49 protein-coding genes, 1 tRNA gene, 1 pseudogene and 1 riboswitch (1 of these 52 running past the window's edge) are annotated in these 57,671 nt (G+C 62.0%); of the genes and pseudogenes, 26 read left to right on the forward strand and 25 right to left on the reverse strand.

All coding sequences use genetic code 11. The features are described 5' to 3' along the window. Positions 1-581, reverse strand: a 581-nt coding sequence (locus VFL62_RS07635; RefSeq protein ID WP_325171760.1) for an ANTAR domain-containing response regulator, incomplete at its 3' end; no start/stop codon positions are given. 118 nt (positions 582-699) lie between these two features. Between VFL62_RS07635 and rimO the strand changes: the two genes are divergently transcribed. Beyond that, a complete protein-coding gene (gene rimO, locus VFL62_RS07640) occupies positions 700-2,025 on the forward strand; it encodes a 30S ribosomal protein S12 methylthiotransferase RimO (RefSeq protein ID WP_325171761.1) in 1,326 nt (441 codons plus the stop codon). Positions 2,026-2,256: 231 nt separating this feature from the next. Next, positions 2,257-3,453, forward strand: coding sequence for an acetylornithine transaminase (locus tag VFL62_RS07645; protein ID WP_325171762.1), 1,197 nt, complete (start codon positions 2,257-2,259; stop codon positions 3,451-3,453). Between the two features lie 3 nt (positions 3,454-3,456). Here the strand turns inward: VFL62_RS07645 and VFL62_RS07650 are convergent, their stop codons facing one another. The 3 genes from VFL62_RS07650 to pcsA all read right to left on the reverse strand — a co-directional run bounded on the left by VFL62_RS07650 (position 3,457) and on the right by pcsA (position 5,963). Continuing rightward, positions 3,457-4,431, reverse strand: a complete 975-nt coding sequence (locus VFL62_RS07650) for a quinone oxidoreductase (protein ID WP_325171763.1) — start codon at positions 4,429-4,431, stop codon at positions 3,457-3,459. Between the two features lie 87 nt (positions 4,432-4,518). Beyond that, positions 4,519-5,235, reverse strand: a complete 717-nt coding sequence (locus VFL62_RS07655) for a TerC family protein (RefSeq protein WP_325171764.1) — start codon at positions 5,233-5,235, stop codon at positions 4,519-4,521. Next, the gene (gene pcsA / locus VFL62_RS07660) at positions 5,232-5,963 is read right to left on the reverse strand and encodes a phosphatidylcholine synthase (RefSeq protein WP_325171765.1); all 732 of its coding nucleotides are present in this window, start codon (positions 5,961-5,963) and stop codon (positions 5,232-5,234) included. Before pcsA ends, VFL62_RS07655 begins: the two co-directional genes overlap by 4 nt. A 128-nt stretch (positions 5,964-6,091) precedes the next feature. Between pcsA and VFL62_RS07665 the strand changes: the two genes are divergently transcribed. Continuing rightward, complete coding sequence (locus VFL62_RS07665) at positions 6,092-7,303, forward strand: UbiH/UbiF family hydroxylase (protein ID WP_325171812.1); 1,212 nt, start codon at positions 6,092-6,094, stop codon at positions 7,301-7,303. On the opposite strand, the gene VFL62_RS07670 is transcribed toward VFL62_RS07665, so the two are convergent. After that, positions 7,272-8,225 carry an AEC family transporter gene (locus VFL62_RS07670; protein ID WP_325171766.1) on the reverse strand — a complete coding sequence of 318 codons (954 nt, stop codon included), beginning with the start codon at positions 8,223-8,225 and terminating at the stop codon, positions 7,272-7,274. The two genes, VFL62_RS07665 and VFL62_RS07670, sit on opposite strands and share 32 nt — an antisense overlap. A gap of 135 nt (positions 8,226-8,360) precedes the next feature. Here VFL62_RS07670 and hspQ point away from each other — a divergent pair, with 135 nt between their 5' ends. After that, on the forward strand, positions 8,361-8,693 hold the full coding sequence (gene hspQ / locus VFL62_RS07675; RefSeq protein WP_325171767.1) for a heat shock protein HspQ: 333 nt from the start codon (positions 8,361-8,363) through the stop codon (positions 8,691-8,693). 77 nt (positions 8,694-8,770) lie between these two features. On the opposite strand, the gene VFL62_RS07680 is transcribed toward hspQ, so the two are convergent. Next, the gene (locus VFL62_RS07680; RefSeq protein ID WP_325171768.1) at positions 8,771-9,556 is read right to left on the reverse strand and encodes an invasion associated locus B family protein; all 786 of its coding nucleotides are present in this window, start codon (positions 9,554-9,556) and stop codon (positions 8,771-8,773) included. 290 nt (positions 9,557-9,846) lie between these two features. Here VFL62_RS07680 and VFL62_RS07685 point away from each other — a divergent pair, with 290 nt between their 5' ends. The 3 genes from VFL62_RS07685 (at position 9,847) to VFL62_RS07695 (ending at position 14,534) form a co-directional block, all read left to right on the forward strand. Next, positions 9,847-11,619 carry an extracellular solute-binding protein gene (locus VFL62_RS07685; RefSeq protein WP_325171813.1) on the forward strand — a complete coding sequence of 591 codons (1,773 nt, stop codon included), beginning with the start codon at positions 9,847-9,849 and terminating at the stop codon, positions 11,617-11,619. A gap of 90 nt (positions 11,620-11,709) precedes the next feature. Further along, positions 11,710-13,212, forward strand: coding sequence for an AMP-binding protein (locus VFL62_RS07690; protein WP_414644645.1), 1,503 nt, complete (start codon positions 11,710-11,712; stop codon positions 13,210-13,212). Positions 13,213-13,298: 86 nt separating this feature from the next. Then, a complete protein-coding gene (locus VFL62_RS07695; protein WP_325171770.1) occupies positions 13,299-14,534 on the forward strand; it encodes a GGDEF domain-containing protein in 1,236 nt (411 codons plus the stop codon). Positions 14,535-14,542: 8 nt separating this feature from the next. On the opposite strand, the gene mfd is transcribed toward VFL62_RS07695, so the two are convergent. Both mfd and VFL62_RS07705 read right to left on the reverse strand, forming a co-directional pair. Further along, a complete protein-coding gene (gene mfd, locus VFL62_RS07700) occupies positions 14,543-18,061 on the reverse strand; it encodes a transcription-repair coupling factor (RefSeq protein WP_325171771.1) in 3,519 nt (1,172 codons plus the stop codon). Further along, a complete protein-coding gene (locus VFL62_RS07705; protein ID WP_325171772.1) occupies positions 18,058-18,348 on the reverse strand; it encodes a succinate dehydrogenase assembly factor 2 in 291 nt (96 codons plus the stop codon). The genes mfd and VFL62_RS07705 overlap by 4 nt, the downstream gene beginning before the upstream one ends. A 131-nt stretch (positions 18,349-18,479) precedes the next feature. On the opposite strand from VFL62_RS07705, the gene recG reads away from it, so the two are divergent. Continuing rightward, a complete protein-coding gene (recG, locus tag VFL62_RS07710) occupies positions 18,480-20,585 on the forward strand; it encodes an ATP-dependent DNA helicase RecG (RefSeq protein WP_325171773.1) in 2,106 nt (701 codons plus the stop codon). A gap of 86 nt (positions 20,586-20,671) precedes the next feature. Here the strand turns inward: recG and VFL62_RS07715 are convergent, their stop codons facing one another. From VFL62_RS07715 to glmU, 3 genes are all read right to left on the reverse strand, one after another. Continuing rightward, positions 20,672-21,445: a DUF502 domain-containing protein gene (locus VFL62_RS07715; RefSeq protein ID WP_325171774.1), complete on the reverse strand. Its 774-nt coding sequence runs from the start codon at positions 21,443-21,445 to the stop codon at positions 20,672-20,674. A 117-nt stretch (positions 21,446-21,562) separates the two neighbouring features. Continuing rightward, entirely contained in the window at positions 21,563-23,389 is a 1,827-nt protein-coding gene (gene glmS / locus VFL62_RS07720) for a glutamine--fructose-6-phosphate transaminase (isomerizing) (protein ID WP_325171775.1), read from the reverse strand. Between the two features lie 119 nt (positions 23,390-23,508). Beyond that, positions 23,509-24,867 carry a bifunctional UDP-N-acetylglucosamine diphosphorylase/glucosamine-1-phosphate N-acetyltransferase GlmU gene (gene glmU / locus VFL62_RS07725; protein ID WP_325171776.1) on the reverse strand — a complete coding sequence of 453 codons (1,359 nt, stop codon included), beginning with the start codon at positions 24,865-24,867 and terminating at the stop codon, positions 23,509-23,511. Between the two features lie 171 nt (positions 24,868-25,038). On the opposite strand from glmU, the gene VFL62_RS07730 reads away from it, so the two are divergent. After that, positions 25,039-26,550 carry a hypothetical protein gene (locus VFL62_RS07730; RefSeq protein WP_325171777.1) on the forward strand — a complete coding sequence of 504 codons (1,512 nt, stop codon included), beginning with the start codon at positions 25,039-25,041 and terminating at the stop codon, positions 26,548-26,550. 156 nt (positions 26,551-26,706) lie between these two features. Beyond that, positions 26,707-27,087, forward strand: a complete 381-nt coding sequence (locus VFL62_RS07735) for a hypothetical protein (protein ID WP_325171778.1) — start codon at positions 26,707-26,709, stop codon at positions 27,085-27,087. On the opposite strand, the gene VFL62_RS07740 is transcribed toward VFL62_RS07735, so the two are convergent. Beyond that, positions 27,047-28,672: a beta-(1-6) glucans synthase gene (locus VFL62_RS07740; protein WP_325171779.1), complete on the reverse strand. Its 1,626-nt coding sequence runs from the start codon at positions 28,670-28,672 to the stop codon at positions 27,047-27,049. The two genes, VFL62_RS07735 and VFL62_RS07740, sit on opposite strands and share 41 nt — an antisense overlap. 288 nt (positions 28,673-28,960) lie before the next feature. Between VFL62_RS07740 and VFL62_RS07745 the strand changes: the two genes are divergently transcribed. The 4 genes from VFL62_RS07745 to VFL62_RS07760 all read left to right on the forward strand — a co-directional run bounded on the left by VFL62_RS07745 (position 28,961) and on the right by VFL62_RS07760 (position 34,562). Then, a complete protein-coding gene (locus VFL62_RS07745) occupies positions 28,961-29,515 on the forward strand; it encodes a beta-1-3, beta-1-6-glucan biosynthesis protein (protein WP_325171780.1) in 555 nt (184 codons plus the stop codon). Between the two features lie 325 nt (positions 29,516-29,840). After that, complete coding sequence (locus VFL62_RS07750) at positions 29,841-32,519, forward strand: glycosyltransferase (RefSeq protein ID WP_325171781.1); 2,679 nt, start codon at positions 29,841-29,843, stop codon at positions 32,517-32,519. Between the two features lie 266 nt (positions 32,520-32,785). After that, complete coding sequence (locus VFL62_RS07755; RefSeq protein WP_325171782.1) at positions 32,786-34,300, forward strand: outer membrane protein; 1,515 nt, start codon at positions 32,786-32,788, stop codon at positions 34,298-34,300. A gap of 186 nt (positions 34,301-34,486) precedes the next feature. Next, positions 34,487-34,562 (forward strand) — tRNA-Lys (locus tag VFL62_RS07760). Between the two features lie 466 nt (positions 34,563-35,028). On the opposite strand, the gene VFL62_RS07765 is transcribed toward VFL62_RS07760, so the two are convergent. From VFL62_RS07765 to VFL62_RS07780, 4 genes are all read right to left on the reverse strand, one after another. Continuing rightward, the gene (locus tag VFL62_RS07765) at positions 35,029-35,874 is read right to left on the reverse strand and encodes a CmcJ/NvfI family oxidoreductase (protein ID WP_325171783.1); all 846 of its coding nucleotides are present in this window, start codon (positions 35,872-35,874) and stop codon (positions 35,029-35,031) included. Positions 35,875-36,155: 281 nt separating this feature from the next. After that, positions 36,156-36,434 carry a hypothetical protein gene (locus VFL62_RS07770; RefSeq protein ID WP_325171784.1) on the reverse strand — a complete coding sequence of 93 codons (279 nt, stop codon included), beginning with the start codon at positions 36,432-36,434 and terminating at the stop codon, positions 36,156-36,158. A gap of 233 nt (positions 36,435-36,667) precedes the next feature. Further along, positions 36,668-37,549 carry an alpha/beta hydrolase gene (locus VFL62_RS07775; RefSeq protein ID WP_325171785.1) on the reverse strand — a complete coding sequence of 294 codons (882 nt, stop codon included), beginning with the start codon at positions 37,547-37,549 and terminating at the stop codon, positions 36,668-36,670. Between the two features lie 10 nt (positions 37,550-37,559). After that, a complete protein-coding gene (locus tag VFL62_RS07780) occupies positions 37,560-38,342 on the reverse strand; it encodes an SDR family oxidoreductase (protein WP_325171786.1) in 783 nt (260 codons plus the stop codon). 204 nt (positions 38,343-38,546) lie between these two features. Here VFL62_RS07780 and VFL62_RS07785 point away from each other — a divergent pair, with 204 nt between their 5' ends. Genes VFL62_RS07785 through VFL62_RS07800 form a run of 4 tightly spaced genes read left to right on the forward strand, consistent with a single transcriptional unit; the run spans position 38,547 to position 42,093 of the window. After that, entirely contained in the window at positions 38,547-39,635 is a 1,089-nt protein-coding gene (locus VFL62_RS07785) for an ABC transporter substrate-binding protein (RefSeq protein WP_325171787.1), read from the forward strand. A gap of 24 nt (positions 39,636-39,659) precedes the next feature. Further along, positions 39,660-40,511 carry an ABC transporter ATP-binding protein gene (locus VFL62_RS07790; protein ID WP_325171788.1) on the forward strand — a complete coding sequence of 284 codons (852 nt, stop codon included), beginning with the start codon at positions 39,660-39,662 and terminating at the stop codon, positions 40,509-40,511. Positions 40,512-40,519: 8 nt separating this feature from the next. After that, a complete protein-coding gene (locus tag VFL62_RS07795) occupies positions 40,520-41,362 on the forward strand; it encodes an ABC transporter permease (protein ID WP_325171789.1) in 843 nt (280 codons plus the stop codon). Then, the gene (locus tag VFL62_RS07800; protein WP_325171790.1) at positions 41,359-42,093 is read left to right on the forward strand and encodes a GntR family transcriptional regulator; all 735 of its coding nucleotides are present in this window, start codon (positions 41,359-41,361) and stop codon (positions 42,091-42,093) included. The genes VFL62_RS07795 and VFL62_RS07800 overlap by 4 nt, the downstream gene beginning before the upstream one ends. Before the next feature lie 20 nt (positions 42,094-42,113). Here the strand turns inward: VFL62_RS07800 and VFL62_RS07805 are convergent, their stop codons facing one another. Then, positions 42,114-43,178 carry an aromatic ring-hydroxylating dioxygenase subunit alpha gene (locus VFL62_RS07805; protein ID WP_325171791.1) on the reverse strand — a complete coding sequence of 355 codons (1,065 nt, stop codon included), beginning with the start codon at positions 43,176-43,178 and terminating at the stop codon, positions 42,114-42,116. Positions 43,179-43,182: 4 nt separating this feature from the next. Beyond that, positions 43,183-43,437: a hypothetical protein gene (locus VFL62_RS07810; protein WP_325171792.1), complete on the reverse strand. Its 255-nt coding sequence runs from the start codon at positions 43,435-43,437 to the stop codon at positions 43,183-43,185. Between the two features lie 104 nt (positions 43,438-43,541). Continuing rightward, a riboswitch (cobalamin riboswitch) is annotated at positions 43,542-43,775 on the forward strand. A gap of 123 nt (positions 43,776-43,898) precedes the next feature. Between VFL62_RS07810 and VFL62_RS07815 the strand changes: the two genes are divergently transcribed. The 4 genes from VFL62_RS07815 to VFL62_RS07830 all read left to right on the forward strand — a co-directional run bounded on the left by VFL62_RS07815 (position 43,899) and on the right by VFL62_RS07830 (position 49,903). After that, the gene (locus VFL62_RS07815) at positions 43,899-46,793 is read left to right on the forward strand and encodes a ribonucleoside-diphosphate reductase subunit alpha (protein ID WP_325171793.1); all 2,895 of its coding nucleotides are present in this window, start codon (positions 43,899-43,901) and stop codon (positions 46,791-46,793) included. Between the two features lie 10 nt (positions 46,794-46,803). Beyond that, positions 46,804-47,946 (forward strand): ribonucleotide-diphosphate reductase subunit beta, encoded by a 1,143-nt coding sequence (locus tag VFL62_RS07820; protein ID WP_325171794.1) that lies wholly within the window; start codon positions 46,804-46,806, stop codon positions 47,944-47,946. A gap of 235 nt (positions 47,947-48,181) precedes the next feature. Beyond that, positions 48,182-48,436, forward strand: coding sequence for a hypothetical protein (locus VFL62_RS07825; protein ID WP_325171795.1), 255 nt, complete (start codon positions 48,182-48,184; stop codon positions 48,434-48,436). 60 nt (positions 48,437-48,496) lie between these two features. Beyond that, positions 48,497-49,903, forward strand: coding sequence for a sodium:solute symporter family protein (locus tag VFL62_RS07830; RefSeq protein ID WP_325171796.1), 1,407 nt, complete (start codon positions 48,497-48,499; stop codon positions 49,901-49,903). A gap of 332 nt (positions 49,904-50,235) precedes the next feature. Here the strand turns inward: VFL62_RS07830 and VFL62_RS07835 are convergent, their stop codons facing one another. The 3 genes from VFL62_RS07835 to VFL62_RS07845 all read right to left on the reverse strand — a co-directional run bounded on the left by VFL62_RS07835 (position 50,236) and on the right by VFL62_RS07845 (position 53,142). After that, positions 50,236-51,732 carry a porin gene (locus tag VFL62_RS07835; protein WP_325171797.1) on the reverse strand — a complete coding sequence of 499 codons (1,497 nt, stop codon included), beginning with the start codon at positions 51,730-51,732 and terminating at the stop codon, positions 50,236-50,238. 186 nt (positions 51,733-51,918) lie between these two features. Next, positions 51,919-52,296 (reverse strand): winged helix-turn-helix domain-containing protein, encoded by a 378-nt coding sequence (locus tag VFL62_RS07840; protein WP_325171798.1) that lies wholly within the window; start codon positions 52,294-52,296, stop codon positions 51,919-51,921. Between the two features lie 63 nt (positions 52,297-52,359). Continuing rightward, positions 52,360-53,142, reverse strand: a complete 783-nt coding sequence (locus VFL62_RS07845) for a hypothetical protein (protein ID WP_325171799.1) — start codon at positions 53,140-53,142, stop codon at positions 52,360-52,362. Between the two features lie 317 nt (positions 53,143-53,459). On the opposite strand from VFL62_RS07845, the gene VFL62_RS07850 reads away from it, so the two are divergent. The 4 genes and pseudogenes from VFL62_RS07850 to VFL62_RS07865 form a co-directional block, all read left to right on the forward strand. Continuing rightward, on the forward strand, positions 53,460-53,810 hold the full coding sequence (locus VFL62_RS07850; protein ID WP_325171800.1) for a hypothetical protein: 351 nt from the start codon (positions 53,460-53,462) through the stop codon (positions 53,808-53,810). Positions 53,811-53,970: 160 nt separating this feature from the next. Further along, complete coding sequence (locus VFL62_RS07855; RefSeq protein ID WP_325171801.1) at positions 53,971-54,561, forward strand: formyltransferase family protein; 591 nt, start codon at positions 53,971-53,973, stop codon at positions 54,559-54,561. Positions 54,562-54,834: 273 nt separating this feature from the next. Continuing rightward, the gene (locus tag VFL62_RS07860; RefSeq protein WP_325171802.1) at positions 54,835-55,353 is read left to right on the forward strand and encodes a hypothetical protein; all 519 of its coding nucleotides are present in this window, start codon (positions 54,835-54,837) and stop codon (positions 55,351-55,353) included. Positions 55,354-55,451: 98 nt separating this feature from the next. Next, a pseudogene (locus tag VFL62_RS07865) lies at positions 55,452-55,565 on the forward strand (EamA/RhaT family transporter); the annotation flags it as partial. A gap of 137 nt (positions 55,566-55,702) precedes the next feature. Here VFL62_RS07865 and VFL62_RS07870 read toward each other — a convergent pair. From VFL62_RS07870 to cysK, 4 genes are all read right to left on the reverse strand, one after another. Further along, positions 55,703-56,152: a universal stress protein gene (locus tag VFL62_RS07870; protein WP_325171803.1), complete on the reverse strand. Its 450-nt coding sequence runs from the start codon at positions 56,150-56,152 to the stop codon at positions 55,703-55,705. A gap of 109 nt (positions 56,153-56,261) precedes the next feature. Continuing rightward, positions 56,262-56,477, reverse strand: coding sequence for a DUF2061 domain-containing protein (locus tag VFL62_RS07875; RefSeq protein WP_325171804.1), 216 nt, complete (start codon positions 56,475-56,477; stop codon positions 56,262-56,264). A gap of 260 nt (positions 56,478-56,737) precedes the next feature. After that, on the reverse strand, positions 56,738-56,983 hold the full coding sequence (locus VFL62_RS07880) for a BrnA antitoxin family protein (RefSeq protein WP_325171805.1): 246 nt from the start codon (positions 56,981-56,983) through the stop codon (positions 56,738-56,740). Between the two features lie 3 nt (positions 56,984-56,986). Then, on the reverse strand, positions 56,987-57,671 hold the 3' portion of the coding sequence (gene cysK / locus VFL62_RS07885; protein WP_325171806.1) for a cysteine synthase A. 293 nt of this gene lie beyond the right edge of the window; only the last 685 of its 978 coding nucleotides appear in the window; the start codon falls outside the window, past its right edge — the gene reads right to left on this strand; its stop codon occupies positions 56,987-56,989.

Consider the following 57,671-nt stretch of genomic DNA (forward strand, 5'->3'; position numbering starts at 1 on the left):
AGCTCCGAAGCGGTCAGGATCGACTGGGCGATTTCGCCGATCTTCTTTTTCTCACGCATGGCGGTGGATCGCAGCAACACATAGGCCTCGTCTTCGGTCAGACCTTTCAGTTTCATCAGGATGCCCTTGGCGCGCTCGATGATCTTGCGGTCTTCCAGCGCCGATTTGGCGCGGTCGAGTTCGTCCTGGAGCCTGGAAAAGGCGTTGAAGCGCGAGATGCAGAGATCGAGGATCGATTTGAGGCGTTCTTTTTTCAAGCCGTCGACGATATAGGCCGAGACCCCGGCGTCGACGGAGGCCTGGATCGAAGCGGCGTCGCTTTGATCGACGAACATGGCGATCGGCCGGCGCACCGCACGGCTGACCTGGAACATCTGTTCGAGAATGTCGCGACTGGGGTTTTCGAGATCGATGACAATAACATCGGGATCGAGCGCATAGATGCGGCTCAAGAGGCTCTGCATTTCTTCGATGCGCACCACATCGGTATAGCCGGCCTCCCGCAACCCTTCCTCGAGGATCGCGGCGCGGATTGGACTTTCGTCGACAATTGCAATCTTTGGAGACGCTTCGGTGCCCATCGTTCATCCGGATTACCGCGCCACTGATAGCACGTTGCGCGGCTTGAGCTCAAAGTCTTGTAATTGCGTGTAATTGGGATTAGCTCGTGCCCAACTATTTATCTGGACAGTTCAGAAGATGTCGCAGGCCGCCGCGCCTAAAGTCAGCTTTGTTTCGCTCGGATGCCCCAAGGCGCTCGTTGATTCCGAGCGCATTATCACCCGACTGCGCGCCGAAGGCTATGAGCTGGCCCGCAAGCATGACGGGGCCGACCTGGTCATCGTCAACACCTGCGGCTTTCTCGACAGCGCCAAGCGGGAATCACTCTCGGCGATCGGCGAGGCGATGGCCGAAAACGGCAAGGTCATCGTCACCGGCTGCATGGGCGCGGAACCCGAGCAGATCGAACAGGCCTATCCCGGCGTACTGTCGATCACCGGTCCGCAGCAATATGAAAGCGTGCTGGAGGCGGTGCATCGTGCGTTGCCACCGGCGCACAACCCGCATCTTGATCTGGTGCCGCCGCAAGGCGTCAAGCTGACGCCGCGGCACTATGCTTATTTGAAGATTTCCGAGGGCTGCAACAACCGCTGTTCGTTCTGCATCATCCCGAAGTTGCGTGGCGACCTGGTGTCGCGCCCAGCCGGTGACGTGCTGCGCGAAGCCGAACGGCTGGTCAAAGCCGGCGTCAGGGAACTGCTGGTGATCTCGCAAGACACTTCGGCCTATGGCGTCGATGTCAAATATGCGGCCAGCGGCTGGAAGGATCGCGAAGTCCGCGCCAGATTTTTCGATCTGGCGCAGGCGCTCGGCGAATTCGGCGTCTGGGTGCGGCTGCAATATGTCTACCCCTACCCGCATGTCGACGAGGTCATCGGCCTCATGAACGAGGGCAAGGTTCTGCCCTATCTCGATATCCCTTTCCAGCACGCAAGCACGGAAGTGCTCAAAGCCATGAAACGGCCGGCCGCGCAGGAAAAGACGCTGGCGCGGATCAAGAGCTGGCGCGCGCAGTGTCCGGATCTGGCGCTGCGCTCGACCTTCATTGTCGGCTTTCCCGGCGAGACCGATAGAGACTTTGCCGAGCTGCTCGACTGGCTCGAGGAAGCCGAGATCGACCGTCTGGGCTGCTTCAAATATGAACCGGTCGCTGGTGCGCCGGCCAATGCGCTCGGACCCGTCGTGCCAGACGAGGTCAAGCAGGAGCGCTGGAACGCGCTGATGGCGCGTCAGCAGAAGATTTCGGCGCGGCGCTTGAAACGCAAAATTGGCACCCGCCAGCCGGTGATGATCGACGAGGTCGGCCCGACCGTCGCCAAGGGTCGCTCAAAGGCCGACGCACCGGAGATCGACGGTTCGGTCTATGTCACGAGCCGCAGGCCGCTGAAAGTTGGCGAGATCGTCACCGCGAAGATCGAGCGCTCCGACGAATACGACCTGCACGGCTCCGTCGCCGGATTCTGACGTACTTGACAGCGCTTGCCGTTCGGCTGTATCAGCGCCGCCCATGATTTCGAACCGGACCATCGCCCGCGCCGCCTGCCGCCGTCACGCCCGTGACGACGATGGGGTGCGCCATGTCCGACGACCAAGCTGAATAACCAGATCAGCAACGTTTCGAGAAGGCCGCACCCGAAAAGGTAGCGGCCTTTTTGCTTTTTGGCTCCCTCTTACCGACCGCAAGGAGAAGACGACATGACCCACGCCACGTACTCGCTCGACGCGCTGATGGAAATTACCGCCCGCCCGCCGATCGCTTTCGTGCGCGGCAAGGGATCCTATCTCTGGGATGATAGCGGCAAGCGCTACCTCGATTTCATTCAGGGGTGGGCGGTCAATTGCCTCGGCCATTCTCCGCCCGCGCTGGTCGAGGCGATTACCGAGCAAGCCAAGCGCCTGATCACGCCGAGCCCGGCCTATCACAACGATGCCAGCGTGGCTCTTGCGAAAGCGCTAACCGATGTCAGCTGCTTCGACCGCGTCTTCTTCGCCAACTCCGGCGCCGAAGCCAATGAGGGCGCGATCAAGCTCGCGCGCAAATACGGCGCTCTGCACAAGAACGGTGCCTTTGAGATCATTACCTTCGAAGGCGGCTTTCACGGGCGCACGCTGGCGACGATGTCGGCCTCCGGCAAAAAGGCCTTCGAGCCTCTGTTCGAGCCGAAAGTGCCGGGATTCCGCAAAGCGCGGTGGCATGATCTCTCATCCGTCGAGCAGCTCATCAACGACAGCACGGTCGCCGTAATGTTGGAGCCGATCCAGGGCGAAGCCGGCGTCTGGCCCGCGAGAGACGAATTCCTGCGCGACTTGCGTGCGCTTACCGCAAAACCTGGCCTGCTTCTGATCCTTGACGAGATTCAGACCGGCGTGGGCCGTACCGGTAAGCTCTTCCATTACGAGCACACCGGCATCACGCCCGACATCATGACGCTCGGCAAGGGCATCGGCGGCGGCGTGCCGCTCGCTGCGCTGCTCGCGACCGAGGCGGTGTCCTGTTTCGAGCACGGCGATCAGGGTGGAACCTATAACGGCAATGCCCTGATGTGCGCGGCCGGCCTCGCCGTGCTGGACCAGGTTTCGGCACCCGCGTTCCTGAAGTCGGTGACAGAGAACGGGCTCTATCTCGAGAGCGCATTGCAGCGGCTGTCGGCGCGCCACGGCCTCGGCGAGGTTCGTGGCCGCGGCTTGCTGCTCGCGCTTGATCTATGCGTGCCGATGGCGCCTGCGATCGTCGCTGCGGCACTCGACGATGGCCTGCTTCTGAACGCCCCGCGTCCCGACACGCTGCGGTTCATGCCGGCCCTCAATGTGAGGACTCAAGAAATTGATCTGATGATCGAATCTCTCGATCTGCTGCTGACGAAAGCGGGCGCGGCGCGCCGCGTTGCCTAGCTGTTATGGCTTGAGGATCGAGGCCCCGGTGGTCGCCCGGCTCTCCAGGTCGGTGTGAGCCTTGGCCGCATCCTTCAGCGCGTAGGCGTGATTGATCGGCACGTGAAGTTTGCCGTTGATGACAGCGGCAAACAGCGTGTCAGCGCCTTCAAGCAATTCGGAGCGCTTGCCGATGTAATCGTTGAGCTTCGGCCGGGTCGCAAACAGCGAACCGTGATTGTTGAGTTCGGCAATCGCAAACGGTGGCACCGGACCCGAGGCGTTGCCGAAACTCACGAACAGGCCGCGCGGCTTTAGGCAGGACAGCGAGCCGGGAAAGGTCGATTTGCCGACGCCGTCATAGACCACGTCGCACAGTTCGTTGCGGCTGATCTGCTTGACCCGGGCGACGAAGTCTTCCTCGTTGTAAAGGATGACATGGTCGCAGCCGTTGGCGAGCGCGAGGTCCGCCTTGGCCTTGGAGCCGACGGTACCGATCACATGGGCTCCCAGCGCCCTCGCCCATTGGCAGGCAAGTAAGCCGATGCCGCCGGCGGCGGCATGAATCAAGACGCGGTGGTGCGGTTCGACCTTGAAGGTCTTGTGCAGGAGGTACCAGACCGTGAGCCCCTTCAACATCAACACCGCACCCTGTTCGTAGGTGATGTGATCGGGCAGCTTGACCAGCCTCTCCCAGGGGATGTTGCGCTCGGCGGCGTAGGCGCCAAGGTTGACGTAATAGGCGACGCGATCGCCGGGATGGAAATGGGTCACGCCGGGGCCCACCGCGACCACCTCGCCCGCGGCCTCATTACCGATGATGAACGGCAGCCCGGGGGCCTTGTAGAGGCCGGTCCGATAATAGGTGTCGATGAAGTTCAGGCCGACCGCATGCTGGCGAATGCGCACTTCGCCGGCACCCGGCGGCGCCAGTTCAGCGTCTTCATAGACCAGGGCCTCCGGACCTCCGACCTTGTGCACCCGCACGGCTTTGGTCATAGCCCCATCTCCTCAAGCGTTTCGTTGTCGCGAGCGAATGACATCAAGGCTCTATTGTCAACTCGGCGCGCGAGAATCTGGCGCATGTTAACCTTTGTTGCGATTGCGCCGGGCCAATACGTTGAATAGCTCCACCATTGCTGAAAACGCGATCGCAAAATAGATATAGCCGCGCGGAATGTGAAATTTGAAGCCGTCGGCGACCAGCGCCACGCCGATCAAAACCAGAAATGCCAGCGCCAGCATCTTGGTGGTCGGATGGGCTGCGACAAATCGGGCCACCGCCCCGGAAGCGGCATACATCACCACGCAGGCAATAACGACCGCGGAGATCATGATGGCAAGGTCCTGGGCCATGCCGATCGCCGTGATAATCGAATCGAGTGAGAATACGATATCGATGACCGTGATCTCGGCGATCACCATGAAAAAGGCCGACCGGCCGGCCTTGGACGGGGCGTCGGGATGGGCTTCGACCTCCCGATGAATTTCATGGGTGGCCTTCGCGATCAGAAACAGCCCGCCAGCGATCAGGATGATGTCGCGCCACGAAAACGCGACATTACGCACCGTAAAGACATCGCGAGTCAGCCCGATCAGCCAAACCAGAAGGCTCAGCAGCAGGATGCGAAACACCAGCGCCAAAGCGAGGCCGACCTGACGCGCACGCTTTGCCTGCGCGTCCGGAATCCCGGAGACAACGACTGAAATGAAGATGACGTTGTCGATGCCGAGAACGATCTCGAGCGCCGTCAGCGTCAGCAAGCCAGCCCAGGCTTCCGGGCTCGTCAGGAGTTCGATCATGCGTGGAGCGACCTAACCAGCCGGATCGCACTGTCGCTTCCGACTATGTAAAGGCCAATAGCGCAGAGTGCGGCCGTCACCGTCATCCCTGGCTTCAGATCGTAGATGAGCGTGACCACCGCCAACGCCATCCCGGCTCCGATCAAGCATAACGTTAGCCAGCGGAGACGACGGACGCGGACCGGGTGCACGACGTAGAACGGCATAAAGGTGAGGGCTATCAAGACTGCGACCGACAGGCTGGATGCCATCGGCGGCCACTGCAGCAGAAACAGATAGAACGCGGCGATGTTCCACAGGCCGGGAAAGCCCCGAAAATGATTGTCTTCCGATTTCATGCGACGATCGGCGAAATATAGGGCTCCTGAGACCGCAATGCCTGCCCCAAGCACGGGCGCGGCGATCGGCCACAGCAGCCCGCTGGCTGTGATGGCATAGGCGGGCACGAAGACATAGGTGGCAAAATCGACCACGAGGTCGAGCACTTCACCCGACCAGTTCGGTTGCAGACGCACGACATCAAGTCGCCGCGCCATCGGGCCGTCGACGCCGTCGATAACAAGGGCGACGCCCAGCCACCAGAACATCGCCGTCCAATGTTCGCGAACCGCTTCGAGCATTGCCAGCAGCGCCACGCCCGCCCCCAATGCCGTGAACACATGCACGAAAAAGGCGGCCGCACGTGACGCGGCCGAGGCATCGATATCTCGTTCGATCTCTTGATCCATCGGAGGGAAGTGCACTCGTTTCCCGACACTGCTATCAGGAATCGGCCGATTTGCACATCGAGTGCCCACTTTTCGAAGGTCGGCTGCGGGCTTGAAAATGCCGCAGGGAAACGTCAAATGTCATGAATATGAACGAGAACACATCGACCTACGACGTTGCTGTTGTCGGTGCGGGACCGGCGGGCTTGTCTGCCGCGATCGCGATCGCGCAATCCGGCGCGCGCACGGCCTTGATTGCCCGCCGCTCGCTCTACGCGGACAACCGCACCACCGCGCTGCTTGGCAGCTCGATCGATTTCCTGGAGGCGCTCGAGGTTTGGCCACTTTGTCAAAACCAAGCGGCCGCATTACTGACCATGCGGCTGGTCGACGATACCGGCCGGTTGATCCGGGCGCCGGAAGTCAGGTTTTCCAGCGGCGAAATCGGTCTCGATGTCTTTGGATACAATATCGAGAACCGAATTCTGGTGGCCGCACTGGAAGCGCGCACCGCGACGGTCTCAAACCTCACCCGCTTCGAGGATGAGGCCGCTGCCGTAAAGCCGTCGGAGGATCTTGCCACCATCGAGCTCATGGGCGGCAGATCGATCGCAGCGCGTCTTGTGGTCGGCGCCGACGGCAGACATTCGCTGTGCCGCGAAGCCGCCGGCATTACGGTGCGACGCCGCGAACTTCAACAGGCCGCGCTGACATTCAATGTCAGCCATTCCAGGCCTCATCACAATATCTCAACTGAATTCCATACGTCTCACGGACCTTGCGTCTTCGTGCCGCTTCCCGGCAACCGTTCGAGCGTTGTGTGGGTATCGGAGCCAAAAGAAGCTGATCGGCTAATGGCGCTTAGCGATCAGGAATTGTCGGACGCGGCCGAAGCGCGTTCGCATTCGATTCTCGGCAAGATGGAGGCCGAGCCCGGCCGCAACAGGTTTCCGCTCGCGATCGAACAGCCTGCCAAATTCGCCAACGCGCGGGTCGCGCTCGTCGGCGATGCCGCGCATGTGCTGCCGCCGATCGGTGCGCAGGGGCTGAACATGGGACTGCGCGATGCCGCTGACCTTGCCGAGATCGTGGGTAAGGCATTGACGGGGGGCGAAGACCCCGGTTCTGCGGCGGTGCTCGGTCGTTATGCCGCAGCACGACGCCCCGACATCATGAGCCGCACATTCGTGGTCGACATGGCAAACCGCTCGCTGCTCAGCGCGTTCCTGCCGATGCAATCGCTTCGCGCTGCGGGTTTGCATCTGATCGGTGCATTCGGACCGCTGCGTCGGCTCGCCATGCGCGAGGGATTGGCGCCGTCGTGGCGGGCTAAGGAAAAACGAGCCGCCCGGTCTGAATAATCCACATGGCCGTCGTCAGCGTCACGACTGAGGCAAAAGTGCCGATCATGACAGCGACGGAAGCCGGCTCGATCCAGGCTTCGTTCTGGCGGGCTATGACGAAGACATTCAGCGCGGGTGGCAGCGATGCCATCAAGACCGCGGTAGCGGCCCACGAAGGCGGAAACGGACCCACCAAGAGCATCAGCGCGAACACGATCAGCGGATGGATCAGCAGTTTCACCGCGACCACCGCCGGCACTTCCCATGGCACCCGGCCGAACGGACGAAGCGCGACCGTGACCCCAAGCACGAACAGCGCCATCGGGGCTGCGGCGTTCTGCAAGAATGAAAGGGTGTTGTCGATTGCGACCGGCGGGCGAAAGTGAAATGCGGCTGCGAACGCGCCGGCGCAGGCTGACATGATCAGCGGATTGAGCAGGATCTGCTTGAGCAAAAGGCCGAGCGCGTGAAGCCAATGGTGCTCACTGTGATCGGTCAGAGCAATCAGGAACGGCACGATCGAAAACAGGAAGATGCTGTCGCAGCAGAAAATCAGGGCGGTCGGGGCTGACGCTTTCGTGCCAAGTACCGCCAGCGCCAGCCCGGGGCCCATATAGCCGATATTGCCGTAGCCGCCGGCAAGCCCGGCCAGCGTCGCATCACGGAAGGAGATTTTTCCGACGAGCCGACCGGCTGCCATGGCGAAAAAGAAAGCGAGTGCAGTTCCCGAGGTGGTCGCGATCAGGAATGGTGGATTGTTGAGCTCTTCGAAAGGCGTTCTGGACGTGATTCCAAACAGCAGCGCGGGCAGAGAAACGTAAAGCAGGAAGAAGTTCATCCAGGCGAGGCCCTGTTCCGGCAACTGCCGGAGCCTGCCGCAGGCGAAGCCGATGAAGATCAGGCTGAAATAAGGGAGCGCAAGGTTGAGAACGTCGGCCATCGCAAGGGTCGGAGCTCGGGGCGGTTATTTCGTCCGTGTTGGCCCCGATTTGCCGGTATGCATACGATCAGTGGCTAACGTTAATTCGCAGATTAGCCTCTAGCATCAGGCCCCGTCATGGTCTATCGACGAGCTATGATCAAAACGCGCACCGCCAAGTTCCAGATCGGACAGATCGTCCGCCACCGGATCTTTTCGTTCCGGGGCGTGATTTTCGACATCGACCCGGAATTCAACAACACCGAGGAATGGTGGCTGTCGATCCCTGAAGAGGTTCGCCCTCACAAGGACCAACCGTTCTACCACCTGCTCGCGGAAAATTCGGAATCCGAGTACGTGGCGTATGTCTCGGAGCAGAATCTTCTGCCGGATGACTCAGGCCAGCCGATCCGCCACTCGCAGGTCTCGGAAATTTTCATAAAGGACAAGTCCGGCGGCTATCGTCCGCGGAATCCGTCGCTCAACTAGCCTCGCGGAAGAGACAAAGAAAGACAAAGAAAAAGGCGCTCGATCGGAGCGCCTTTTTGTTCAGGATGTGAAAAAAGCTATTTCGGCGCTGCGCCGGCCTGACCGCCGCTGGACTCGAGTTTCTTGCGGGCTTCCTCGGCGCGCTTCTGCAATTCCTCCTGCAGCTTCTTCTGGTTCTCCTCGAACACTTTCGGATCGGTCGGAGGTCCGTCATAGGCCTTGGCGAAATCCGAGAGCGGCAGCGCGAGCGTCACCGGCTGGCCCTTGGAGCTGATCGCCTGAACCACGAGGTTCTGGCCCTTCTTCATGCTGTTGAGCAGGTCCGGCGTCACTTCGTAATCGGACATACAGCCGTTCTGGAAGCAGATCACGTAGGGGCTCTGCGCCGGCGCGTTGCTGTCGACGATGATGCGGGTACCGTGGGCGAGCAGCATGCCGAGCGGCAGCGTCACGCGCAGGATCTTCTTCGGCTCGCCTTCCGGCTCGATCACGACGGCGGCGACGACCGGCTGGCCGGATTCGATCCGGCCGTCCTTGCCGGTGAAACAAACCTGCTTGGCGTTGGCATCCTGGCCCTTGAGGCAGAATTTGGTCCAGGGCGCGTAGATCAGCTGAACCGGGGGCTCGGCAGGCGCCGCCGGCGCAGGGGCCTGAGCTGCCGGCTGCTGGGTCGGAGCCGGCGCAGGCGCCTTCGGAGCCGCCTTGGGGGCGGCGGCTTTAGGGGCGGCCTTCGGGGCAGCGGGTGCCGGTGCCTGGGCCTGAACGTCGGTCGCAAGGAACGTGGCTCCAAGAGCGGTGGCCGCCATCAAGGCGAGAACGCGCCCACGCGGCCCGACTGGCGCGGCCAACATACGGAAATTCATTGCGGAAAACCCTTTCTGAACGGAAGCGCCGAAACCCGCTGCAGGCACCGAAACCCGGCCATTTTGGCGGCTGTCTCCTTGCCAATTAAGGCGGATGCGTGACAAGCCCCTGCCCGATTGGTCAATTGGACGCCTTCATACAGAGGCGGACGAAAAGATCAATGCCGAGCTCGTACTAGGCCGGTGTGGTACAGGAAAGCGTGAGCCCTCCCCAATCAAATCAATGCCTCAGTCGGTGGATTTCGGCGCGCAGGTTCATCGTCATCTGGTCTTGCGGCCTTGCGGGTCTCATCCTGGCCGCGCTGGCCTGCCAGGACGGAGCTGTCGCGGCCGAAAGCCATGCCATCGCCATGCACGGCGCCCCGGCGCTGCCGCCGAGCTTTGGCCACATGCCCTATGTCAATCCGGATGCGCCGAAGGGCGGACGGCTAGTACAAGGCCTTGTCGGCACCTTCGATAGCCTCAATCCGTTCGTCGTGCGGGGATTGGCCGTCCCGCAGATCAGGGGCTTTGTGGTCGAAAGCCTGATGGCGCGAGGCGATGACGAAGCCTTTACGCTCTACGGACTGCTGGCGCGGAGCGTCGAGACCGACGAGGCCAGAAGCTATGTCACCTTTCGTGTCGATCCGCGGGCGCGCTTTTCCGACGGAAATCCTGTCACCGCCGATGACGTCGTGTTCTCCTGGGCGCTGTTGCGCGACAAAGGACGTCCAAATTACCGCTCCTACTATTCGAAAGTCGCGAAGGCCGAGGCACCAGACCCGCTGACCGTTCGCTTTGATTTTGGGGGAACTCAGGACCGCGAACTGCCGCTGATTCTCGCCCTGATGCCGATTCTGCCGCGTCACGCAATCGATGCCGCAACCTTTGAGGAAACCTCGATGGCTGCGCCGCTCGGCTCGGGGCCATACCGGGTCACGGCGGTCAATCCCGGCGTGAGCATCACGCTGACGCGCAATCCCGACTACTGGGGGCGCGACCTGCCGGTCAATCGTGGCTTATGGAATTTCGATCAAATCCGACTTGATTTCTATCGCGAGGCCAACGGTCATTTCGAAGCCTTCAAGCGAGGCCTGTATGATTTTCGCGTCGAAAGGGAGCCGCTGCGGTGGCACGACGGATACGGCTTTCCGGCCGCCCAGAATGGCGAAGTGATCCGTGACACCATCAAGACCGGCACGCCGCAACCGTCTGAATTTCTGGTCTTCAACACACGTCGGCCCGTCTTTGCGGATGTTCGGGTCCGGCAGGCGCTCACGCTTCTGTTCGATTTCGACTGGGTCAATCGGAATTACTTCTTTGGACTTTATGCCCGCTCGGCCGGCTTCTTCGCCGGCTCAGAGCTTTCGGCCTATGGTCGCGCGGCCGACGACCGCGAACTTGCGCTACTCAAACCATTCGCCTCGCACGTCCGCGCCGACATTCTTGACGGCACTTACCGCCTGCCAACCACCGACGGCTCGGGCCGAGATCGCACTGCCTTGCGCGAGGCGCTCAACCTGCTGTCGCAGGCGGGTTATGAACTCGACGGCGCCGTGCTGCGCCAACGCGCCACCAGAACGCCTTTGACCTTCGAAATCCTGGTGTCGACGCGCGACCAGGAGCGGATCGCGCTTGCGTTTTCGCGTGACGTCAAACGCGCCGGGATCGAGGCCAGGGTCCGCGCCGTGGACGCGGTGCAGTTCGATCAGCGGCGGCTTCACTACGACTTCGACATGATCCAGAACCGCTGGGATCAATCGCTGTCTCCGGGCAACGAGCAATTCTTCTACTGGGGCAGCGAAGCGGCCGACAATCCGGGCACGCGCAACTACATGGGCGCCAGGGACCCGGGGATCGACGCGATGATCAATGCGATGCTGGCGGCGCAGGACCGCACGATCTTCGTCTCGGCGGTACGCGCGCTCGATCGTCTTCTGATCGCCGGATTCTACGCAATTCCGGTCTTCAACATCAAAGAGCAATGGATCGCGCGCTGGAATCGGATCCAGCGTCCGCAAACCACAGCTTTGACGGGCTATCTTCCGGAAACCTGGTGGTATCGGCGGCAGCAATCGCAGTAGGCTGGTGCAAACCGATTCGCATTCGACGTCCGTCATCAGAGGTTGTTGAGCATCATGCGAACTTCTCAGTCGGAGATCTAGACTTCCGTGATGCAGACCAACGTATCGCCAACGCTCGACGGATTGTTCCAGAGAATTCTGGCGCGTCAGCCGGACGCGCCGGCGTTGATAGACCCTCTCAACAGGCCCCGCATCACCGGCCAGGCGCCGCGGCGAATGACATTTGCCCAGGCCGACCGCGCCATTTCGGCACTCGCCGCTCATTTCATCGACGCCGGGTTGCCGGTCAATTCGGTCATCGGCGTGCAATTGCCGAACACGATCGAGTTCATGCTGACAGTGCTGGCTGCGCATCGCGCCGGATTGATCGTTGCGCTGCTGCCGCAGCTATGGCGCCAGGCGGAACTGACGGCCGCGCTCAACCGTACCAGCGCGCGCGCGATCGTGACATCGTCCAAGATCGATGGCGTCAGTCATGCCGATCTCGCAATGAACGCGGCGGCCGAGGCGTTCTCGATCCGCCATGTCTGCGGGTTTGGCGAGGACTTGCCTGAAGGCATGGCCTCGCTCGACCTTGCCCTGAGAAGCGGGTCTTCGACCGAGCGCACCGTGGTGCAAGACGGCCGCAAGGCGGCACTGATTTCCTTCGACGTCACATCCGACGGTCTGCGCGCGGTGCCACGGACGCATCTCAATCTCATTGCCGGCGGGCTGGCTGTTTTCCTGGAAAGCCGGATTCCCCAGGGCGCGCGGCTGATGTGTGCGTTTGCGCCAACCTCCTTCGCAGGAATCACCTCCTCGCTGCTGCTTTGGCTGCTCTCGGGCGGAACGCTCGCCTTGCATCACCCCTATGAGGGCGATGTGCTGGAACGGCAGATCAACGATTGCGGCTGCGACACGCTGGTGGCGCCAGCCGCGATGGCGCTACGGCTCACCGATGCCGACATGGCCTCGCGTCTGCCGACATTGCGCCATGTCATCGGTCTCTGGCGCATGCCCGAACAGGTCGCATCGAGCGCCCAGTGGACCTCTGAGCAGGCCCGGTTCACCGATGTCTATCTGTTCGGCGAAGTTGGATTGTTCGGCGCGCGGCGGACCGCCGACGGCGTGCCGGTTCCGATCATGCCCGGGCCTCATGGCGCTCCGCGAGATATTCCCGGCACCTCGATCGCTGGCGAGACAGTGCTGACGCCCAAAGGCACGCTCGCCTTGCGTGGCCCGATGGTGACGGTCGCAGCGTACGCCCCTCCCGCACCTGCAACGGATTCGCTGATCTCCCAGCCGGCGCCCCCCGATTATGCCGACACCGGCTATGCAGCGCGCATCGATCGTTCCTCGGGCGCGGTTTGCATCACTTCCCCGCCATCAGGCATCGTCTCCGTTGGCGGCTATCGCTTTCTCTCCCAGGACCTTCAGGAATGGGCGAAGCGGCTCGGACAGGGCGCGCTTCTGACGGCCTTGCCGGATCGCCTCTGCGGCTACCGCCTTGCAGGGCGAGCCCAGGACAACGCGCGCGGCCGCGAGGCGCTGACCCAGCTTGGGCTTAACCCGCTGATGGCCGAGGCTTTTCGCGATCGAACCATCGTCGGCTGATCTGGCCTCACCAGTGTCGTTGACCGGGCATTAAGACCGCCAAACTAGGATCGCGCCGAGCAAGCGTTGGGCGATCCGAATCCTAGATGTCTCATCAACAAGGTCCGATCCTCGTCGTCTCCGATGACAAGCAGCCGGCGTTCATGGTCGCGCTTGGCCAGAGCGCGGCGTTTCCGGTCATCGAGGCGGACTGGGCCGAGGCATCGCGCGCCGTCGCGCAACTACACCCCGCGATCGTTCTCGCCGCTGCAACTGAAAGAGCCGACGCCCGGCTTGCAGCGCTCGCCGATCAGGCCGCTGGCATCAAGCCTTATCTTCCTCTGCTGGCCATCGACCCCAAAGGACGCGTGCCGGCCAACGCCATTCCGTTCTCGAAAGGAAATGGCGGATGGGATCGCCTGCTGCCGCGTCTGCGGGCGGCGCTTCGCGTTCGAAGCCTGCACACGGCCGTGTTGCGCCGGCAAAGCGATGCATCAGCCAAAACGGCGATCGCGGACGTCGATCCGGTTCGCGATGCGACCGTGCTTCTGGTCGGACGTGCCGGCATCTATCCCGCTCTCTCGGTTGCGCTTGGCGAGCGTATCGGACTTGTCGGCGCGCTGAGCATCGAAGCCGCCGCCAAGCATCTCAACGCGCGTGATATCGACGGCATCGTCATTTGCGACGGTTTTACAGACCGCGTGGTCGACGCCTTCCTGACCGTGCTGAGCGAGGATCCTCGCTTTCGACACTTGCCCATCGTGATGACTCTCGCCGGCCTGATACCATCCTACGACTTGCCAAATCTTGAGATCGTGGCCGGTGATCCGGCGCGCGTCGCGGCGAATGCGCTGCCATTGATCCGCCAGCACGCCTTTGAAGTTCATTTAAGCCGCACGCTGCGCGCGATCGATGCCGACGGCCTGCTCGATCCGCTGACCGGACTATTGACCAGCGCGGCTTTCGATCGCGACCTTGCGACCGCGGTCAGCCAGACCCTTGCCAATGGCGGTGGTTTGTCGGTGGCGCGCTTCGTGTTCGATCCGGCGAATCCGCGCGCAAAGCTCGACGGCGCGCGCCTGCTCAGCCGGCTCATGCGGCAGATGGATTTCGGGACGCTCCGCGAAGATGGATCGGCGATCGTCGCGCTCGCGGAGACCGACTTGCGCACCGCCCATGTGATCGCCCGCCGGCTGTTCAGCGTCATGCGCCATACCACCTACGACAACAAGGGGGCGCGGCGAAACGAACCGACCGTGTCGGTTGCCACGCTGATGCCGCAGGACAGCGTGCAGTCGCTGCTCGCCCGCCTCGACGACGAAGGCCGTCGCGCGGCGTCCTGACCGGGCGATCAGGCCGCCTTGCGGTTCTCGGCAAGATTGGCGAGCTGACGCAGGATTTCTGTCGTGCCTGCGAGGCGCTCTTCGGCCGTCTCCCAATCCTGAAAAAACACCACCTTCATGTCCGGCCTTACGCGCGCCGCCTGACCGTGCTGGCGGATGAAGAACACCAGGCGGTCGGGTTGAGCGAACTTGTTGTCGCGGAAAGTGATCACCGCACCCTTCGGTCCCGCATCGACCTTTTCGACATTGGCCCTGCGGCAATAATTCTTGATCGCGGCCACCTTGAAGAGATAACGGACTTCGTCCGGCAACACGCCGAAGCGGTCGCGCAACTCGGCGGCAAAATTGTCGATCTCCTCGTCGGTTTCGAGATCGGCAAGCCTTCGGTACAGCGACAGCCGGACCGAGAGGTCCGCGACATAATCCTCCGGGATCAGAACCGGCATTCCGATGGTGATCTGGGGCGACCAGCGATCCGCCGCGGGTTCGACCACACCGGCCTTGAGGTTGACGATCGCCTCCTCCAGCATCGACTGGTAGAGCTCGAAGCCGACCTCCTTGATGTGACCGGATTGTTCTTCGCCCAATAGATTGCCGGCGCCGCGAATATCGAGATCGTGAGAGGCAAGCTGGAAGCCCGCGCCCAAGGTCTCCAGGGATTGCAGCACTTTCAACCGCCGCTCGGCTTGGGCGGTGATCTTCTGCTGCGCGGGCAGCGTGAACAGGGCATAGGCGCGCAACTTCGAACGCCCGACCCGGCCGCGGAGCTGATAGAGCTGCGCGAGGCCAAACATGTCGGCACGGTGCACGATCAGGGTGTTGGCGTTCGGGATGTCGAGACCGGATTCGACGATGGTCGTCGAGAGCAGGATGTCATACTTGCCATCGTAGAACGCCGACATGATATCCTCGATCACGGTCGGCGGCATCTGGCCGTGCGCGACCGCAACCTTCATCTCCGGCACGTTCTTGTCGAGAAACTCCTTCACGCTCGCGAGGTCTTCGATTCGCGGCACGACATAGAATGCCTGCCCGCCGCGGTAGCGCTCGCGTAGCAGCGCCTCGCGGATCATCAAGGGATCGTGCGGCGCCACAAAGGTGCGCACCGCCAGGCGATCGACGGGCGGTGACGCGATGATCGACAGCTCGCGCACGCCGGTGAGTGCGAGTTGCAGCGTGCGCGGGATCGGCGTCGCGCTCAGCGTGAGGACGTGCACTTCGGCGCGCAATTGCTTCAGCCGCTCCTTGTGGCTGACACCGAAATGCTGCTCCTCGTCGACGATCAGGAGGCCGAGGTCGCGAAACTTGATCGACTTGCCAAGCAGCGCGTGGGTGCCGACCACGATATCGATCGAGCCGTCGGTCAGCCCCTTCTTGACCTGCGTCAGCTCCTTGGCGGCGATCAGCCGCGAGGCCTGCGCCACCTTCACCGGAAAGCCGCGGAAACGCTCGGTGAAGGTCTTGGCATGCTGGCGCGCCAGCAGCGTCGTCGGCACGACGACGGCAACCTGCTTGCCGTCCAGCGCGGTCGCAAACGCCGCGCGCAAGGCGACTTCGGTCTTGCCGAACCCGACATCGCCGCAGATCAGCCGGTCCATCGGTCGACCGACCTCGAGGTCCTTCAAGGTTGCATTGATGGCCGTGAGCTGGTCTTCGGTCTCCTCATAGGGAAAGCGCGCGCAGAATTCGTCGTAGACCTGGGTCTGGACCGGGAGCTTGGGGGCTTCACGCAAGTGCCGCTCGGCCGCGATCTTGATCAATTCGCCGGCGATCTCGCGAATTCGGCTCTTCAGCTTGGCCTTGCGCGCCTGCCAGCCGGTACCGCCGAGCCGGTCGAGCTCGACATTGGCGCTGTCGGTACCATAACGCGACAGCAGCTCGATGTTTTCGACCGGGAGAAACAGCTTGGTATCGGCGGCGTAATGCAGTTCGAGGCAGTCGTGCGGCGCGCCGCCGACGTCCAGGGTCTGCAGGCCCACGAAGCGTCCGATGCCATGTTCGACGTGAACGACGATGTCGCCGGCCGAAAGGCTGGTCACTTCCGAGATAAAATTATCGAGCTTCCGGCTCGCCTTGCGCGGCCGCACCAACCGGTCGCCGAGAATGTCCTGCTCGGTGATGACCGCAACCTGGTCGGTCTCGAAGCCGGTTTCCATGCCGACGACCGCCAGCATGGTTTGATTGCGCGGCGTCGCCTGCACCATACGCCAGGTATTGACGCTCGTGAGATTGAGCAGCTTGTGGTCGCGCAGCATGCTTTCCATGCGGTCCCGCGAGCCTTCGCTCCATAGCGCAATGACGACCTTCTTGCGTTCGGTCTGCAGGGCGTGGACGTGACCAACCACGGCCTCGAAGACGTTGACCGAACTGTCATTGCGCTCGGGCGCAAAGCTGCGGCCCTGCCGTGCGCCGGCATCGACCGTGCCGCTGCTGCCTTCGGGCACGGCAAAAGACGTCAGCCGGGCCAACGCGCTCTCCTGCAGATGCTGGCTCCATTCCGTTTCGGTTAGATAAAGCCGGTCCGGCGGCAGCGGCTTGTAGATCGCGCCTCCGCCCGGGTGATCGAGCGCCTCCCGGCGGGCTTCGTAATAGTCGGCAATCTGCTTGAAGCGCTCGCGCGCCGCGTCCTCGCTTTGCGGTTCGATCGCGATCGGCGCATCGCCGAGATAATCGAACAGCGTGTCCATATGATCCTGGAACAATGGCAGCCAGTGTTCCATGCCTGGATGCCGCCGACCCTCGCTGACCGCTTCGTAAAGCTGATCGTCGCGCTCGGGCGCGCCAAAAGCGGCGACATAGCCCATGCGGAAGCGGCGGATGGTTTCCGTCGTCAGCTGGAATTCGGAAATCGGCACCAGATCGAGCGAACGCATGTCGAGCAGCGTGCGCTGGGTCTCCGCATCGAAACTGCGAATCGATTCCAGGCTGTCGCCGAAGAAGTCGAACCGCACCGGCTGGTCGAGCCCGGCCGGGAATAGATCGAGGATACCGCCACGCACCGCGTATTCGCCGGGTTCGCGAACGGTCGAGGAGCGGCTGTAGCCGTTATGTTCGAGCCAGGCGATGATGGAATCCATCGGCACCACATGGCCGGGCGCAACCGACAGAGCCTGCGCCGCGACGACGTCGCGCGCCGGCACGCGCTGCACGATCGCATTCACGGTCGTCAGAACGATCAGCGGCTTCTCGCTGCCGACAAGCCGCGACAGTTGCGCGAGCGTCGTCATTCGCTCCGAGAGAATGCCGCCATGGGGCGACACCCGGTCGTAGGGTTGGCAATCCCAGGCCGGGAAGTGCAGCACGGAGAGATCCGGCGCAAAGAATGACAGCGCGCGGGCCAGTTGTTGCAGCCGCGGACCGTCACGGCATACGACCGCAAGGCTAACGGCCGGCGGTTTCGGCCGCGCCGCGACTGCGCGGGCGAGGTCGGAAATAACCAGGCCCTCGCCGCCTTCGGCGACATTGGCAAACGTCAACGCGCGGCCGGGAACGAGAGATTGTGCCGGAGATTGAGCTGGTTGCTTCATTCTCCCTGCTCTCCCGGGCGGAATGCCTTGATGCGTTCGAACAACGGCCCGGCATATTGTGCGGCCCGCAGCGTATCGCCGGACAAAGCGGCGTAGAGGTCGGGATCGGGAACCTCGATCAGATGTTCCAACTCCAGGAGTTCGTCATCGGAGAGGCTGGCGATGGTGGTGTCGGCAAATCGGCCGAGGATGAGGTCCATCTCGCGAGTGCCGCGATGCCAGCAGCGAAACAAGAGCCGCTTGCGGCGTTCGTCGAGGCCTCCGCTCGACCGCGTCGTTCCTGTCATTTTCCGCAATCCCATCCAACGCCAAAAGCCCGGACGTGCCGGGCGGCGCTGATATAGCGATCCGAATGGCGGTTGTCAGCCCATCTTGTTCCCGATTATCAACAGTCATGCCGATTTGATCGCGAGCTTCGATGCGCCCTGCTCTGCTCAATCCCATGTTTGCGCCGGTGACGAGTCTTTCCGGCGTCGGTCCGAAGCAGGACAAGCTGTTCCGCTATCTGCTGGGGCGCGAGGAGGCGCCGCGGCTGGTCGATCTGCTGCTGCACCTGCCTTCGAGCGTGATCGATCGCCGCGCCCGGCCAAAGATTCGCGACGCCGTGCCGGGAACCGTGGTCACGCTGGAAGTGACCGTCGACCGCCATCGGCCGTCGCCGCCCCGCAACGCCCGCGCGCCCTACCTGGTCTATGCCAGCGACGATACCGGCGATGTCGTTCTGACCTATTTTCGCGCCAAAGCCGATTACATCGAGAAACTGCTTCCGGTCGGCACCAAGCGTTACGTCTCGGGGACCTTGCAGATATTCGATGGCGTGCCGCAGATCGTGCATCCCGACCGCGTCGTCGATGAAGCCGGCTTTGCAAAGTTATCCGGCATCGATCCCGTCTATCCGCTGACGGAAGGGCTGGCGTTAGGTTCACTGCGGCGGGCGATTGCCCAGGCGCTGCAGAAATTGCCCGAGCTGCCCGAATGGATCAGCCCCGAGGTGATCCGCCGCTGCCATTTTCCGGCGGTCAAGGAGGCGCTGACCCGGGTCCATGTTCCGGTCGAGCTGACCGACATCCTGCCGGATGGGCCGTTCTGGTCGCGGCTTGCCTTCGACGAACTCCTCGCCGGGCAACTTGCGCTGGCGCTGGTGCGTTCGCAGCTGCGGCGGCCGGCAGGCAATCGCCACGCCGGCGACGGCCACTTGCGGCGGAAGATCATCGATGCGCTGCCATACGCGCTGACCTCGTCGCAACGGGAGGCGGCGGCCGCCATTGCCGGCGATCTGCAACAGCCGCTGCGGATGTTGCGTTTGCTGCAAGGCGACGTCGGCTCGGGCAAGACCGTGGTCGCACTCCTTGCCGCGGCCGCTGTTGCCGAGGTCGGACGTCAGGCCGCGTTAATGGCGCCGACGGAAATTCTGGCCCGCCAGCACATCAAGACCATCGCCCCGCTCGCCGAACGCGCCGGCATGCGGGTTGCGATCCTCACCGGGCGCGAGAAAGGCAAGGAGCGGCGGGATATCCTGACGCGGCTCGAAGCCGGCGAAATCGATTTTCTGGTCGGCACGCACGCTTTGATTCAAGATGACGTAATGTTCAAGTCGCTGGCATTGGCGGTCGTCGACGAGCAGCACCGCTTCGGGGTGCGCGAGCGGCTTGCGCTGACCGCCAAGGGCGACGCCGTCGACGTGCTGGTTCTCAGCGCAACGCCGATCCCGCGCACGCTGGTCCTGACCTATTTCGGCGACATGGATATTTCCGAGTTGCGGGAGAAGCCGGCCGGACGTCAGCCGATCGACACGCGTGCGGTTGCGATGAACCGGCTCGCCGAAGTCATGGACGCGGTCGGACGCGCCGTCGACAAGGGCAAGCGGGTCTATTGGATCGTGCCGCTGGTCGAGGAATCCGAGGCGATGGAAGTGGTGCTCACCGACGCCGAGCAGCGCTTCGCCAGTCTCAAGGAGCGCTTTGGCGACAAGGTCGGGCTCGTGCACGGCAAGATGAAGGGGCCGGACAAGGACCGCACCATGGGGCAGTTCGCTTCTGGCGAGATCAGCCTTCTGGTGGCCACGACGGTGGTCGAGGTCGGCGTCGACGTGCCGGAGGCCACGATCATGGTCATCGAAAACGCCGAGCGCTTCGGGCTTGCCCAGCTGCATCAGTTGCGCGGTCGCATCGGCCGCGGCTCGGAGGCATCAACCTGTCTGCTGCTCTATCGCGAACCGCTCAGTGAGATGTCGAAAGCGCGGCTGACCGTGATCCGCGAAACCACCGACGGTTTCCGTATCGCGGAGGAAGATCTGCGACTGCGCGGTGAAGGCGACGTGCTCGGGATCAGGCAAAGCGGACTTCCCGGCTACCGTATCGCGCGGTCGGAGGTCCATGGCCAGCTGATCGCACAAGCCCGCGACGAAGCGCTGCGCATCATGAAGGAAAACCCGAAGCTGACGGGAGCACGCGGCGAGGCGCTGCGCTGCCTGCTTTATCTTTATGAGCGCGGCGAAGCGCTGCCGCTGATGGGCGCGGGATAAGCTGCTGTCGTTCCGGAATGCGCAAAGCGCAGACCCGGAATCTCGAGATCCCGGCTTCGATGCATCGCTCCGAAATGACGACGCCTTCAATCGACCTTGGCGGGTTCCGGCAGCAGGGTTGAGGAATTGGCGGCCCGCGCGGCATTCGCCATGCCGGCCAGCGCCGCCATTTTCTTTTGCGAGTCGGAGCCAGGCTGCACCACGCCGCAGGACATGATGAGAGTTGCGGCATCTTCGGCGCTCATCTCGACCTCGATGACCTTGTTCCTCGGCACGTAAAAGAAGAATCCCGTGGTCGGGTTCGGCGCACACGGCAGGAACACCGAGATGTGCTCTTCTTGGCCCGGAATGCTCGTCGCAATATCTTCATTCGGCGGCTGCGAAATCAGCACGATCGACCACATGCCAGGCGAGGGAAATTCGACAAGCCCGACACGGCGAAAGCTCGATCCCTTGCCCGAGAACAGCGTTTCGAACACCTGCTTCATGGCGCGGTAGATCGCGCGCACCGCCGGGATCCGGCCAAGGAAGCGCTCGCTCAGATCGACCAGCGAGCGCCCGATCAGATTGGCGGTGAGAAATCCGAGCAGCGTCAGCGCGAATACGGCAACCACCAGTCCGGAGCCCGGCAAACCGAACGGCAAGTAGGTTTCGGGCCGATAGGCAATGGGAACGAACGGCCGGACCAGACCATCAACCCAGGTGACGAACCACCAGGTCAGGTAGAAAGTGATCGCGATCGGACCGGCGACGATGAGGCCTGTCAGGAAATAGTTGCGAATGCGGGCCACAAAACCGCTGTGGACCTCCGGCGCCGGGTCGGCCGGGAGTTCGGGCGGGGGTAGATCGTCGCGGTTCATCGGGGTTCCAGATCGGTCAAAGCAGCAATGCTCATATGCCAGCTAAGCCATCCTAACAGACTTTTGAAGACCCCTGGACGAATCGAAGCGCCGTAGGCGGCCAGACCAGCGAAGCAGTTATTCCACGGTTACCGATTTGGCGAGATTTCGCGGCTGATCGACATCGGTACCCATCACCACGGCTGTGTGATAGGCCAAAAGTTGTACCGGGATTGCGTAGACCATCGAGGCGAAGATCGCCCCCATATCCGGCAGCACGATCGTCACCAGCGACTGGATGGTCGCCTCCGCCGCGCCCTTGGCATCGGTCATCAGGATGATTTGGCCGCCGCGCGCCGCCACTTCCTGCATATTGGAAACGGTCTTCTCAAACACCTGATCGTAAGGCGCGATCACCACGACTGGCATCTTCTCGTCGATCAGCGCGATTGGGCCATGCTTGAGTTCGCCGGCCGCATAGCCTTCGGCATGGATATAGGAGATTTCCTTCAGCTTCAGCGCGCCTTCGAGCGCCAGCGGATAGCTGGTGCCGCGGCCGAGATAGAGCACGTCGCTGCACTTCGAAAGGTCGCGGGCGAGCTTCTCGACCTGCGGCTCGGTCGCCAGTGCCGCCGACATCAGCCGTGGAATTTCGACAAGCCCGTGCACGAGTTTGGATTCGTCAGCGTCGGACAGCGCGCCGCGCGCCTTGCCGGCGGCCACGCTGAGCGCGGCCAGCACCATCAGCTGACAGGTGAATGCCTTGGTCGAGGCGACCCCGATCTCGGGCCCGGCGAGCGTCGGCAGCACGGTTTCGCTTTCGCGCGCAATTGTCGATGTCGGCACATTGACGACGGAAAGCGTGTGCAGACCATGCGATTTCGCGTAGCGCAACGCAGCCAGGGTGTCCGCGGTCTCGCCCGATTGCGAAATGAAGATCGCCAGGTCGTCCTTGTGCAGCGGCGGCTCGCGGTAGCGGAATTCAGAGGCGACATCAAGCTCGACCGGAATGCGCGCCAGCCGTTCAAACCAGTATTTGGCAATATAGCCGGCATAGCTCGCGGTGCCGCAGGCGGTGATCGAAATGCGCTGGATGTTCTTGAAATCGAAAGGCAGCTTCTGAGGCAACGCGACCCGCTCGGTTGCCATGTCGACGTAACGCGCCAGCGTGTGACCGACGACTTCCGGCTGCTCGTGGATTTCCTTGGCCATGAAGTGGCGATAGTTCGCCTTGTCGACCAGAAACGACGACGCGCCGGACTTGAGCACCTCGCGGTGGACGCGCTCGTTCTTGGCGTCGTAGACCACGGCGGAGTCCCGTGTCAGGACGACCCAGTCGCCGTCTTCGAGATAGCTGATCGTGTCGGTGAAGGGCGCGAGCGCAATCGCGTCCGATCCCAGATACATCTCACCCTTGCCGTAACCGATCGCAAGCGGCGAACCGCGGCGTGCACCGATCAGGAGGTCGCCATGGCCGCGGAAGACGAAAGCGAGCGCAAAGGCGCCGCGCAGTTGCGGCAGCGCGGCCTTGACGGCGTCCTGCGGCGAGGCACCCTTGACGAGATACGAGTTGACCAGATGCGCGATCACCTCGGTGTCGGTTTCGGACGCAAACTTGGCGCCCTGTTTTTCGAGCTGCTCGCGCAGTTCACGGAAATTCTCGATGATGCCGTTGTGAACGACGGCCACGTTCTCGGTGGCATGGGGATGGGCGTTGCCCTCGGTCGGCCTGCCGTGTGTGGCCCAGCGGGTATGTCCGATGCCGGCATGGCCGCTCAGCGGAGCTTCTCTCAGCCGTGATTCGAGATTTTTCAGCTTGCCTTCGGCGCGGCGGCGATCGAGATGATCGCCTTCCAGCGTCGCAACGCCTGCGGAATCATAGCCGCGATATTCGAGGCGCTTGAGCGAATCGACCAATTGTTCGGCGACCGGTGCACGCCCGAGAATGCCGATGATGCCGCACATGCGGTTGTTATCCCCTGATCCAAGGCCCAGCGATTTCTTAACGAAATTCGGCCGCGCCAAGATACTCAATAATTATTGCCGATTGAGACAGCGTTAAGTGGAAGGCTTAACAAGCTCCGTTAACCGCCCTTCGGCGCCTTGCCGCGGGTCTTCAGTTCGCGGTAGCGCGTGGCGCCGCCCTCGCGGTTGGTCTGCTGGCTCCGCTCCACCGCCATGGCATTGTCCGGCACATCGCGCGTGATCACCGAGCCCGAGCCGATATAGGCGCCGTTGCCGATTCTGACGGGCGCCACCAGCGACGAGTTGGTGCCGACAAACGCGCCGGACCCGATCTCGGTCTTGTGCTTGCTGAATCCGTCATAGTTACAGGTGATCGTACCGGCGCCGATATTGGCGTTGGCGCCGACATGGGCATCACCGACATAGCTCAGATGGTTGACCTTGGCGCCGGTTTCAATTGCCGCCGCTTTGGTTTCGACGAAGTTGCCGATCTTCACACCCTCCCCGAGCGAGGTGCCGGGACGCAGCCGCGCATAAGGCCCGACCGACGCCTTCTTTCCGATCGACGTCTGCACGATGTGGGAGAAGGAATGGATGACGGCGCCGTCCGCGATCGAAACGCCGGGTCCGATGACGACAAACGGCTCGATCGTGACGTCCTTTCCGAAGGCCGTGTCGGCAGCAAGAAAGATCGTTTCCGGTGCAATCAGGGTGACGCCGGCCTCGAGCGCCGCCTGGCGCAGCTTCGTCTGCATGACGCTTTCGGCTTCAGCCAACTGCGCCTTGGTGTTGATGCCGCGCACTTCGTCCTCGCTGGTCTTGATCACGACAGCCTCCAATCCGAGATCCCTGACGATGGCAACCGCGTCCGTGAGATAGTATTCGCTCTTGCTGTTGGCATTGCCGATTTTCTCGATCACCGAAAGTGCTCTTCGTCCGTCGAACGCCATGATGCCGGCATTGCAAAGCGTGACGGCGCGCTCAGTCGCGCTTGCATCCGCCTGCTCTCGGATCGCGGTCAGGCGTCCGTTGTCGACCAATAGCCGTCCATAGCCGGTCGGGTCGGCGGCTTCAAAGCCAAGCACGGCGAGCGCTGCGCCCTGGTGCAACGCTGCGCGCAGCCGTTCAAAAGTCGCTGACGAAATCAGCGGCGTGTCGCCAAAAGCGATAATCAGATCGTCCGCGCCGCGCGCCAGCGCATCGCGCGCCGCCAGCACCGCATGTGCGGTCCCCTTCCGCTCGCGCTGGACGAAGGTCTCGGCGTCGGGCCGGCATCGCCTGGCCTCGTCGATGACCGCTTGATGATCCGGCCCGACCACGACCGCCAGCGAGGCGCCCTCGCCTTTGGGTGATGCCGCCAGTACGTGCGCCAACAGTGACTGGCCGGCAACCGGATGCAGGACCTTCGGCAGCGACGACCGCATCCGCGTTCCTTCGCCGGCTGCGAGCACAACGGTCAGGCTGGACCTGCCACTCATTCGAATTTCCTTGATCGCTTCAAATAGCGTTGCCGCCCTCATAGAGCGTTTTGATGCTGGAGGGAAACCCGATTCGCTCTTTGGAGGGATCGAGGACCGAAGGCTGAGTGCCGATTTCCTGTTAATGTTTATCGATTGATTCGGTCAGGCCTGGGGGGCCGAAGACAACTCATGGTGAAGGATTCCGACAAGCTGCGCGGCGGCTTCGACATCGGCGAGACCGGTGGCGCGCTTTCCGGCCTTCTTGCCGACGACGAGGAACTTGATCGCCGCGCCCTCTGGCGGCTCGGCACCTGGGCGGCGGTCTCCGTCGGCGCGGTTGTGGTCGCCCTGCTCGCCAACCAGTCTTCGATCACCCTGCGGCACGAGCAATCGGCCTCCGCCGACCTGTTGAAGCAGGCCCAGCAACTTCAGCTCACGGCAAAGGAAAGCCAAAACGAAACCCGGCGGCTTTCTTCTGCGATCGACACGCTCAACAGCGACCGGGATCGCCTCTACTCCCGCGTCGCGGTGCTCGAACAGGGGCTGGATTCGGTGACCGGGGCCATCGCGCGACAAGGCGCTGGCTCATCGGCACCGCTGCCGAGTGCGGGTCAGGCGAACGCAAGCCAAGCCAACACAAGTCAAAGCGGCACAAGCCAGGCCAGCGCAACGCCGGGCGGCTTGGGCCAGGGCAATGCTATTCAAGGCACCGCGGTTCAAACCATCGCAAATCCAGGCGTGCCGACGGGCGCGCCCGTGGCTTCGACCGCTGCATTGCCGCAGGCCAGTAACCAGTCCCCCTCGCCGCCCGCGGCCGCCGTCAGTACGACAGCCTCGATCGACGCAGCGTCGACGGCGGTCAAGTCAACGATCCCCCCTGCAGCAGCGCCGGTGACGACGACGGCCCCGGCCGTCACCGAAAAAGCAGCCGCCACAACTAAATCGGACAAGCAGTCGGCGGCCGCAACGGCGGCTGAACCTGGCTCCGCAAAATCGACCACGGAACAACAAAACCAGAACGGTCAGCCGTTGGGGTCGCTGATGGCCTCGAAATCGATGATGGGTCCGCCCGATCCTGCGGCCGGAAAGCTGATCGAGCCGGCTACATCGGCGAAGGCCATCGTCGCCGCGCCGTTGCCCGAGATCGCCGCCGTCACGCCGGTGCCGAAGGCGGCGGATGAACCAGAAGCCGCCGCTGTTGCGGCGCCACCCGAGCTCGTCGCCCCGCACACTGAATTCGGCGTCGATGTCGGCACTGCAAATTCGATTCCCGGCCTGCGCGCCCTTTGGCGCGGGCTTCTGAAATCCCGCTCCAACGCCGCGCTGACCAAGCTGCGTCCCGTCATCGTGATCAAAGAAAACAATAACGGGCTCGGCATGCAGCTGCGGCTGGTCGCGGGGCCCATCAGCGATGCGGCGGCGGCCGCGAAAATCTGCGCCTCGTTGACGGTGAGCGATCGCGGGTGCTCCACCGCCGTGTTCGAGGGCCAACGGCTGGCTTTGGGCGCTGATGAGATCGACAAGACCGCAGCGAGCAAGCCCGAGGCGACCAAGCCTGAAGTCGAGGACAAACCGGCACAGAGCTCATCGCGGTCATCCTCGCACAGGCACTACTATTCTTCGAAGCGTCCCAAGGTCGTCGAAGAGCCTCCGAAGCCGGAGCCGTCGACCCTGTCACGGCTGTTCGGCAAACGCGAATAAACGACGGAAGTCACGGAACCTGCTGTCCAGAAACCGATGGCATTGCCATGGTTTAGTGCGCTATTTTGAACCACTTTCGGGACCGTCTCGAGAATGGCCTTGCGCGGTGAGGCCAAACACGGCAAACCGCCTTGCGTTCCAGAGGACCATATATCCGTGAAGAAGACCCCGTTCCGCGTCAGCCCGTATCAGGTCCAGTGGCTGTTGATCGTTGGTTTTCTGACCGTCGGCTACGCGATCTACGTCCGCTACATGGCGATTGAATTGTCTTCCACGTCGCTCGCTTGCGATGCCGGCCTGCAAACCTTGCTCTGCAAGTCGCGGGCCTTGGCGACCAGCCTCTTTCGCAATTCCGTGTTCGGAATCACGGCAATCGTCATCGCGGTGCTGCACGTCATTCGGCCGTCGATCGTGTTGCTCACGCTCGGCCTGATCGCAGCCGGCTTCGGCATCGTGCTTTACAACGTGGTCCTGTCCGGACTGGCGATCGGCCTGCTTATTCTGGGATTTGCGCGGCCCGCGCCCGCCACAGCGTAGCACCGAGCAGCACGTAAATGGCGCAGGTCCAGAGCGACTGCCAATTGTCCGGGCCCTCGTTGAAGCCGGTATAGATCGCGCTCATCACCAACAGCCCCGCAAAGCTCGCCTCTGCGATCGGACGAATGCCTTCTTTCGGGCGGTTGAGCAGGCTCAGCAGCGAAAACGGCACCACGGCCATGGTGAGCGAGGCGAACGGAAAATCCTTGTAACGGGGATCGAACGCGAGGCCGGCCGCAGTCGCCGCGCCGATCACCGCAGTGACCGACAGAACGACAGCCATGAGAGCCGAGTTCCGCGATCGTCCGCGATAGTCGGATGGGCCGACCAACTCTAGGAAGGTGGGTAGCGCCCTACCCGACATCAGAGCATGCGCGGCAAACAGCGGCGAGGCGATGCCGGCCGCCAGCAGAGAGCCCCACAGCAGCCAACCACCGACACCGTAGCTCTCGTAGTACATCTTATCGGCAGCAATACCGAGCAATGAACCCGCCGACGTCGCGGAGATTCCAACCGCAAGCCAGGACGTGAACCTTGGCATCCAGGGCTTGCGCCGCAACGCCAGCAAAGCCACCGCGAAAACCATCGCTGCCAGAACCATGCCGGCTCCCATGTACAGCTTCCAATTCGGATAGTTGCTGATGGCGACGCCTGGCGGATATTTCAGCGCCCGGTGAACGGAATCGAACAGCCCCCAGTAGCCGCCCATAGTACCTTCGAGCTGGCGCTTCCAGGGCTGGTCATACGCCTCGATCAGGTTGACGCGAAAGTTCTGGCGCTTGGCGAGATCGAGAATTTCCGACACCACGCGCGCCTGATTGGTGCGCGAGGGCAAGGCTGCATCGCGCATCCGCCCTGCACTCGGCCAGCCGGTTTCGCCGATCAGGATTTCCTTGCCGGGAAAGGCGACCTCCATCCGCCGCCGGATCGCCTCGACATGCGCCGCTGCATACTTGGCACGGATCGGAAAGTCCTCCCAGAAGGGAAGGATGTGAATGGTGACGAAATCGACTGCGTCATAGATCTCGCGATAGCGCAGCCAGAACTCCCAGACGTCGGCATAGGTAACGGGGACCGGGACCTGTGCCTTGACCAGACGGATCGTCGCCGCGAGGTCCGCTTGGGTCATTTCCCCGCGCAGCAAGACTTCGTTCCCGACGACGAGCGCAGTGATGGTTGAAGGAAATTCTTTCGCGAGCCTGATGCCGGTTGCTATCTGGAACGCATTTTTCTGACGGTTACTGCTCAGCCAGATTCCCTGAATGACCTTCAGCCCGACCTTGGCGGCAAGCTCGGGGACCTGATCGAGGCCATTGTCGACCGAATAGGTGCGGACGCAGTCGGAAACCTTGACGAGCTGGGCGAGATCTTCGGAAATCTGTTCCGCCGAAATATGGGTCGTGGGCACCAGCGGCGTCTGCTCACCGCGGAACGGCGCGTAGGACACGCATTGAAGCTTTGCGTTGGGATCGATCGGCGCGCGCGCCAGCGAGATCGGCGTGGCAAGCCACCACCACACCGCGGCTATCGAACCTAAGGATAGTATGAGAAGCGCCAGCGGCGTGCGAAAAGAAATCGGTTCCATCCTTTCGGGCAGGACCGTCGATTAACCGGTCATCGGCTGTCTGCCAAGAGTGGGAATGGCCGAGCGGCGTTCGTTCCTTCGTCGAATTTTACCAAAGTACGATAAAGTTGCGGGTTTGCTTGCCAAAATTCAAAATCTCCGTCATGGGATTCCGGCACGCCTAGCCGCCGCATTGGGGTCCTATTTGGGCGGCAAGCGTAACGAGCGGTATCGTATCCGACAGGGCTTGCCGGGCCGGAGTTAGGCAGGACTTGCAAAGAGTTGGGCCGGAACCAAATCGGGGAATTTATGCGTCAGCGGGTGTTTGAGGGTCGGGTTGCGGTGTCGCGCTATCTTGTTGTTCCGGGACTGGCGCTGATGCTTGGCCTGGGCAGCGCTCTGGCCCAGAGTGGGGCGCCGGCAAACCCGGACCAGCCGGGCAAGCCCAACGCCAATGCTGCCGACGCCGCCAAGGATAATCAGCGCAAAACCGACGAATTCGCCGAAGCCGCACAGGCCATCAACGGGCCGGCCGGCAACCCCGAATGCGTCTGGCTCGGCCGCCGGGTCGTCCGTCTGATGTGGCGCGATGATCTCGACACCGCATTCCGCCACCTGGACCTGTATGACCGTTTTGGCTGTCCGGGCGGTCACGTCCAGGCAGCTTTCCGCTGCCTGACGCGTTTCGGCGCCCAGATCGACGACAAGGTGCAAAAGAGCCTGGATGACCGGGTCCACGCCTGCTGGATCAATCCGAACGCCCAGCCGCAAGCCGCCGCTGCTCAGCCGCCGGCGGCGACGACGACGTCCGGAAACGCCGCACCGGCCCCCGCCGCTGCAACCCCGCCCCCCGCGACCAAATAGCTCGCGGGGCGCGCACCCGTGCCCTTAAATCGCCATCGCGCCATACAACTGTCGGGGCCTGACGTTCGTATTCCCGCCTAGGGCGTGCGTTTCCGACGTCAGAACCGAAACGACACTGCCAAGCCGGGAAATACGAGTTTCTGATATGGTTCTCGATCTGACCTTCGCTCGCCGCGGGCACGGCCAACACTGGAGCGAACGTCAAATCCACCATATTAGTTGTTAAATCGCGTGGCAGGATTATCCTGATAGATATCCTCATGCCGGACGAACCTTGGGGACGGGTTCGCTTTATCCCACTGCATGCCCCTTATGGTTAGTTGCGATGCGCGCCGTCGTCGCCGTCTTGTTATTCGTCACCGCCGCTCACGCCGCGCTCTGGGGCTTTTTCCAGGAAAAAAAGCAGGCTCCCGATTTTCGGGGAATCCTGCCGAGCGTTTCCTATGCGCCGTTCGAAGGAACCGCGCATCCTGATGTCGACAACATTCCCACCGTCGAAAAAATTCGCGACGACCTGCGAAAGCTGTCGTCGATCACCCGCGCGATTCGCCTCTACTCCTCGACCGGAGGCGTGGAGCTCGTGCCGCCGATCGCCGCCGAATTTGGTCTCAAGGTCACTGTCGGCGCCTGGATCGACAAGAACGCCGAGCGCAATGAACGCGAGATCGATGCCGCCATCAACCTCGCCCGCCGCAACAGCAATGTCATCGGCGTCGTCGTCGGCAACGAAACCATTTATCGCGGCGAGCAAAAACCCGAAGACCTGATCGAGCTGATCAAGCGGGTCAAAAAATCGGTCAACGTTCCCGTCACGACCGGCGAAATCTGGAACATCTGGCGCGACTATCCCGACCTCGCCTACTCGGTCGACTTCATCGCCGCGCACGTGCTGCCCTATTGGGAGTATTTCACCGATACCCAGGCAGTCGATCAGGCGGTCGACCGCTATCAGCTTCTGCGCGATCAATTTCCAGGCAAGCGCGTTATGATCGCGGAGTTTGGCTGGCCGAGCGCCGGTTACAATCTGCGCGGCGCCTTCCCGGGCTCGTTCGAGCAGGCGGTGGTGCTGCACAATTTCGTCTCGCGGGCCGAGGCCATCGGCATGGACTACAACATCGTCGAGGCGATCGACCAACCCTGGAAATTCTTCGAGGGCGGCGTCGGACCCTATTGGGGAATCCTGAACGCAGCGCGCGAGCCGAAATTCAGCTGGACCGGACCGATCGTCAATCCGGACTACTGGAAGCTTGCGACGATCGCCGTCCTCGTCGGCATCCTGATGTCATTGCCGATCCTGCGGCTGGCGAGGCCGACCGTGCTGCAGGCGCTGACGCTGTCGGCAGCCGCCAACGGCGTCGGAGCGTGGGCCGCGACCGTCTTCGCCTATTGGGCTGGACATTATTTCGTCTTCGGCTCGGCCTTCGCGTTGACGCTGGGCCTGATCCTTCTGGTGCCGCTGGTCCTGATTGCGATGGCGCGGGTCGAGGAAATCGCGGCGATCGCCTTCGGCCGCAAGCCACAGCGCCTGATCGTCAAGGGCGCACCGACCGTGCCTGCGACCATCGGCGACAATGTGAGCTTTCCGAAAGTCTCGATCCACATCCCGGCCTATTTCGAGCCGCCGGAGATGCTCAAGGCGACGCTCGATGCGGTGGCGCGGCTCGACTACCCGAATTTCGAATGCGTCGTGATCATCAACAACACGCCCGATCCCGCTTTCACGCAGCCGATCCAGGATCACTGCCGTGCGCTCGGCGAGCGCTTCAAGTTCATCAACGCCGAGAAGGTGCAGGGCTTCAAGGCCGGCGCTTTGCGCATCGCGATGGAGCGGACCGCGGCCGATGCCGAGATCATCGGCGTCATCGACGCCGACTATGTCGTCGGACCGGACTGGCTCAAGGACCTGGTGCCCGTGTTCGCCGATCCGCGCGTTGGCCTCGTACAGGCGCCACAGGATCACCGCGACGCCGACCGCTCGTTGATGCATTACATCATGAACGGCGAATATGCCGGCTTCTTCGACATTGGAATGGTCCAGCGTAACGAAGAGAACGCCATCATCGTGCACGGCACGATGTGTCTGATCCGCCGCGCGGCGATGGACATGGCAGGCGGCTGGGCCGGCGATACCATTTGCGAGGATACCGATCTCGGCCTCAACATCATCGAGCACGGCTGGCTCACTCACTACACCAATTATCGCTACGGGCACGGTCTGCTGCCGGACACCTATGAAGCCTTCAAGAAGCAGCGCCACCGCTGGGCCTATGGCGGCTTTCAGATCGTCAAGAAGCACTGGCGGCGCTTCCTGCCCGGCGCGAGCCGGCTGACGCGCGATCAGAAGCGCGAATTTTCGCTGGGCTGGCTGAACTGGCTCGGCGCGGAAACGCTGGGTGTCGTGGTCGCGATTCTCAACCTGATCTGGGTGCCGATCGTCGCCTTCGCCGACATAGCCATTCCCGACCGCATCCTGACCTTGCCGATCATCGCAGCGTTCGTGGTGTCGCTGGCGCACTTCCTCATTCTCTATCGCCTTCGCGTACCGGTGAAATGGGGGCAGATGCTCGGCGCCATGATTGCCGCGATGAGCGTGCAGTGGACGGTGTCGCGGGCCGTCGCGCAGGGACTGATTACCGAGCATCTGCCGTTCGCGCGCACCTCCAAGGGTGGCCTGTCGCGAATGTCGATCGAGTTCCAGGCGTTCTGGGAAGCGGTGATCGGCGTGCTGCTTTTGATCGGAGCGGTCGTGCTTGTGGTGACGAACAATTCCAAGCAGATCCGCGAAATCTACATCTTCGCGGGCGTGCTGGTCCTGGAAAGCCTGCCGTTCCTCTCGGCGGTGGCGATTGCCATTCTCGAGAGCTCCCGGATCAACTCATTCAAGTTCTGGCACGATGCCGGCATTCGAACCGCCGAACTGATCGGACTACGGCCGGTAGCGCTGCCCTCGGTCGCTGCCCCTCCGCAGCCGGTCGCGAGTGAAATCCGCTCCGAGGCCAGCTAGGGCGCCGGTCCTACCGGCCTCCGCGAGCACGTCCTCCATCATTGCAGTCAATCCGGAACCTCGTGCTGTCTGGTCACGGCGCTTGCCTTCCTGCGGTTGCTTTATCCTGCACCTGCAACGGGGCCGTGTCGCCTTGAAGCGCTTGGGACCGGCGGCCCTGGGGAAGTCTTTATCGGTAACTGTTGTGGTTTGGTCACAGCCGAACCCCGCCCGGCACGTTAAATTCAGACTGCATATTTAATTCTTTGTCCTCTCGAGAGCTCGTTATGAAAAAAATCATTGTCACAGCGACGCTACTGGCGAGCAGCGCCAGCATTGCTTTGGCAGCACCGCCAACGCCGCCCGCGCCCGGTTGGACAGGCACCTACGGCGGGATAACTGGTGGCTGGGGGTGGGGTACCTCGAGTCAGACCGATCCGGGCATTCCGGTTTTCACCCCAACCAATACTGAAGGCCCCCCAGCGGACGGCCGCTATGGGATGCGCGGCGGGCTGTTTGGCGGCTCGCTCGGGTCGAACTGGCAGATGGGGTCTTGGGTTTACGGTCTGGAAGGCGATTTGTCGTGGTCGAATCTCCGCGGCAGTTCGAACGTCTGCGGTCCGTTGACGGCGACGCCGCACCCCTGCGGCACCAACCTTGACGCGCTTGGCACTTTCCGCGGACGCATCGGATATGCAGCCGGCCCTGGCGGCAACTGGCTTCTCTATGCGACTGGCGGTCTTGCCGTTGGCGACATCCACGGCTGGGACGCGCTGACGCCGGCCTCGGGTAACGTTTGGCGCGCCGGCTGGACGCTCGGTGCCGGGGTCGAAACGATGATCGCCCCGAACCTGACCGCAAAACTCGAATATCTCTACGTCGATCTCGGCAACGGGCAGGTCTTCAATGTCGCGCCAGGCATTCCCGAAAGCGTCGGACTGACCGCCAACATCGTTCGCGCAGGCATTAGCTACAAATTCGGCAGCCCGGCCGCACCGCCGCCGCCACCGCTCTACACCAAGGCCCCTTACACCAAGGCGCCGATCATGGCGGGTAGTCCGTGGTCCGGTTGGTACGGAGGTGTGAACGTGGGCTATGTCGACGGGGCTGACAGAATCAATACCGATGCCACGGTCTTGCAGTTCAGCACGTTTGCGCCAATCGCGGCTGCGATGGCTGCCGGTGCCACGAGCCAGCTTCCGATCGGTAATAGCGAGTTTATCGGTGGTGGTCAGGTGGGTTACAACTGGGCGCTCTCGCCGAAGCTGCTTGTCGGTGTTGAGGCGGATATCCAGGATTCGTCGCTGAGCAACAGCGCGGCCGTGACGACCGTCGTTCCGGTCCCATTTTCACCTTCGTTCGTGACCAACGTCGCGGCGTCCCGCAGCGTGGACTATCTTGGAACAGTGCGCGGCCGCCTCGGTGCGACGGTTACTCCAACCGCCCTGCTCTATGTGACCGGCGGTCTCGCCTATGGCGGGGTGAAATCAAGCACCACGATCAGCCAGACGAATGCCGCTGCACCTTTGCAACCCAACGCGGTCGCTGGAACGTTTTCCGATACGCGGGCAGGTTACGCGGTCGGCGCAGGCGGCGAATGGATGTTCGCCCCGAAATGGAGCGTCAAGGGTGAATACCTGTATTACGATCTGGGATCGGCCAATTACGGAACGGGTAACTTTGCCATCGATACAGGGCCGACCGGCTTTCCCGGAACTGGCATCGCCGCCGTCGGAACGACCACGCATGTACACTTCAACGGCAACATTGTGCGCGCCGGACTCAACTATCATCTGAACTGACGGCTGGGCTTCTTTATCGGTAACACGCAACTTCGCGGAGGGCACTCGATGCCCTCTCGTGCGCTGGCCCGGGCTTGAGCGCGCAATATGGTGCGTGCACGGTGGAAATCACCGCGATCGGGTTAGGCTTCAATCCGCGCATGCTATTGACCCGCACACGGCAGGCCCCTACACAGCGCCTCGAGCGAGCGCGTAGCTCAGACGGTAGAGCACGTGACTTTTAATCACGGGGTCCTGGGTTCGATCCCCAGCGCGCTCACCACCAATCGGATCAATGGCTTACGGGCGGGTTCGGAAGGCTTCCGACCTCGCAGTAAGTGTTCCCGTGGGACAATGATCCCAGGACATTGACCAGGCGAGCCGCGGTCGCAAAACCTGCCGCGCTTCACGGTGATGGTCGCAACTCAGACCAATCGCTACCGGCGTCGGTCGGTCCACAGCCTTCCAGAAGCAAATAAGGGAGCGAAACGCTCCCTTATGCGACAAGAATCTTGATTCCCCACCAAACCACAGCAAGCGCAATCAGAATGCAGGTGGCCGTCAGGGCGTTTTCCAAGGCAGATGAAGCCATTGTCGTGCTCTCATTTGCCTACCCCGCCGAAACGCTAAGCGATTCCACAGCCGACCAGCAACAAGTTAAAGAAAGATATGAACAACCTGACGCAGCACTCTAGCCGCGCCAAGTTGGCCAGTCGATCTCGCAAGCAGATGGCACCGCCCGCCTCGCCTCACTGCCGGTGAAACACCAACGTTCTCAGCTCGATGCTTTCGCGTGGCGGCGTGTCCTTCGGCGTCGTCGGATCGACAAAGGCGGTGTGCGGAGCGAACCTGGCGCGGCCGTCGGTCGCCGAATCGTAGCATTTCAACAGCAACGCTTCATCGGCGGTCATCTCCGGGAAATAGAACCAGCGATGATTCGGGTTGAATTTCACCGAATAGGTCTCGCCGTTGCGGTTCGGATAGATCAGGTCGGAAGCGACGAGATCGCCTGCGGCAACGCTGGCGGAATCGCAAAGGGCCAGCGGCGTGTCGCGAACAGGACCGCGGATCGGTCGCCACAGGTTGATCACCTGCACGCGCCCTTTCAGCAGTTCCTCCGCTTCGGCCGGCAGGTGTTCGCGCACACGATTGGCGCCGGACGTGTCGGTCTGGTCGACATGGACGCGCGTCGCCGGTTGCCGAGGACCTGCACCGCGAACGTCCTCGGCACCTTCAACCCGCCTGCGCACAGTGTGGTCAAAGATCACGACGCGATCGGCACGCAGGGTCGCCCTCAGGAATGCTTCCGCAGCCGGGTAGTAGACGTCGCGAATTTCCTTTTCATTATAGAAATCCCGCACGGCCGTGGGATGGCGGACCAACGCAAATCCTTCGCGATCGAGCGAAAAGCTGCCGGCGACCGGACGGCCGTCGAATATTGGGACCTGATGAGGGTCGGGCAATGCCGTCGACTTGGGCTCGCCCGGCGGCGGGTCGAACGCATAGGTTCGTGGCTTGCCCTCGGTCGGCAGCAGGTAATTCAGTTCAGCTCGGACGAAAGGCAGTGATTCGATTTTTCTCTCGATCAGGCTCATGCGCATCTCCCGGGATCAATGCATCTGCTTCAAAATCTGGCGCGATGAACATGGACTCACAAGAATTGCTGCCGAAATAGCAATGCCCCAACTCCGGCAACCGTCGACAGGAGCAAATCCTTTCGTAAATGAGGGTCATGCCGGATAAGCTTTGTCGCGGCGATCACGAGATCGCTGATCAGTGAGTTTAGCCCCGCTTCAATGCAAAACGGCCCCGGAATTCTTGCAACTCCGGGACCGCTTCAGCTTCTAATATGGTTTCAGCTTCCAACACCGGCGAACTAGTTGCCGGGTGGGTTCAGGTTCGGTGACTGTCCGCCGACGCGCGACGGATCTCGTCCTGTGAAACCAAAGTTGTGCAGATTGTGATACTGGTCGCTGTCTTCAGGCGGCAAATAGTCCCCTGGTGCTTGATCATAGAGAGTTTGCGCCCGGCTTCCGGGGCCAGCGGCATATGGTGCCGCACCTACGCGCGGCCCATAAACTTCCTGCGCGAAGACGGGGCCTGCGGCGGAGGCAGAGAGAATTGCCGCGGCGGCGATGGTCTTCATAACGTTCATTCGATTTCTCCGTTTTCAACAGCCGACCAATGCGGCTTGCTGTTGGACGTTCCGAAATCTCAAACCATCGTGAAGCTCATCTCTGGTTTCGCAACGCTAACTGTTGCGAGGGGCGGGTTCGAGCAGTGCGCATAGCCGAGTTCTGCCGGCATGAAGCGGGCTCATGAACTCCAAATCGGGCGCATTTGGAATCCCCGATCGCACGGTCGGACGTGAATGGCGGCGAGCGCACCTCAATCGGTGCGCATCACCTGCGCCGGGTCGGCGCGCGGATCGCGCGGCGCCCAGCGTCCGGCCTCAACCTGCGCGATGAATTCTGCGACGTGACGGTTGAAGAGTTCGGGTTCTTCAAGGTTCAGCGTATGGCCTGTCTTCGGAAACACGGCGAGCCCCGATCGAGAGATCGTGCGCTTCAAGAACAGACCGGGCTGCAGGCAATGATCGTCCTCGTCGCCGACCATCACCAGAACCGGCGTCTGCATGGCGCGAAACTCGGCTTCGAGATCGTAGAGCGAGGGGCGCCGCATCTGCACGCCGCGCATGGTATTGGCAGCCCCACGCGCGTCATGTTGCGCCAGCCGATCGGCAAACAGGCGCCAGCCACGCGGATCCTTCTCCTGAAACTGCACACGTGAGGCGCCTTCGGCGTAGATCGGCGCGAAATCTCTCGCGCCGCGCTTCTCGAAATTTTCGGCAACCTGGGCCGAGACTCCCTTGAAATAGTCTTCATGGATCTTTTCGGCGCCATAGCCGGCGCCGGCCGCAACCACCGACAAGACGCGAGCGGGGTGCCGGAGTGCGGCGTGCAGGCTCGCAAAGCCTCCCATCGACAGGCCGACGACATGCGCCTTGTCGATTCCTGCCGCATTCAAGACTTCGATGATGTCGTCGGCCGCGCGCGCCTGCGAATAGGCGTCGACGGACGCAGGAATGTCGGACGGAGGATATCCCCGCGCGGCGAAGGTGAGACACCGATGCCGGCGGGCGAAAAAGTTGAGCTGAGGCTCCCAGCTCCAATGGCTGCCGCCGAACTCGTGGACGAAGAGGATTGGCGTGCCTGAGCCCACGCTTTCGTAGAAAAGATTGATGCCGTCGCTCGTCCTGGCAAAGCTCATCCTGCCCTCCTCAGATCACGGAGCGGCGCGAAGCGATGCCGCCGTCGACGGTGAAGATGGTGCCCGACGTGTAGCCGGAGCGGTAGGATGCGAGGAACACGATGAGGTCGGTGATCTCGTGGACATGGGCCGGACGCTTGAGCGGATAGCGGTCCTGCAATTCCTTGTAGCGGTCCTCGGTGCCGAACATGTCCTTGGATCGCTTCTTCAGCATATTGTAGATCCGGTCGGTATCGACCGGACCCGGGTTGACCCCGACAATCCGAATATTGTCGTCCAGCGAATGTCCGCCCATGGCACGCGTGAAGGCCATCAGGCTGGCATTGCCGGTTGTCCCCGCAACGTATCGGGGATCGAACACCTCGCCGCCGTTGCCGATGTTGTTGATGATCACGCCGCCGCCGCGCGCTTTCATTTTCGGATAGATCGCGCGCGTCAGGTTGATGTAGCCGAATACTTTCAGCTCCCAGCCGGCGCGCCACTTCGCCTCGTCGACGTCCCAGAGGCTTCCGCTTGGAATGACGCCGGCATTGTTGACGAGCACGTCAATTTCGCCGACGGCATCGATCAGGGGTTCGATCTCGCCGGGAGCCGTCAGGTCCAGAGGATGGATCACGACTTTCACGCCGTTGGATTTCTCGATCTCCGATTTCAGCGCCGTCAGCCGATCCTCCGAACGGGCCACGAGATGGAGATGACAGCCTTCGGCCGCAAAGCCTCGCGCAACTCCCTCGCCAATCCCTTGCGACGCACCGGTCACAAGCACCGTTTTGCCCTTCAGCCCCAAATCCATGTCTTTGCCTTTTGTTATTTGCCCGGTGCGCCCCGATCATCGCCCGTTCTTGATACTTTGGCATACAATATCGCGGGCATACTGGCCAAATAATATGCAGGTTTGCTATTTTGGTATAATCCAGCTTGCCTCCCGCGCCTTTCGAGATGATGCTGTGCCCTCAAACAGGACGGCGGTCGCCGGGGCATGTCGGGGAGAAGGTCGATGATTTCACGTCGGGACGTGTTGAAGGGAATGGGTGCAGCGGGCCTCAGCGCCGCAGGTTTCACGCTGGCAGCTCCCGCCCTTTCGCAAGGTCTGATCAAGACGACCTTCACCACCTCATGGATTCCGGAAGGTCCCAACCTCTTCGCCTATGTCGCCCGCGACAAAGGCTTCTGGAAGAAGGCAGGGCTTGATGTCAGTGTCGCGCGCGGATCGGGATCCGGTGCGGCCGCTCAAGCCGTCAGCGCCGGCACATTCGACTTCGGAATGGCCGCCACACCGACGGTCATCGTCCAGGCAGCCAAGAAGCTGCCGATCACCTGCATCGGACAGATCAACTATGACGCGCTGATGGGTATCGGACTGCTCGCGGCTTCGCCGATCAAACGGCCCAAGGACCTCGAGGGCAAAAAGCTCGGCGCCAGCGTCACCTCGGGTGAATATCCGTTCCTGCCGCTTTATGCCGAGAAGGCAGGTTTTGATCTTGCGAAAGTGCAGATGGTGCAGCTCGACGGCAAGGTCCGCGAGCGCTCGCTGATGGAAAAGCAGGTCGATGCCGCCTCGGCGTTTGCCACCAGCACGATTCCTTCGCTGGCCCCGCTCGGTACCGACGTCCGATTCATGCTGTTCCGCGATGCAGGCATCGAATTCTACGGCCAGTCGCTTACGACGCAGCCGCAACGGCTGGAGAAGGACCCGAACCTTTGTGCTGCGCTGGTTGAAGGCGCGATGGAAGCCATCCGCTTCACGATGACCAATTTCGACGAGGCGGTGGATATTTTCCTCAAGGCCAATAGCGAGGTTGCGATGTCCTCGACCGGCAAGGAATACGCCAGGATCGGTCTCGGACTGACCAACCTGACCAATCTCGTGCCGGAAGTGAAGGAGCATGGCTTCGGCTATGCCGATCCCAAGAAGGTCGCGACGATGGCCGATCTCGTGGTCAAATATGCCGCCGGAGACGGCGCGACGCGTCCTGACGTCGAGACCCTCTTCACGAATAAGTTCGTCGGCAAGATCACGTTGAGCGCGGATGAACTTGCCGCCGCCGAAAAGAACGCGGCCGCTTTCCGTAAATACGTCAGCTGACGCTTCCGCGCGGATCAAAGATCGATGCTCGCCGTCCAACCTGCGCGTGAGGCGACGCCGGCCCCGGAGCCGCTGGTATCCGTCGCCGGAGTCCAGAAAACCTACTACACGCGGCAGGCGCCGGTGCACGCCGTAGCGTCGGCGTCGCTCGACGTAGCACGCGGCGAATTCGTCTCCCTGCTCGGGCCCAGCGGCTGCGGCAAGAGCACACTGCTGATGATGATTGCCGGACTGGAGCGGCCGACCGGCGGATCGATCCTGCTCGGCGGCACCGAAGTCCGGCAGCCGCGGCGAGAGATCGGCATCATTTTCCAGGATGCCACGCTGTTGCCATGGAAGAGCGCGCTCGACAACGTGCTGTTTCCGGTCCGCATTCTCAAACTGCCGATGGAGGCCTATCGTCGGCGCGCCCGTGAGCTGCTCGCCATGGTCGGCCTGTCGGATTTCGAGCACAAGAAGCCGTCGCAACTGTCGGGCGGAATGCGACAACGCGTGGCGATCTGCCGCGCGCTTATCCACGATCCGGATATTCTCTTGATGGACGAACCCTTCAGCGCGCTGGATGCCATCACCCGTGATCAGATGAACGTCGCGCTGTCGGAGATTCTGGAGACCTATAAGAAGACCGTCATCTTCGTCACCCATTCCATTCGAGAAGCGGCGTTTTTATCCGACCGCGTCGTGGTGATGGGCGGGCGCCCGTCAAGCATCGTGCTCGACATGAAAATGCCGTTTGAACGGCCGCGGCGTTTCGAGATCGAAGAGACGGCTGAATTCGCGGCGGTGTGCCGAAAACTGCGGCTGACCATCGAGGAGGCGCATAGCGGCGCGCCTTCGCCGGATCGAACGGCGCAATCGCGCGGCACGATCGAGTGAGAGCGCAGATGAGCTCAAGCGGACTTCCCTCGACCGGGATGGGCACGGAGACCGGCGCGATCATCGCAGGTCCCGCGGCACGGGATGCCGGACTGAGCCGCCTGAGGAGCGCGGGGTTGCCACTTGGGCTCGCGGCGATCGTGCTGGTCGCCTGGCAGCTTGCGGTCACGCTGGGGCACATCCCGCCCGTCATCCTGCCGTCGCCGATCTCGATCGGGAAATATATTTATGAGCGTTACGACATCCTGCTGATGCATGCGGTGCCGACGACCCTGGAATCGGCGGCTGGCTTCGTGATCGCGAGCCTGCTCGGCGTCGGGCTGGCGATCCTCATCACCTATTCGGAAATTGCCCGCGAAGCGCTTTACCCCAACCTCGTCTTCTTCCAACTGATCCCGAAGATCGCGCTGGCGCCGCTTTTCATCATCTGGCTTGGGATCGGCTCGCAATCGCGGATCGCTTTTGCGGTCTTTATCGCGTTCTTTCCCGTCGTGATATCGACATCGGCGGGTTTTGCCAGCGTCGACCGCAGCATGCTGCGGCTGTGCCGCGCGCTGACCGCCAATGAGTGGCAGATCTTCTCCAGCGTGCGATTTCCAGCGGCGTTGCCTTACATCTTCAGCGGCATGAAAATCGCGATCACTCTTGCGATCATCGGCGTCATCATCGGTGAATTCATCACCGCGCAGGCCGGTCTCGGCTATCTGATCATCTTTGCAACCGCGCGCGCCGATACGGAAATATCGATGGCCGCGATCGTCGTGCTCTGTGTTTGCGGCCTGCTGCTCTACGGCCTGGTGGCGCTCGCTGAATCGATCGCCAACCGGTTTTATTCGGCGGAGACTCCATGAAAGTCATTTCAGATGTATCGCCGTCAATGGAACCGGCAGCCTTGTCCGAAGAACCGGAATCGCTGTCGGCCGGCGTCGTTCATCGCCTCGAACTCGAGATCCTGAAAGGCCAGCGCAAGCCTGGCGACCGCCTCGATGAGCGGCAACTGGCCGATCATTTCGGCGTTTCGCGGACACCGGTTCGCGAGGCGCTGCAGCGGCTCGCGGCGAGCGGGCTCGTGGTCTCGCGCGGCCGCCAGGGCTTGCAGGTCGCGCAATTATCGCTTGCCGATCTGCTCGATGCCTTCAGCGTGGCCGCGGAGATGGAAGCGCTGGCCTCGGCGCAGGCCTCACGCCGTATACGGCCCGAACAGCGCGACCGTCTCGAGGCGGCGCACCAGGCTTGTGCGGCCGCCGCAAATGTTCGCGACGTCGACGGCTTCTACGAGGCCAATCTCGAGTTTCACGAAACAATTGCCGCGGCCAGTCACAACCGGGTCTTGCGCGAGGAATTGCGCCGGCTGACGGTGAAGATCTCGCCGTATCGTAGAACTATCACGTTCCAGCCGGGCCGCATGGAATCCTCCATTCCCGAACATGAGCAGATCATGCAGGCGATCTTCCGCGGCGATGCGATGCAGGCCGCCCAGGTCATGCGATCCCACGTCACGCTGCTAGGCGACGGGCTTTCCGATCTCCTGCACTTCCTACGGCTTTACGGCGACCGGAAACTGTTGTCCGAACTTGCCTGAGGCTCGCGGAGCCGGGTCATTCAGGCCTGCCGCGCCGGCATCACGCGGCCGTTGCTGGCCAGCAGCTCGCGCAAATCCCTGATCGCCGGGAAAACCTCCTGATTCCAGTCCGCGCCTTGGGCGTCGTAAGCCGCCTGCTCCATCTCGACGATGATGCGGTCTTCCTCGAACACCCGATCGGTAAACCAGGCGAGAATCGGCCACGCCAGGTTCAGCACGCCGGGAATTTTCGGCCGGCGAACCGAGAGCACGATGAACGAGCGGTTCTTCCGTTGCTCGGCATCGACCGGCGTGTAACCGAGCCAGACGTGCAGTACCGGCGCCTCGCCCGACGTCCAGAAGCGCAGGCTCTGGTGCGGATACTCGGTCCGGATGGTCATGCGGTCGCGTGGCTTGGAGGTGTCAAGCCGGAAGCTTCCCATGATCAGGGATTCGCCAATTGGCTGCTTCGAGTCCGGTCTGGCGAAGGTATAGTCGAGTTCCATCCATCCCTCGCCCGCCCGTTTGCCGAGATAGCGCGGCGTCACCTTGCCCGTGGTGCGGCGGTGAAGAAACTGATGGTTCATGTCCATCAGGTTTTCATGCATGAAGGTATAGTGGCAATTCACGACCTGGCCGAAGCGTCGGGTCTTGTAAGACTTGTCGCCGGCAGCGCCGAGACTTGTCGGCTGCGGCGCCGCGGGCAAACTTCCCGGCCAGATAAAAACGATTCCATCGCATTCGCAGGCCGGATAGGTTCGCACGCCATTTGGCTGCTTGCCTTTGCCAAGATAAGGAACGTCACACTTTCCGGAAGCGTCATAACTCCAGCCGTGATAACAGCAGTGAATCCGGCAGTCTTTCACGGTGCCCTTTGATAACGGCACCTGGCGATGGGCGCAGCGGTCTTCCAACGCGTACAACTCGCCCTTTTCGGGACGCACAATGGCGATCGGCTCGCCTGCGAACGAGGTCCCGACCACCTGTCCGGGTTTGATCTCATGCGACCAGGCGACCGGATACCAATGGTCCGGATGTGCGCCCACCCGGCGCAAGTCAGGCGCCTTGCCGGCGTCGATTTCGGGATGCTTCAATTCCTGGTCCACGTTCTCAATTCCCTGCCGCGCCCCCAAGATGGATCGCGAGGATCTCCTCAGGGATCTCGTTGACCTCAATCGTCTGAGCGTTGCTGCCGACGAACTCCAGGACCGTGGTCTCGCCTTCGCGCCGCATTCCGCCCACGAGCGAAATGTTCACGTGGTAGGGCTTACCCGTGCCGACGCGCGTGCACTTGATCCAGAATTGCCTCAGATCTGCCCGCCCCCGATAATGTGCTCGAAAAACGACGATCGTATGTTTCGTCAATCGAAGCCAGTCACCGTCGCGTGGGCACTCCACGCATTCACACCCCTTCCACAGCCAACCAGATCTTGCTCCGAACGAATCGTTGACACGCCAGCGCGAATATCACCACATATGGGCGTCACGGTCCGTCATGCCCCAAGGTATGGCGGCTAAGAGGGAAGCCGGTGAATTGCGCCACTGATGTCTAATCGGCGCGCGAAAATCCGGCACTGCCCCCGCAACTGTAAGCAGCGAGTTGCTCCCGATTGATGCGTCACTGATGCGGCTTCGCATCGGGAAGGCGTTGGGAGCGACAGCGACCTGCAAGTCAGGAGACCTGCCGCGACAGCAAAAAACGTCCACGGGCGGGGTGTCCGGCGGTCGCTTGCATGCGCTGTCCGGCCAACCGCTGCCCGGACAATTCTGCGGCGTCCTCGCTTCGCCCCGTCAAATTCGAAAAACGCTCACCACGGGGCCATCTGATGTCGTTAGACCTGCACGCGGAAACTGCTTCCGCTCCCATCACCCACTTGCGTCCGGATCCGCTCGCTGCTGTCGAAAGCGAGCCGTCCATGCAGATCATCCGCCGCAACGGCAAGGTCACCCCGTTCGATTCGGCCAAGATCGCGGTCGCCATGACCCGCGCGTTCCTCGCGGTCGAGGGCAATAGCGCCGTGGCCTCGCGGCGCGTGCACGAGATCGTCGAACAACTGACGACAGACGTCGTGACCGCGCTGATGCGACGCGCCGGCGAAGGCCGCACCTTTCATATCGAGGATGTGCAGGATCAGGTCGAACTCGCGCTGATGCGGAGCGAGAACCACAAAGTGGCTCGTGCCTACGTGCTTTATCGCGAGGACCGCGCGCGCAAACGCGCCGAAGAGATCGCGGCGCAAGCCACGGATGTCGCCCGATCGACGATCCACGTCACGCAGGCGAACGGCTCGCGCGTCAAGCTCGACAGCAAGCGGCTCGAACTCATCATCACCGAGGCCTGCGCCGGTCTCGAGGACGTATCCCCTGCTCCGGTGCTGGCGGAGACCTTGCGCAACCTCTATGACGGCATCAGCCAGGACGAATTGGCGCTGGCCTCGATCATGGCCGCGCGGACGCAGGTCGAGCAGGAGCCGAATTACGCCTATGTCAGCGCCCGTCTGCTGCTGGACAGACTGCGCGGCGAGGTGCTGTCATACGTGCATCGGATGCCGATCAATGCCTCGCAGGCTGAGATGGCACTGCGATACGCCGAATATTTCCCGGAATATGTCAGGACCGGCATCGATGCCGAACTGCTCGATCCCGAACTCGCGCGCTTCGATCTCGCCAAGATCGCTGCCGCACTGAAACCCGATCGCGACCTGAAATTCCAGTTCCTTGGCCTGCAGACGCTTTACGACCGCTATTTCCTGCATGTCCGCGGCAAGCGCATCGAGTTGCCGCAGGCGTTCTTCATGCGGGTTGCGATGGGACTGGCCTTGCGCGAGATCGACCGCGAAGCCAAAGCGATCGAGTTCTATGATCTCTTGTCGTCATTCGACTTCATGGCCTCGACGCCGACCCTGTTCAATGCCGGCACGCTGCGTCCACAGCTTTCCTCGTGCTTTCTCACCACAGTCTCGGACGACCTCGACGGCATCTTCAAATCGATCAAGGACAACGCCCTGCTCGCCAAATATTCCGGCGGGCTTGGCAACGACTGGACGCCGGTGCGCGGACTTGGCGCCCATATCAAAGGCACCAACGGTGAGAGCCAGGGCATCATTCCCTTCCTGAAGGTAGCCAACGACACCGCGATCGCCGTCAACCAGGGCGGCAAGCGCAAAGGCGCCGTTTGCGCCTATCTCGAGACCTGGCACGTCGATATCGAGGAATTCCTCGATCTGCGAAAGAATACCGGCGACGACCGCCGCCGCACCCACGACATGAACACGGCCAACTGGGTGCCGGATCTGTTCATGCAGCGGGTGCAGGTCGATGGCGAGTGGACGCTGTTCTCGCCGGACGAGACGGCCGACCTGCACAACCTCTATGGCGCGGACTTCAAGGCGGCCTACGAGGCATATGAAGCCAAAGCAAAGGCCGGCGGCCTGCGCGTCTTCAAGACGCTGCGGGCGAGTGACTTGTGGCGGCGCATGCTGACGATGCTGTTTGAGACCGGCCATCCCTGGATCACCTTCAAGGACCCCTGCAATCTGCGATCGCCACAACGGCATGTCGGCGTGGTTCATTCGTCGAACCTGTGCACCGAAATCACGCTCAACACGTCCGTCGATGAGGTCGCGGTCTGTAATCTGGGCTCGGTCAACCTGCTCAATCACGTCGGCAGCGAAGGGATCGATCACGCCAAGCTCAAGCGCACGGTGACATCAGCGGTGCGCATCCTCGACAATGTCATCGACATCAACTTCTATACGATCCCGGAAGCGCGGCGCTCCAACCTGCGTCACCGCCCGGTCGGGCTCGGCTTGATGGGGTTCCAGGAAGCGTTGCAGGTCCAGCGCATCCCGATCGCCTCCAATGAAGCTGTCAACTTCGCCGATCTCAGCATGGAAGCGATTTCTTTTCACGCGATCGAAGCTTCCTGCGATCTTGCCGCCGAGCGCGGCTGCTATCCGAGCTTTTCGGGATCGTTATGGTCGAAGGGCATCCTGCCGATCGACTCGATCGAACTTCTCGCCGAAGCCCGCGGCGGGCTGGATCTCGACCGCTCCTCGACGCTTGCCTGGGACCGCCTGCGCACCAAGGTGAAGTCTACCGGAATGCGTAATTCGAACGTGATGGCGATCGCGCCGACCGCGACGATTTCCAACATTTGCGGCGTGTCGCAGTCGATCGAGCCCAACTATCAAAACCTGTTCGTCAAATCGAACATGTCGGGTGATTTCACGGTGGTGAACGACTTGCTGGTGCGCGACCTCAAGGCGCGCGGCCTGTGGGACGATGTCATGGTGTCCGACCTGAAGTATTTCGACGGCAGTGTCGGCCAGATCGACCGCATTCCTGACGACCTAAAGGCGCTCTATGCCACCGCGTTTGAGATCGATAGCGCGTGGCTGATCGAGGCGGCCGCGCGCCGGCAAAAATGGATCGATCAGTCCCAGTCGCTCAACCTCTATATCGCCAATCCCTCCGGCAAGAAGCTCGATGCGCTTTATCGTCTCGCCTTCAAGCGCGGGCTCAAGACCACCTATTACCTGCGCTCGCGCTCGGCGACCCACGTCGAGAAATCGACGCTCAAGGGCATCGACGGCAAGCTCAACGCGGTCTCGGTCGCGTCTGCGATCTCGCACGCGCCGATCATAATGCCGGCGGCGCCTGACCTTGAAAGTGTCAAGGCCTGCCGGGTCGACGATCCCGATTGCGAAGCCTGCCAGTAAGGAGACAACGATGCTCGACTGGTCAGATACCGAGCCGACGGGGGCTTCGCAGCTTCAGACAATCAACGCTTTGCGGAGGTCGCCGCAGGCGAAACCGGCTGACGCCGCGGCCTCAGGCCCGATCGATCGCAGCGGCGGCCGGGTATCGGTCGACGAAAAGCGCATGATCAACTGCCGCGCCGACGTCAATCAGCTCCTGCCGTTGAAATATAAATGGGCCTGGGAGAAGTACCTCGCCGGCTGCAACAATCACTGGATGCCGACGGAAGTCTCGATGCAGGCCGATCTCGCGCTGTGGAAGTCCCGCGATGGCCTGACCGAGGACGAGCGGCGCGCCATCAAGCGCAACCTCGGCTTCTTCGCGGCCTCGGAATCACTCGTGGCCAACAACATCGTGCTCGCCATCTATCGGCACCTGACAAACCCCGAATGCCGGCAATACCTGCTTCGCCAGGCCTTCGAGGAGGCGGTGCACACCCACACCTTCCAGTACATCGTCGAAAGCCTCGGTCTCGACGAGGGCGAACTGTTCAACATGTACCGCGAGATCCCCTCGATCACCGACAAGGCAGCCTGGGCGCTGAAACACACGCAGAGCCTGGAGGACCCGCAATTCTCCACGGGTACGGCGGAGACCGACCGGGCTTTCTTGCGCGACCTGATCGCGTTCTATGTCGTGTTCGAGGGGATGTGGTTCTATACCGGCTTTGCCCAGATTCTCTCGCTCGGCCGTCGCAACAAGATGGTGGGCATCGCCGAACAGTACCAATACATCCTGCGCGACGAGAGCATCCATCTGAACTTCGGGATCGACGTCATCAACCAGATCAAGATCGAGAACCCGCATTTGTGGACGGCTGAATTCCAGGACGAGGCGCGCACGATGATCCGGCAGGCGGCCGAGTTGGAGGCAGCCTACGGGCGGGACACGATGCCGCGCGGCTTCCTTGGACTCAATGCCGGCCTTTGCGAACAATACATGCACTTCATCGCCAATCGCCGTTGCGCTCAGATCGGACTCGCGCCGGTGTTCGCCGAGGCCGAAAATCCGTTTCCCTGGATGTCGGAGGCCATGGACCTCAAGAAGGAGAAGAACTTCTTCGAGACTCGCGTGATCGAATATCAGAACGGCGGTGCACTCAGCTGGGACTGAGACGAAAGCCGGCCTCGATCAGTCTGGCCACGCAAACGCTCCGGATGTCGCCGGGCGTTTCGCTTCGCGCTTGATTTGGTTCAGGCCGGGGCAATTGTCGGTCGGATGCGGCTTGCACAGCCGCATTCGCAGCCGATATGCGGTTACAATGTCGTGAGCCGTATCCGCTCATGGAATGAAGTCTTTATGGAGGGTGTCTAATTCGGTAATGAGAGACCACCAAGAGGAAACCCACATGAAGAAGATCATCCTGCTATCGGCCGCGACGCTGGTCGTCCTCACGGGCTCGGCGATTGCGAGGCCGTGGACTGCTGGCTCCTACGGCCAGAGTATCTATTGCGCGACCCGCGAAGCCGGAAATCCCCACAGCAAATATTGCGACTACATGGCCTGGAGCGGCTGGCGCCGGCGTGGCGGCTGGGATGCCTCGCTCGACAACGCCTGCATGATGAACCCGAGTTTCGTCCCGGCCGAGTGCGGCGGCCGCTAGGCTGCGGGGTAGTCAATCAGGCGCATGGCGCAATCGCCGGCGCCTTGATATCTAGCCGTCATGCAACCCAACTACGTGGCCCTCGCCGTCGTGGTCGCCTACATGGCGGGGCTTGGCCTGCTGACCAGCGTCGTGCAGCGGTCGGTCACGACGGCAACGACCTTCACCTCGGGCACCACCGGCTCCGGGGTTCCCGCCGTTCTCGTCGGCCTGATGCTGATGTCCGAATTCATCGGTACCTCGGCGAGCGTCGGCACGGCACAGGAAGCCTATATTGCCGGAATTTCGGCGGCGTGGAACATCATCGCGCTCGGCGCGGGCTTTCTGTTCTACGCCTGGTTTCTCGCCGGGAAGTACAAAGAGTCCGGGCAGAACACCATCTCGGGCGTGTTCGCCGAGGTCTATGGGCCCTCAACCAAGATCGCCACCTCGCTCGTCATGATCTTCGCGCTGCAGATCGTGGCGGTGGCGCTTTACGCCGGCGGCGGCGCCATCCTCAGCGTGCTGCTTGCGGTGGATCGGACGCTCGCAACCGTCCTTTGCGGGGTCGTCGCGGTTCTCTATGTCTTCGTCGGTGGCATGAGGTCCGTGGTCTATACCAACGTCATTCACTCGCTGATGAAATATGCCGGCGTTGGCATCGCGCTGTATTTCGGGCTGACCAAGGTTGGCGGCTTCGATCAGTTGCAGGCCCGTCTGCCGGCGGAGATGTTTTCCTGGACCAATGTCGGCGTCAGCCAGATCTTCGCCTGGTTCATCGCAGGCATGGGCGCGACCTTCTCGACGCAGTACGTCATTCAGGCCATCAACACCGTCGAGAGCCGGCAGAAGGCCCAGGTCGCCAGCTTCAGCGCAGCCGCGTTGCTGATACCGTTCGGCATCGCCACCGCCCTCATCGGCATGTGCTCGCTGGTGCTCCATCCCGGCATCAAGTCGATCAACGCATTCTCGGCGTTGATCGGCGACATGAACGGTCCGATGGCCGGCATCGTCGCCGCAGGACTGGCAGCCTCGCTGTTCGGCACGATTTCCGCGATCAGCGTTTCCACCGCTACCCTGCTCTACAAGGATTTCTACCTGCGGTTCGTGAGCGCCAAAGATGATGAGCGCCGCTCTCTCCTCTTCGTGCGGGTGACGACCGTGGTGGTCGGTTTGTTGCCGATCGCGCTTGCGATCTACGCGCCGAACGTCCTGCAAGTCACCTTCCTGGCAAAGGCGATCCGGGCGTCCCTGTCTGTCCTCGTGCTGCTGGTCTTTTACGCGCCGTGGCTCGGCACCAGAGGCGGCGCGCTGCTCAGCATTCTCGGCTCGCTGGTCGCAACGATCGGCTGGTTCCTGATGGGCAATCCGTTCGGCATCGATAACGCCTACGTGGCGTTGGTCATCCCGCTGGTGGTGATGGGCACGAGTTCATTGCTGACGAGAGGACGGGTTGGCCCGACGAAGCCGCCACACGAATTCCGCTGAATTTTCGCGAAAACGGCGCCCATTTGTCCGTAGTTCTCCTGCCGAGAACAAAGTTCCAGCGTTCCCGGTCATGGCGGCGTCACCTGAACCAGTCAGGCTCAAACTTTGCGAAGTAGCCGAGCGCTTTCGCTCTCTGGGGTAGGTGAAAAAGGGCGGCGCCCGGCTACTCGGCCGCGCGGCGGTGCGGCCTTTTAATAACAGCATCAATGATTTAAAATTTCGTCTTCATTCACCATCACAAGCGCGAATGGCACGCGTGATATCACGCGAAAACGAAACCGCCGTGTACCTCGATTGGCGCACGGCGATTTCAGTTTGGGTGGGCCTATGGCTTACAGCTTGATACGGAACCCCGTCACGACCGCGGCCGTGCTGATGTCGTGACCAGGCGCCGGCCCCGAAAAGTTAATGCCTTGGAGGACCTTGGTGCCGGGGTTACCCGGGAAAGCCGCCGCCAGACCGCCGCTCACCTGGGCCCAGGTCGCGCCGGCATAGACGTCGAGATGTTTGTTCAGGGCATAGTCGGCCAGCAACGAGACCTGGTCATAGCCGCCGGCGCACGTGATCGCACTCGCGCCGCCGGTCGCCGGACAGGGGTTGTTGTCGGCAACGTAAGAGTTCTGGTTCACGTGGTAGTACGCGCCGGTGAGACTGAGCCCCCAAGCAAAGTCGTATTTCGCGCCCGCCCAGTAGAAATTGAAGACGCGCGCAGTCGTGAAGGCGTTGTTGTCGAGCGTTGTGAGCAGGTACCCACCGGCAGCGTCACCCTGCGTGATCGGCGTGGTCGGATTGGCGTTGCGGACGTTGGAATAGCCGGCGAAAATCGTGAACTTGTCGACCGGCATCGGCTCTGCCTTGACGGCCTTGGTGTAACCCGAATAGGCCGCACCACCCGGTCGGCCAAATTCCCACGTATACTTGCCCATGACCGATATTTCCTGGTCGTCGGACATGTTCGCGAAGAGCGACGTGCTGTTGAGCGGAAGGTTGGCTGCCGACTGCAGGTTCACCGCGCCGTGCTCCTTGGTGTAGGTCGCCTCGGCCGAGAAGCCCCCAATGTGGCCGCCGAGCACGAAGGCGTAAGCGTCACCGAAAAAGCCGGTGGCATTGCCGCCGCTCGAATACATGATGCCGGCGATGATCGGGCCGTTGTCGTAGACGTACTTGACCGAATTATCCCAGCGCGCAGCTTCCGTGCTGCCCGCGCCGCCGTTCGTGCCGGAATAGCCAAGCAGCGAGAGGGCGTAGGACAGCGCCATCGGGTCATACATCGCAATGCCGTCGAGCTGGAACGAGTTGTTCCGGCCGATCGTCAACTGACCGTATTGCTGATTCCTGATGCCGCCCCAGAGCTGCCCATTGAAGGCCTGGCCGCAGCGACCGCTGTCGGCATTGGACGTCTGCTGATTGTAAGCAATGCCCGCGTTCTGGAGAAACGAGCTACAGCCGTCGGAAAGAGTGCCTCGCAGCGGATCGACGCCGGTGTCGAGACGTGCAATCGCTTTCCATTCGCCGCCCAACGGCTCTTCGACCTTCACGCCGATGAAGGACTGCTGAAGCGCGCTGTGTTGAACCGTCGCGATCGACTGCCCGGTGTAGTTGCGGGTCGTCGTGAACGGTGAGTATTCGAGAGCTGACACCACGGCGCCCAGTGGCCGCCCGTTGGTCTGATAGGCACCGCCGAGATCGAGCACGCCGATCGGTGTGATGCCCCAGAAGGTCAAATTTTCGGGGATCGGATCCGGCACTTTCGGCGGCGTCCAGTCCGCAGCGTAGGCGCTGCCTGCAAGCCCCGTCATCGTCAGCGCAATCGCAAGCGCTTTTTTCATTTTTAGCCCCCAGATTTTTCGGTCCATGATTCGTTATGTTTGGCCCAACATAACGATCCGATATATACGAAGGGACATAACGAGCGCGAAAGTGCAACCGTGCAACAGTGTGGCGCGAAATCAATGCGCGCGGTCTATTGCCGGATTTGTGATCGCGAAGATGGTATTGGGCTATTCCGCCAAGAGCTAGGAGCCCTTGCTTCGTTGGCCGATATCCGCCCGCAGGGCCTGCAGCTCCTTGCGCGCGGCGCTTTCGGCCGAACGCTCGATCTTCCGATAGCGCTCCACCAGTGATAGCCCGAACGGCGTCAGCATCGCACCGCCGCCGTTCTTGCCGCCCGTCTGCCGTTCGACGGCAGCCCGCTGGCAGATCCGGTTGATTTCATCGACCAGGTCCCAAGCCCGCTTGTAGGACATGTTCATGGCCCGCCCAGCGGCCGAGATCGAGCCGCAGCTATTGATGTTCTCGAGCAGAAGAATCTTGCCCGGACCGATCCGCCCTTCCGGGTCCAGGTCGATCCGAACGCTGAGCGAGGGCAACGATGTCGCCGATGGTTTGCGCATGATCCGCCCGATCATTCCGACCGGCGAGACTGATCTCGCCGGTGCCGTCGCTATTCAAACGAGTCAGTAACAACTGCGCGGGTCGACCTGAACGTACTGGCCCGACGGATACCTGTAGTAGCAATTGCCTTGCGCGAGATAGTAGCCCGGACGCGCCGCGGCCTGCGCCCCGGCGATCGCACCGATGGTACCGCCGGTGATGGCGCCAACCGCAGCGCCGACCGGCCGACCGCTGATCAAACCGCCAAGAACGCCACCGACGATCGCGCCGCCGACAGCACTCGCCGCCGGATCCGGGCCGGGCGGCGGGGGCGGCGGCGCGTAGGCTGCCGCGGGCGCCGGATAGCCGGCGTCCGGACCAATGTCATCATCCGGACCAACGGCGACATCGTCCATCACCTCCACATCCGACACGTAGGCCGGAGGGCCTTCCATCGGTTGCGGGTAGAAATACCAGACGCCACCGACATCCCACCACCAGCCATAGCGGCCGTTGTGCATCTCATGGCGCCACCGCCCGCCCTCCCAGGCCACACGCCCGTGATACGGATGGCCACCATAATTCCGCGCCGGGAAGTTCCCGCGCACCATCCGCTGTCCCTGCGGAGCTTGGACGCCTTGAACTCCTTGGGCCCTCCGCACCTGCATCTGGCCTTGGCCCTGCGGTGCTCCCACCTGGGCCTGACCTGGCCGGGGAGCACCCTGCCGTATTGCCGGCGTTCCAGGCTTTGCCTGCCCTTGCTGCGGCGGCTTCTGTTCATGCTCCTGGGCTCGCGCTGGAAGCGCAAAAGCGGCCACGGCCGATATCAACGGAACGGCGATCCACAAGCGTTTGAGAGCACGCATGGTGATGTCTTCTCCACTGCCACGAGAGCAAGCATTATGGATCAGCCGTGTGTCGAAATCTATGGCAGCGCATGCCTTCGACATGCACACACATGCAATGCCGCCGTATTGCCACAAACTCGAGGCGGCCGCCGGCCGGCATGCCCGGCGGGTTTTTGCACCGGAGCCTGATTTCTTCGTGTTGCATGGTCTGCCGTTCGCTTTATAGACCTTAACGTCGCGGATTTGACATTCGCCGGCCACGCCGCCGACCGGCATCTTCGGATCTGCGCATCCGAAGCGGAACATCTGGGGCTTATGGCCCACGAGGACTGCACATGAGAAAATTGCTTGCCCTGATCGTCGTCCTGTTCGCCACGGCTGCCTTGGCGCAGCAAGACGATGCGCCGCCCCCCGCCGCAAAGCCGGCCCCACATGCCAAGTCAAAGGCTGCCAAGGGCAGCCCTTCGAAATCACTGGCCGAAAAGCTGCTCGCCTGCCTCGAGATCGACGATGAGACCAAGGACCGGCTCGACTGCTACGACGCAGCCGTTCCGCCCAAGCCGCCGAAGCAGAAGGCGGGAGCAGCGAACGGCGTGATGGATTGTCGCTTTGTCAAGGAAGAGGACGAACGGTTGAAGTGCTTCAACGGTTTTGCCGAGAAGATCCCGAAATTTTCGTCGCGCTAGCCGGATACGAATGCTGGGGTGGGACGACTGACCGCCCTCGAATTGCGGTTCCTGCTTCATCCAGTCTGTTGATAAGCCTGCCCTCGCCGTTTTCGGCCTGATCGCGGCCGCCCTGGCATGTTATCGACGTTTACGGCCTGCACTTGACGAAAGAAATATCATGCGGATTACCCTCGTCGGCTCCCGCCATTTCGGCGTGACGACCCTGCAAATGCTGCGGCAGCATGACGTCGATGTCGTCAGGGTTGTCGTTGCGGACGCAGACGACCGCCTTGCCGCGGCGGCTCAAGCGGCCGGCATCGAGGTGGTCGTGCAGGCCAATCCAAAACTTGTGACCGCATCCGAAATCGCCGGCGGGACCGATTTGATCGTGACCGCGCATAGCCATGCGCGCGTGGCCAAAGATGCATTGGCGGCCGCGCGTCTTGGCGGCATCGGCTACCATCCCTCGCTGTTGCCAAGGCATCGCGGGATTGCGGCCGTCGAATGGACTATTCGCGAAAAGGACCCGATCGCCGGCGGCACCGTGTACCACCTCGCGGACCGGATGGACGCCGGCGCGATCGCGGCGCAGGACTGGTGTTTCGTTGGCAAGGACGAGACCGCTCGCCAATTATGGGAGCGTGCCCTGGCGCCGATGGGCCAAAGATTGCTCGCCGAGGTCGTCGATTACGCCAAAAAGCACGATGCCCTTCCGGCCAAGCCCCAGGACGAACAATTCGCAACTAACGCGCCGGCTCTTGCGCCCTGAGATCAGCGGGTAAGTATCGCAGAAATCGAACCGGCTTGTCTTGGCGGTGTCGATTCCTGTCATAAATCCATGTTTTGGATGCGTTTTATCCCTGAATATTGGACCGATATCGGTCGCGGCCGCACGCCCGGCGTGCACGATCACAAGGGATAAAATTTTCGTTCGGACCAGGGCACCCGCAGCAGGATCGCCCCGCGAGGGACTTGTGCTCTTATCGATCAATGTGCATATGCGAACGGCCAGCGCAGCGAAATGCCGGATGGGGGAAGTGGAATGGAGCATCTGAGTAGCAAGAAGACACCTTTCGGCTTTACACGTCGCGCGCTATTCGCCGCCGCGACGCTGCTTGCCGCGTCTACCTGGAACAGCACCGGACATACGCAAGGCGCCGGGCCTTTCGCCGGCATGGCGGGCGTCTGGAGCGGCGGCGGCACGGTGACGCTGGATGACGGTTCGAACGAACGTATTCGTTGTCGCGCGACCTATGCGGTCGGCGCCGGAGGCAATGGTCTGCAACAATCCCTGACCTGCGCCAGCGACAGCTACAAGTTCAACCTCACCAGCAATGTGATGGCGCAGGGCGCGGCAATTTCCGGAACCTGGAGCGAGACCAGCCGCAACATCAACGGCAACCTCGAGGGACGCTCGAGCCCGGGTGTGCTGCAGGTCACGGCCGCGGCTCCCGGCTTTACGGCACACCTCTCGCTGACCACACGCGGCAATAAGCAGTCGGTGGTGATCAGGGCCGAAAACGGCTTTAAGGGCGCTTCGATTTCGCTGACGCGCAGCTAGTCTGTTTCTGGATATCCGGAGGCCCGCGGATCGCCACGATGGCGCCGCCGGCCTTTCTGTTGGACAACCGCAAAAGTGGTCGGTGCCTTGCCGAGTTCATCTATGGCGAGCGGCTGGACGCGTTCACCGTATTAGGTGCGGCCCTCCTCCTGGCCGGTAATCTTATGAACCTGAAGCCGTCGGCGCCAAAGCCCGTGCAGGCCGACGTCTGAGGCGGCACAGTCGACTATTTTCCTGCAACCTTACGCAAGGTCTCGTTGATACGGTCCTGCCAACCGGCGCGATCGGCCACCGTTCTCCACGCCGCGCTGTGAGGAGGCAAGGCCGACGCCGCGGCCCGGCGCCACTCTCATTTCCCCCGGACCAGCAATACCGGCGTGGTCGCGACCCGGATCACACCTTCAGCGACGCTACCGAGAATGAAGCGGCGAATGCCTCGTCGGCCGTGCGTACCGACGACAATAATGTCCGCCGGCCAACGGGTGGCCTCATCCGCAATGGCATCGTAGACATGCTCGCCCGGCATCTCGATGACGCGCAATTCAGCCTCGGTCGGTATGCCCGACTTCTCCGTTATGGCGCGACCGTCCGACAGCAGCTTCCGGCCCATCTCGCGCATCGCATCCTGATATGCGACGACCTGACTTGGCATTTCCAAATCCATGTAAGTCGGGATCAAGTCAACGACGTGAACAAGTCGAATTGTCCCGCGCCCGTCGCTGGCCAGCTTGATGGCCTCGCTTAGCGCCAGGTATGAAGTGTCACTTCCATCCACTGCGACCAGGATGCGCTTGTACACGTCGGTTATCCTCCATTGTGCAAGACCGCCTATCGCCCTTATGTCAGTGGATCTAAGCCGGGCCCGTTTGATCTATCTCAACTGTTGCGAAGCCGTAACCATTGCGAAATCAGCCGTTATCGATGCCCCATCCGATCCGCGCCCAGAGCCTCTCATGGAGCAGATAGCCAAACGTCGTGTAAATATTGCTCGCCACCATGAAACCGACAGCAACGCGCACCGTCCCGCTGAACAGATAGATCGTCACAAAGTCGAGACACATGATGAGCAGGCGATAGGTGATAGCCTTAACAAATGATCGGCGAGGCGTGACCTTCCGCGACATAAGAGTGCTCCCAAGATGGTCCTGCAGCAGCGAACCAAAGTTCCGGGTTGCCGCTCCGATTCAGCATCTGGCGGCCAGCCAGCGGAACTCCACCTGCTGGGATCGGGCCGGGGCAGAGATGGGGGAAGTTACGGAACGCTCCGGCGAACAAAATCCTGATCAGAGATCGCGGACGTCACTTTGAGCTGAATCAATCCGGACCCGTCACCAGGATGGATCTCGCTTGCCGAGCGGTACGTCTCGTCGTGTTGGTCGCGGGGTCAGGGCTGCTTCCCAGCCGCCTTGCGCAAGGCCTCATTGATGCGGTCCTGCCAGCCGGGACCGCCGTGCTGGAAATATTCGAGCACGTCCTGATCGATCCGCAGCGAGACCAGCTCCTTCACGCCCGGAATCGCATTGGTCTTGGGCGGAGCTTCCGCCTCCTTCTTTGTCACCTTCTTGAAGGCCGCCTCGGCTTCGGTGCGGGCATCGTTGAGGGTTCGCGGTCGGCGCGGTTGATCCACCACTGGTCAAATTCCTTCAAACAGCACAGTCGAGAGGTAACGCTCCGAGAACGACGGCACAACGGCCAGAATGGCCTTGCCGGCGTTTTCCGGGCGTTGCCCGAGCCTGATCGCAGCCGCGATTGCGGCGCCGGACGAAATGCCGCCGGCAATTCCCTCGTTGCGAGCCATGGCACGGGAGGTCTCGATCGCCTCGGCGCTGCCCACCTTGACGATCTCGTCGATGACGGAGCGATCCAGGATCTCGGGAATGAAACCGGCGCCGATGCCCTGAATCTTGTGCGAGGAATGCTGGCCGCCCGAGAGCACCGGACTTTCCTCCGGCTCGACGGCCACGATCCGCACCGCCGGTTTGCGCGCCTTGAGCACCTGGCCGACGCCAGTAATCGTTCCGCCGGTGCCGACCCCTGCGACAAAGATGTCGATATTGCCGCCGGTATCGTTCCAGATCTCTTCCGCTGTGGTGCGGCGATGGATCTCGGGGTTGGCGAGGTTCTTGAACTGCTGCGGCATCACGGCATTGGGCGTCGTCCGCACCAGCTCTTCGGCAGTCGCGATCGCCGCCTTCATGCCCTGCCCGGCCGGCGTCAGCACGATCTCGGCCCCGAGAAAGGCCAGCATCTTGCGCCGCTCGACCGACATCGATTCCGGCATGACCAGTTTCAGCCGATAGCCGCGCGAGGCCGCCGCA

This window comes from Bradyrhizobium sp., assembly GCF_035701725.1.
Lineage (GTDB): Bacteria > Pseudomonadota > Alphaproteobacteria > Rhizobiales > Xanthobacteraceae > Bradyrhizobium.

Excerpts from the sequence above, each read along its gene's own strand:
- rimO (WP_325171761.1), top strand. The coding sequence starts at position 700 with ATGTCGCAGGCCGCCGCGCCTAAAGTCAGCTTTGTTTCGCTCGGATGC.
- VFL62_RS07645 (WP_325171762.1), top strand. The coding sequence starts at position 2,257 with ATGACCCACGCCACGTACTCGCTCGACGCGCTGATGGAAATTACCGCC.
- VFL62_RS07650 (WP_325171763.1), bottom strand. The coding sequence starts at position 4,431 with ATGACCAAAGCCGTGCGGGTGCACAAGGTCGGAGGTCCGGAGGCCCTG.
- VFL62_RS07655 (WP_325171764.1), bottom strand. The coding sequence starts at position 5,235 with ATGATCGAACTCCTGACGAGCCCGGAAGCCTGGGCTGGCTTGCTGACG.
- pcsA (WP_325171765.1), bottom strand. The coding sequence starts at position 5,963 with ATGGATCAAGAGATCGAACGAGATATCGATGCCTCGGCCGCGTCACGT.
- VFL62_RS07665 (WP_325171812.1), top strand. The coding sequence starts at position 6,092 with ATGAACGAGAACACATCGACCTACGACGTTGCTGTTGTCGGTGCGGGA.
- VFL62_RS07670 (WP_325171766.1), bottom strand. The coding sequence starts at position 8,225 with ATGGCCGACGTTCTCAACCTTGCGCTCCCTTATTTCAGCCTGATCTTC.
- hspQ (WP_325171767.1), top strand. The coding sequence starts at position 8,361 with ATGATCAAAACGCGCACCGCCAAGTTCCAGATCGGACAGATCGTCCGC.
- VFL62_RS07680 (WP_325171768.1), bottom strand. The coding sequence starts at position 9,556 with ATGAATTTCCGTATGTTGGCCGCGCCAGTCGGGCCGCGTGGGCGCGTT.
- VFL62_RS07690 (WP_414644645.1), top strand. The coding sequence starts at position 11,710 with ATGCAGACCAACGTATCGCCAACGCTCGACGGATTGTTCCAGAGAATT.
- VFL62_RS07695 (WP_325171770.1), top strand. The coding sequence starts at position 13,299 with ATGTCTCATCAACAAGGTCCGATCCTCGTCGTCTCCGATGACAAGCAG.
- mfd (WP_325171771.1), bottom strand. The coding sequence starts at position 18,061 with ATGAAGCAACCAGCTCAATCTCCGGCACAATCTCTCGTTCCCGGCCGC.
- VFL62_RS07705 (WP_325171772.1), bottom strand. The coding sequence starts at position 18,348 with ATGACAGGAACGACGCGGTCGAGCGGAGGCCTCGACGAACGCCGCAAG.
- recG (WP_325171773.1), top strand. The coding sequence starts at position 18,480 with ATGCGCCCTGCTCTGCTCAATCCCATGTTTGCGCCGGTGACGAGTCTT.
- VFL62_RS07715 (WP_325171774.1), bottom strand. The coding sequence starts at position 21,445 with ATGAACCGCGACGATCTACCCCCGCCCGAACTCCCGGCCGACCCGGCG.
- glmS (WP_325171775.1), bottom strand. The coding sequence starts at position 23,389 with ATGTGCGGCATCATCGGCATTCTCGGGCGTGCACCGGTCGCCGAACAA.
- glmU (WP_325171776.1), bottom strand. The coding sequence starts at position 24,867 with ATGAGTGGCAGGTCCAGCCTGACCGTTGTGCTCGCAGCCGGCGAAGGA.
- VFL62_RS07730 (WP_325171777.1), top strand. The coding sequence starts at position 25,039 with ATGGTGAAGGATTCCGACAAGCTGCGCGGCGGCTTCGACATCGGCGAG.
- VFL62_RS07740 (WP_325171779.1), bottom strand. The coding sequence starts at position 28,672 with ATGGAACCGATTTCTTTTCGCACGCCGCTGGCGCTTCTCATACTATCC.
- VFL62_RS07745 (WP_325171780.1), top strand. The coding sequence starts at position 28,961 with ATGCGTCAGCGGGTGTTTGAGGGTCGGGTTGCGGTGTCGCGCTATCTT.
- VFL62_RS07750 (WP_325171781.1), top strand. The coding sequence starts at position 29,841 with ATGCGCGCCGTCGTCGCCGTCTTGTTATTCGTCACCGCCGCTCACGCC.
- VFL62_RS07755 (WP_325171782.1), top strand. The coding sequence starts at position 32,786 with ATGAAAAAAATCATTGTCACAGCGACGCTACTGGCGAGCAGCGCCAGC.
- VFL62_RS07765 (WP_325171783.1), bottom strand. The coding sequence starts at position 35,874 with ATGAGCCTGATCGAGAGAAAAATCGAATCACTGCCTTTCGTCCGAGCT.
- VFL62_RS07770 (WP_325171784.1), bottom strand. The coding sequence starts at position 36,434 with ATGAACGTTATGAAGACCATCGCCGCCGCGGCAATTCTCTCTGCCTCC.
- VFL62_RS07775 (WP_325171785.1), bottom strand. The coding sequence starts at position 37,549 with ATGAGCTTTGCCAGGACGAGCGACGGCATCAATCTTTTCTACGAAAGC.
- VFL62_RS07780 (WP_325171786.1), bottom strand. The coding sequence starts at position 38,342 with ATGGATTTGGGGCTGAAGGGCAAAACGGTGCTTGTGACCGGTGCGTCG.
- VFL62_RS07785 (WP_325171787.1), top strand. The coding sequence starts at position 38,547 with ATGATTTCACGTCGGGACGTGTTGAAGGGAATGGGTGCAGCGGGCCTC.
- VFL62_RS07790 (WP_325171788.1), top strand. The coding sequence starts at position 39,660 with ATGCTCGCCGTCCAACCTGCGCGTGAGGCGACGCCGGCCCCGGAGCCG.
- VFL62_RS07795 (WP_325171789.1), top strand. The coding sequence starts at position 40,520 with ATGAGCTCAAGCGGACTTCCCTCGACCGGGATGGGCACGGAGACCGGC.
- VFL62_RS07800 (WP_325171790.1), top strand. The coding sequence starts at position 41,359 with ATGAAAGTCATTTCAGATGTATCGCCGTCAATGGAACCGGCAGCCTTG.
- VFL62_RS07815 (WP_325171793.1), top strand. The coding sequence starts at position 43,899 with ATGTCGTTAGACCTGCACGCGGAAACTGCTTCCGCTCCCATCACCCAC.
- VFL62_RS07820 (WP_325171794.1), top strand. The coding sequence starts at position 46,804 with ATGCTCGACTGGTCAGATACCGAGCCGACGGGGGCTTCGCAGCTTCAG.
- VFL62_RS07825 (WP_325171795.1), top strand. The coding sequence starts at position 48,182 with ATGAAGAAGATCATCCTGCTATCGGCCGCGACGCTGGTCGTCCTCACG.
- VFL62_RS07830 (WP_325171796.1), top strand. The coding sequence starts at position 48,497 with ATGCAACCCAACTACGTGGCCCTCGCCGTCGTGGTCGCCTACATGGCG.
- VFL62_RS07835 (WP_325171797.1), bottom strand. The coding sequence starts at position 51,732 with ATGAAAAAAGCGCTTGCGATTGCGCTGACGATGACGGGGCTTGCAGGC.
- VFL62_RS07840 (WP_325171798.1), bottom strand. The coding sequence starts at position 52,296 with ATGCGCAAACCATCGGCGACATCGTTGCCCTCGCTCAGCGTTCGGATC.
- VFL62_RS07845 (WP_325171799.1), bottom strand. The coding sequence starts at position 53,142 with ATGCGTGCTCTCAAACGCTTGTGGATCGCCGTTCCGTTGATATCGGCC.
- VFL62_RS07850 (WP_325171800.1), top strand. The coding sequence starts at position 53,460 with ATGAGAAAATTGCTTGCCCTGATCGTCGTCCTGTTCGCCACGGCTGCC.
- VFL62_RS07855 (WP_325171801.1), top strand. The coding sequence starts at position 53,971 with ATGCGGATTACCCTCGTCGGCTCCCGCCATTTCGGCGTGACGACCCTG.
- VFL62_RS07860 (WP_325171802.1), top strand. The coding sequence starts at position 54,835 with ATGGAGCATCTGAGTAGCAAGAAGACACCTTTCGGCTTTACACGTCGC.
- VFL62_RS07875 (WP_325171804.1), bottom strand. The coding sequence starts at position 56,477 with ATGTCGCGGAAGGTCACGCCTCGCCGATCATTTGTTAAGGCTATCACC.